The organism is Brucella sp. LJL56 (assembly GCF_054871705.1).
Genome location: NZ_JBTXLQ010000002.1, coordinates 1 through 57,671 on the forward strand (window position 1 = coordinate 1; position 57,671 = coordinate 57,671).

Sequence of the window (57,671 nt, forward strand, 5' to 3'; positions counted from 1 at the left end):
TTTCGGCAAGCGCGATGGATTCCGGGATCGCGCCACCGATGACGACACCTGCGCCGTTGAGGATGACCGGGAACTTTGCTTCCGTCAGAAGCTTTGCAGCCTCGGCAATGGCGTCGCGTCCGCCGCTGGGGCGTTCCAGCCGCACGATCTGCGGCAGGTCGACATCGATCACCTGGGTCCAGAAATCACGCGGAACGTTGATCTGTGCCGGTGCGCAACCGCGCCATGCCTTCTCGATCACCCGGTTCAGCACTTCGGGAATGCGGGTCGCATCGCGCACTTCTTCCTGATAGCAGACCATCTCCTCGAACAGCGCCATCTGTTCCACTTCCTGGAAACCACCCTGCCCAATGGTCTTGTTGGCAGCCTGCGGCGTGACCAGCAGCATCGGCGTGTGGTTCCAGTAGGCCGTCTTGATGGCGGTCACGAAGCCGGTCACGCCCGGACCGTTCTGGGCAATCGCCATGCCCATCTTGCCGGTCACACGCGTATAGCCGTCGCAGATCAGCGCCGCATTCGTCTCATGCGCGCAATCCCAAAACGTAATGCCTGCCTTCGGAAACAGATCCGAAACCGGCATCATCGCCGAACCGATGATCCCGAATGCATGCTCTATCCCATGCATCTGCAGAACCTTAACAAACGCTTCTTCCGTCGTCATTTTCATGGCGAGTACCTTTCCTTGCAATTCAGAGAACTTCGTCTTTCAGCGCATACCAGCGATACATCGCGCGCTGGCCTATGCGCCTAAACGGCGTCAGCATGCCGTAGCTCGGCAGTTCGGAGGTGAAGATCGGCAGGTCCAGCCCCTGTCCTTGGCCTGTCATCAATTGGGCGACCCGGCGTCCGGCCTGAGCGGAATACATCACGCCGTTGCCGCCATAGCCCATGGCATAATAGATTTCCTGCGTCGGATCGGGACGATAGATGCGGGGCATCATGTCATGGCTGACATCGACCCATCCCCACCAGGAATAATCGATCTTTATGCCGGTCAGCGCCGGGAACTTCCGGTAAAGCCCCGAAAGCAACAGATCGTAATATTTCCGGTTTGGCGCATCGGCTCCCGTAATGGCGCTGCGGCTGCCAATCTGCATTCGTCCGTCCGGCAGAAAACGATAATAGTGGCGAAGCGTGCGCGTGTCAGTGAGCGGAATGCCGGTCTTGGGGCCGCAAGCTTCTATCTCATCCGGCGTCAGCGGTCGCGTCACGATGGAGTTCGACAGCACCGGCATCAGCCGATATCGCGTTAAGGGGTGAAGGCCGGGCGAGGTGTATCCCGCTGTCGCAAAACATACCTGTCGCGCCTTAACCGTACCGTTCGGCGTGTTGAGATGAAAGACATTGCCGTTCTTCCGGCAGCTAAGGACCGGACTTGCGGTATGCACCTTTGCGCCCAGCTTACGCGCAAGCCGAAGATAGCCAAAGGCGAGTTTCGCGGCGTGAATCCCAATGCCGTCCGGCTCGTACATAGCCCCGTGCGCCTCTTGATCGCGGATGAAGTCGCGGTGAATCTCGTCGCGACCAACCATGCGCGTCCGATAGCCGAACACGTCATTCAGCAGACGAGACTCCTTCTCCAGCGATGGAAGGACCTTGTCGCGATGGGCAATGTAAAGATGACCGCCATCCTGCGGATCACAATCTATTTCCGGTTCGGCGATGAGTGCGCGAAAGAGGTCGAAACCTTCGGCAATTTCCTTATGCAACTTCCGGGCGACATCGACGCCCCAACGCTCGATCCATTGCGAACGTTTGAGCCGCCCTGCTGAAATCTGCGCTTGGCCGCCATTGCGGGTGCTGCATCCCCATGCAACGCCATTCGCTTCCAGTACCATGGCCTTGACGCCGTGATCCCGAGCGAGGTGGATTGCTGCCGAGAGGCCCGTATAACCTGAACCGACGATGACGACATCGGCATCAACATCTCCACGAATAGGGCCATCATCCTCCGGCGCCGCTCCGGCAGTACCGATCCAGTATGTCGGTGCATAGTCGTGGCCTTGTCCGGGCGTCTTCGAAACCACCGGATCATAGGCGGGATCGAATGGCTGGGTGGCGGAGAAACTGTTGAGTGTGTGGGTATCCATATGTCGGTCCTCCAAATCACCGACGGACATTGTTGGGGCTTACGCCTTCAGCAAAGGCCGGTTCTTGCGGAATGCCTGTTTGCGGACGATCTTGCCGTCACGCTGTGTGAAAAGATCGCAGCCTTCGGCCTCGACGCGTGCGCCGTTGGTATCGGTTCCGCGAAAGGTCCACTCGGACACGGCACGGTCGCCACTCACGAAGTGTCTGTGTCCGTCCCATTTTACATCGGGCATGGCGGTCCAGACGCCGGAGAAAGCCTTGGCAATGGCATCCTTGCCTTCGAGGCGGGTGCCGTAAACTTCCTCGCCGCCAATGGTGTAGAACACGCAGTCATCGGCGAAGAAGGCCATGATTGCGTCGATGTCGTGCCGGTTGAAGGCGTCGAAAAGGTCGGAAAAATGTTTCTCTGTGAGTTGTCCGACGGACATTCGAATGCTCCTTGATACGTCTGATATCTGCCCTGATTTCGGGCAAAGCTTCCCTGTGGCGCGGCTGGATTGCCGCGCGATTGATATTGCGAACTGAATTGGGTCGGGGTGTTAGAGCGGTTGTTGTGCCATCAGACTTTGCCCTTCCACGGGATGAGGACCTTTTCCATATAACGGATCAGAAGGTCGAAGGCGAAAGCGAACACGCCGATGACGATGATGCCCATGATAACGGTGTCGCTGGCCAGAAACTGTGCCGCGTTGAGCACCATGAAGCCAAGGCCACGATGTGCCGCCACCATTTCTGCCGCCACAAGTGTTGTCCAACCCACACCAATTCCGATGCGCATGCCGGTGAAGATTTCCGGCATAGCTGCTTTCATGATGACTTGGGTTATCACCTGCGTCCGCGATGCTCCCATGGCATAGGCCGCGTGGATCTGTTCTGTGGACACGGAGCGAACGCCGGCTCTGGCCGCGATCGCCATTGGAGCGAAGATTGCCAGGAAAATAAGGAACACCTTCGGGAATTCACCGATACCAAGCCAGATGATGATCAATGGGAGATAGGCAAGGGGCGGCAGCGGTCGGTAAAACTCGATAATCGGGTCCAGTACGCCACGAACGACATTGCTCATGCCCATCATGATGCCGATAGGGATCGCCGTAATACAGGCAATTGCGAAGGCGCCTAATACACGTCCAAGGCTGGCGAGCGTATGTTCGGCCAGAGTGGAGTTTGCCACGCCATCTGTCATGGCGACCACGAACTTGCCATAGACTGCAAAGGGAGAGGGGAGAAACAGCGGCTTAACCCAACCCATTCCCGTCACGAGAAACCAGAGCCCCAACAAAATCAGTGCGGTAACAAGGCTGATGAGGCCACTATTACCGTCGCCGGGAGCGCCGTAGATCTTCCCCGGCTTGACTGGCCGCGCCCGAGTAAAAAACTCAAGCATGGACCAGTTCCGGGTTTCCTGATGCACGTTCATCGCCATAGATAATCCCCAGAATTGTCTCACGCATCTTGATGAAGTCGGGACTGGACTTGACGGCGCGCGCGTCACCGCATTCCAGAAAGCGTCGGTTGAAATCCAGATCATACGTATGGGTGATCCGCCCGGGACGTGGCGACATGACGATCAACCGCGAACCGAGAAACAAGGCCTCTTCGACGCTGTGAGTGATGAAGAAGAACATTTTGTTAGTCACTTGCCAGACCCGCAGAAGCAATTCCTGGATCGTTTCGCGAGTAAGGGCATCGAGCGCTGCCATGGGCTCATCCATGAGCAGCATAGCAGGGTCGCAGGTCAATGCGCGGGCAATGCCGACACGCTGCTGCATACCGCCGGAAAGCTGATAGATCTTGTGATTGTGAAAGTCCTGCAAACCTACCAGCGCAAGGTTCTTGGCAGCGCGTTGGCGCCGCTCAGCTTTCGGTACACCCTGAAGCTTGAGGCCGAATTCGGTGTTGTCGACGACATTCAGCCAGGGAAGAAGAGCGTGCTTCTGGAAGACGACACCTCTATCGGCGCCGGGGCCACGCACTTGCCTTCCGCCGAGCGTTATTTCCCCTGCTGACGGGATCATGAACCCCGCCATGAGGTTGAGAAGCGTGGTTTTTCCGCAGCCTGACGCACCGAGCGCCACCACGAAGTCCCCGCTGTCGATCCGCAGATTGACACCCTTTAGTGCAATCACGGCTTCTTCCACATAAAGACCAGGATAGGTCAGGCTGACATTCGATACGTTCAAGGTTTCCATGACGTCACCTTTCGGGAACGAAGGAGCGGTTCTGGTACAACCAGAATTCACAATAATACAGGAACCGTCTCGGTTCAGCGGCTTGCCCGAAAGCCAGCCGCTGGCGGAGGCGCTTGAATTACTTCACGTAATTACTTCGCTGCGGCTTCGGCGAAACTGCCGTTTACATTGCCGCTATAATCATCCAGAGCCTGATCCAACTGTTTCTGACTGACAAGGAATTTCGCGCTCTGGGTAACGGATTTAAGTGCTCCGCTGTCCTTGCCACCACCAAGCCATGTCGGCGAGGCCTGTTCTTCCGCTGTCGGGAAGGACAGCAGCGCGAGTGCGCCCGGTATGTCAGCGGCATTGCCGCCGATCAGCTTGACCATGCCTTTGACCTGTTCGGAATCTGCCGTCCATTGGCTGCCATTGGCTTTGTAATCGGCATAGGCGTCCTTCAGCACCGTCGTGAAGGCGGCCATGAATTCCGGATTTTCGCTGGCGAAGCTCTTGTCCACTACAAGTCCGTCGAAGGTCGGAACGCTTTTCGCACCGATTTCTTCGGAATTGGCAATTTCCTTGCCTGTCTTGAGGATCTCGGAAAGTGCTGGTGGCCAGACATAGGCCGCGTCGATATCGCCGCGCTGCCAGGCGGCAACGATTTGTGGCGGCGTCATGTTGAGGATTTCCGCGTCACGCGGATTGATCTTCCAGATGTCGTCCATGCCGACGAGAAGATGGAAGTGGGAGGTGGAAACGAACGGCACGCCGATCTTCTTGCCCTTGAGGTCTTCCGGCTTCTCAATGCCGGAACCCTCGCGCGCCACCAAGGCTTCTGATTTGCCGATATTATCGAGTATCCAGAAGAGTTGAAGGTCGACACCGCGTGTGGCGGCCGCTGCGATACCTGTCGAGCCGATCACACCAATGGGGACATTGCCCGAGGCGAGTGCGGTCGAGATATCGCCACCCGAAGCGAATTGGCGCCAGTCGATCTTGTAACCGGCTTTCTGGGCTGCCGCATCGAACTTTCCATCCGTGATCGCGGTCAGAAAGGGACCGACGATCTGCTGATAGCCGACCACAACCGTGGTTTCGGCATAGGCTGCAGTCGTTGAGAACGCTGCTACAGCCGAAAATAACACCACCCGTTTTATGCTATTGAAATAGTTCATGGAGTTCCCCTTCCATTTAAGAACCATGCCTGACTTGGTCACGACTGCTGGCGTTTTTCGCCAATCTTCAGTTCCAGTTACAAACGATAGCCATCTCATCCGTTTTGCCTTATATCCAGTTGGAATAGTCAATAAGTCCAGTTTGGCGATCGAGATGGCACTGCCCGCGAGCCGGGCATGCACACATCTTGCCACCAGAATTATTCCATGGAGAGACGCAGAAAGAAGAAATACTATTGCTAAGTGGAGCCCGAAGCGGAAAAACTGACGCTAACCTGGGTGTATTTGCAGATTTACTAATGGAGTTTAACATTGGACGCGGTTTCGCCGACGATTTTCTTTATAGATGGCGGGCGAAACACGGGCTTGCAGTCGCAAATCCGTGAAACAACCGTATCGGCCATTCTTTCTGGTGCTGTTTTACCGGGCGCACGCATGCCCTCGACACGGAAGCTGGCGGAATACCTGAAACTATCCCGGCTCACTGTGACGCTGGCCTATCAGGAGCTCGTATCTCAGGGTTATCTGGAGGTGCACTCGCGCAGTGCCTATCACGTGGCTGCAACACCTCCCATCAGCCGACCCGACAAAGACTTCTTGCAAACACCTGATACCGCGGTCGACTGGTCGTCGAAACTACGGCTTGGTTTCAACATTGCGAAAACCATTCGCAAGCCTTTGGACTGGCGACGGTATCGCTATCCCTTCCTCTATGGCCAGATGGACCAGACTTTGTTCGATCTCGCCGCATGGCGCGATTGCGCCCGGCGCGCGTTGGCTCGGGAAGACTTTATCCTCATGGCGGGCGATTTCGCTGCTGCTGACGATGTGGAACTCGTCAACTATATTCGTTCACGTACGTTGCCGAGCCGAGGGATACGCGCCGAGCCGGATGAAATATTGGTTACGGTTGGCGCACAGAATGCGCTTTGGATCGTCAGTCATCTGCTTCTGACAGGGCGTTCGCATGTCGTGTGCGAGAATCCGGGACATCCCGATATCAGCGCCACGCTCCATCTGACAGGAGCCCGCGTAACGGCGCTCGACGTTGATGAAGGCGGTTTACCGCCAGAACTGTTGCCAGATGGCATCGATGCGGTCTTCGTTACGCCAAGCCATCAGTCTCCGACAGCCGCCACCATGCCGCGCGCGCGACGTATCGCGCTCCTGGAAGCTGCCGCTGAACGTGATTTCGTGATCGTCGAGGATGATTACGAATTCGAGATGAGCTTTCTCCAGCCACCGACACCAGCGCTGAAATCGCTCGACCAGTATGGCCGCGTTCTCTATGTGGGCAGTTTTTCGAAGTCACTGTTTCCGGGGCTTCGGCTCGGTTATCTCGTTGCACCAGCGCCTGTCATCCGCGAGGCGAGGGCGCTGCGCGCACTCATGCTGCGCCACCCACCTGGCCATCTGCAGCGAACGGCAGCTTATTTTCTGGCGCTTGGCCATTACGACGCGGTCATTCACCGTATGCGGATTGAATATCACAAGCGTCACATCGTCATGGTTGAGGCTCTCGATCGAGAGGGATTGAAAATCGCTGGCAAGTCGGGTTTTGGCGGCACGGCATTCTGGATCGAAGGGCCGGAAGGTATGGACGCAGACAAACTTGCGCGCGATCTGCGCGAGGATGGGGTGTTGATCGAATCGGGATCGCCATTCTTCTGGGGCGACGACCGGCCATGCCGATATTTTCGCATCGCTTATTCATCCATTCCACTCAATCGCATCGCGGAAGGTATTGAACTTTTGGCCAGGCGAATGCGGCAAATCTCCTAATTTGGAACGGTCGGGTTCAGACTGCGTTCATGTGGATTACGATAACGGATTTGTGAAGTCGCCGGAATTTGTCCCAATTCGATGGATATTGATGACGGCTCTACGGCGTCATTGCCCCCAATTCTGCGGGTGAGATGCATATCAATTCTGCCTTCCAAAAGGAGAAGGATTTATGTCTATTCGTTCGAAGCTTCTTGCCACGGTTGCCGTGCCGGTTCTGTCGGCCTCCATTCTCGCGCAACCTGTAATGGCGGATACGTTGACGGCTCCAATTCTGCTGGCGCAGGAAAGTGGAGACCAGCCTTCCGACGAGCAGTTGCAGCAGCAACAGCGCGAGGCCGAAGAACAGCAAAAGGCAGCAGAAGAAGAAGCGCATCGAGCTGAAGAACAACAGCGTGCTGCCGAGGAAGAAAACCGCCGACAGGCTGAAGAGCAGCAGAAGGCTGCCGAGCGCGAAGCGCAGAAGCAGGCCGAAGAACAGGCAAAGCAGGCTGCCGAACAGAAAAAGGCTGAGGAAGAGGCGCAGCGCCAGAGCGAACAGCAGCAAAAGGCGGCTGAAGAAGAAGCCCAGCGTCGCGCCGAAGAACAGAAGAAGGTCGATGAAGAGACGGCTCGCAAGGCCAATGGACATCAGGAGCAGACCGCGCCAGCTAAGAATCCGGTGAAGGAGGCTCCCGAACAGGAACCAGAAACAAAGCCTGAGCAGCCCGCGACGGAAGAGCCGACCAAACAGGCCGAGCAGCCTGCCAAGGAGACTCCGGCGCAGGATGCGGAAAAGCCAGCCGGGCAACCGGCAGAGGTATCCCCGGTAACACCTCCGCAGAAAGGACCTGCGGAAGAATCCATTGTTGAGCATCCCGAAGAATCTCCACCGCGAGACCCTAAAGCTAAGGAAGAGCTGCAGAATGAGGCTCAGCCAATGCAGCCGGTTGAACAACCGCAATCAACCGAAGGCCAGCAAATGCCGGCGGTTGAGCCGGTACCGGAAGCAGCCCGGGAACCGGCGCCGGAAATTGTCGATCAGCGCTCGAACGACGAAAAGCAGGAGATTGCGAAAGACCCTGCCAAGACAGACGATACGGTCGTCTTGCCGGTCGATAATGGCGCTGCCATTCTAGATAGCGACAAGGATGCCGACAATTCCGGTGGCAGCCAGTCGCGGGAGGAACGCCGCAAGCAGCGCGAACAGCAGCGTTCATCTGAGGAAAACACACCTCCACCCGCGAACGATGCAGCGGCACAGATTGCGATTCCGGAGGAAGTGAAGGCTGCATTACCGCAGAAGATCGAGGCCAACCTCAAGGAAGAAGGCACCCGTATCAAGGATGCACCGGTTTTTGCCGTGCCGGAAACCACCAATATCATCAACAACACCGTGGTGAACAATACGGTCATCAACAATACGACGGTCAATAACGTGAGCAACAATGTCACGAACGTCAAAGTGATTGAGGAAGTGGATAATCGCGTCATTCTCGATGTGGGGGACCGTATTTTCGTGCGTGGCGATGATCGTCCGAGATTGCGCCGTGATGCGGAGGAAACCTATTACGATGAACTGCCACGGGGACGCACGCGTGAAACCATCGTTCGCCCGGGCGGAAATCAGATCGTCACGGTTTATGATCGTTATGGTGACATTCTTCAGCGTTCCCGTATCGACCGGGACGGCAATGAGTATCTGATGATCTATGCGCCGGAATATGACGACAATCCGCGCACTTCGATTATCGATGTGGGTTATGAACTGCCCCCGATGCGTCTGACCATTCCGGTGAGGGACTATATCATCGACGTCGCAGATGATCCGGATCGGGATTTCTATGACTTCCTTGCCATGCCGCCGGTGGAGCGTGTGGAGCGCGTCTATACGATTGACGAAGTCCGTCATTCTGCCCGTCTGCGTGACAAGGTGCGTCGTATCGATCTGGATACGATCCACTTCGCAACGGGAAGTGCCGAGGTTTCGATGTCGCAGGCCAAAACGTTGCGTAAGGTTGCAACAGCCATGCAGAAAGTTCTGGCGAAGGACCCAGGCGAAACATTCTTTATTGAAGGGCATACGGATGCTGTCGGTTCGGATCGCTCGAACCTGGTCCTGTCTGATAAACGTGCTGAATCCGTTGCAAGCCTTTTGACGGAAGTCTATGATATTCCGCCCGAAAACCTCGTCACACAGGGCTATGGCGAGCGTTTCCTCAAAATCCGCACGCAGGCAGCGGAGCAGGAAAACCGTCGCGTCACCATCCGTCGCGTGACCCCGCTTGTCCGTCCAGTTGCGCAGCGCTGATCAGAAAACACCCGGATGCGCTTCGCGCGTCCGGGTTCTTCACTTCGAACTGGTCTAGGATCAGGCGATCTTGGGCTCGATTGTCTTTACACTGTCGAACAACTGTTCGCTCATTGGGCGGGGTTTGACCGCTTCGATCTGCACCATGAGCTCCGCGATTTTTTCCGCATCGAAAACACCACATTCATAAATCTGGATGATCTCGCGGGCCATTTCATCTTTGTGAGGAGAGGTTGTCGGGCAGCGATTCATAGCTTCGCACGACTTCACATAAGCCGCTTGCAGCTCATCCAACTCAGTGGGTTTGAAACGCCCGAAGTAGTAATCTCTCGAAAATGGCATTCTATGCATTCCGCAGATGGCTGACGGTCAGATCATCCCATCCGAAAGCCTATAAATCCGTGCGATCCGCTACACTAAAAGATAGCCAATTGCAAAGCAATATAACTGAGAATTGTTTACTTTATGTAAAATAGTCAGTCAGCAGCAAATCCAGAAGAATTGCTTAGCTGTTTTTTACTAAAGTGTCTGCCGCAACACAGGCGGATGCTAGGCGCGGGCAAGTTCCAGCTTGGCTACGATTTCGGCGATCTCATCCGGGTCTTGTTCGCCGGATTCATATGTCCTTATGATTGCGCGGGCGAGCGCCTCTTTGCTTTCGTGTGTTGTCGGACACCGATCCAGCAATACACAGCAACGATTATAGGCAGCCTGAAGAAGCTGAAGGTCGTTTGGCGCGTATGTTCCCTGATATTTGTTGCCGCGAAATGGCATGGTTGCCTCCCCCGTTTGATTGATTGAACCCCTAATTCAGAGGGAAAGCAACAGATCGTTTTATGACAGCGATATCAAACGTATCACGACAGTGTTTTTGGTAATCCGGTTCTTTCAAGTGCAGATAGGGATAATCTCCGGTCCTCAGTTCGCCGGGTTTGAGAACCCGCTACAAGTTTGTTGAAAGCTGGTTGAAAGCTTGCCTGCGGTAACTATTCCGAACCGATTGAGGAATCGGCTGCATATCAGGAGGGGTCTGGCTTTGCCGGGCCAACAGGAGCTCTCGGAGGAGCATAGATGAAAATTTCTATCGATTCATGCCGTCATCTGTTTGGCGCGGCCGTCATTGGCGGCGCGATGATAGTTGGCGCAGGCGCGGCCCATGCCGAAAAGCTGACGGTAATCGTTGGCGGCATGGAAAAGCAGATTTATCTTCCCGCAGTGCTGACGGAAAAACTCGGCTACTTCAAGGATGAAGGCCTTGATGTCGAGTTGATCAACAGCCGTGCGGGTGTGGATGCGGAAAACGAACTGCTGGCCGGTGCCGCCCAGGCCGTTGTCGGGTTCTACGATCACACGATCGACCTGCAATCGAAGGGCAAGTTCATCCAGTCCATCGTCCAGTTCAGCCAGGCACCGGGTGAAGTAGAGCTGGTGTCCAGCAAATATGCCGACCAGATCAAGTCGCCTGCCGACTTCAAGGACCATACGCTTGGCGTCACAGGGCTCGGCTCTTCCACGGACTTTCTGACCCAGTATCTTGCCATGCGTAATGGCTTGAAGCAGGGCGACTATACACTGCTGCCGGTCGGCGCGGGCAATACATTCATTGCGGCCTTCAAGCAGGATGCCATTCAGGCGGGCATGACCACGGAACCGACGGTCGCCAATATGCTGAAGAGCGGCGATGCCAAGGTGCTGGTCGATATGCGCACGCCGGACAAGACCATCGAAGCGCTTGGCGGACCATACCCCGCTGCGTCGTTCTACGTTCAGAGCGCGTGGTTGGAGACGCACAAGGAAGACGCGCAGAAACTTGCCAACGCTCTGGTTAAAACCATGCGATACATCGCTTCGCACAGCGCCGAAGAAATCGCCGACCAGATGCCCAAGGACTATTACGTCGGCGACAAGGACCTTTATGTGAAAGGACTTGCCGAAGGCAAGGCGCAATACACGCCGGATGGCCGGATGCCGAAGGACGGCCCTGAAACTGTTCTCAAGGTTCTTGCAACCTTCAAGAAGCCGCTACAGGAAAAGCAGGTCGATCTTTCGAAAACCTTCACGACCGAGTTCGTGGACAAGGTCAACGCAACGCTCGACGCTGCGAAGTAAATAGCGCCCGACCGACGTTCGACCACGAACGTCGGTCCCGCTGCCTTCATACTCAACCGCATTGCAAGGCACGCGATATGGTTCGCGCGCGAGCGGTGCCGCATACCCGCGAGGAACCCATGCTGATGGAAGCCCCCAGAACCATTGCGCGTGAGAAAGCTGGCAATAGCGTGCCTGCAATCGCGCTCAACAATGTGACCCGCCGTTTCGTCACCCCTGACGGCAAGATGATGACCGCATTGCGCGACTTCACCATGAATGTTGCGCAGGGTGAATTTGCCTGTGTTGTCGGCCCAACCGGCTGCGGCAAGTCGACGACGCTTAATCTCGTAACCGGTCTCGCCAAGCCAAGTGCCGGTGAAGTTCGCCTGATGGGCAAACCCATTGAAGGTATCAGCCCCGATATCGGTTTCGCGTTTCAGGCAGACGCACTTTTTCCCTGGCTCAATGTCATCGATAATGTGAGTGCCGGTCCACGCTATCGCGGTATGGGCAAGGACGAGGCTTATGACAAGGCACGTAGCTGGATCGCACGCGTCGGCCTTGCCCGTTTTGAAAAGCATTATCCGCACCAGCTCTCGGGCGGTATGCGCAAGCGCGTGGCACTGGCGCAGACCTTCATCAATGAGCCGAAAATCCTGCTCATGGATGAACCTTTCAGCGCGCTTGATGTGCAAACGCGCACGCTGATGCAGGGTGAATTGCTCGATCTCTGGCAGCAGTCCGGCGCCTCTGTCATCTTCGTCACACACGACCTCGAAGAAGCCATTGCGCTTGCCGACAAGGTCTATGTGCTGACCGCCGGACCAGCCACTGTCAAGAGCGTCTATGACATCGACATCCCGCGTCCGCGCGTTATGGAAGACATCCGCTATGACAGCCAGTTTGTCGATATCGCCAAGGTGATCTGGGACGATTTGCGCGAGGAAGTGCAGATCGGCCAGAAGCGCGCGCTGGCTAACGGAAACTAATCGGAGAAAATGATATGACAACACAAGCTCTCTCCGCATCCGCAAACCTGCAATCGAATGCAAGTGCCGACGAACTTGCCCGCACCGAAGCGAAATTTCGCGCCGATATGCGCCGCCGCGGCGCGGTGGTTATCCTTGTACGTCTTGCCATTCTTGTTGCCGTTCTGGGCGGCTGGGAACTTGGTGCGCGCACCGGCCTGATCGATCCATTCTTCTTCGCAAGTCCATCCGGTATTGCCGACCAGATATGGATATGGATCACGGAAGGCACTTCGCAGGGGCCGCTTTCAGAACAGATCATCGTGACGCTGGAGGAAACCGCACTCGGCTTCCTGATCGGCGCAGTTGGCGGCGTCATTTGCGGCATCCTGCTGGGCCGCAACAAGTTCCTCGCTGATGTGTTCTCGATCTACATCAAGATTGCCAATTCCATCCCGCGTGTCGTGCTGGGCTCGATTTTCATCATCGCGCTTGGCCTCGGTATGGCATCCAAGGTGGCGCTGGCCGTCGTCATGGTGTTCTTCGTGGTGTTTGCCAATGCATTTCAGGGCGTGCGCGAAGCCGATCGTGCGTTGATCGCCAATGCGCAGATCCTGGGTGCATCACGTTCGCAGATCACGCGCACTGTCATCGTACCATCGGCGATGAGCTGGATTCTAGCGAGCCTTCACGTCAGCTTCGGCTTTGCGCTCGTTGGCGCGGTCGTCGGCGAGTTTCTCGGCGCAAAAAAGGGTGTCGGCCTGATGATTTCAACCGCTCAGGGCACGTTCAATGCCAACGGCGTCTTTGCTGCCATGGTCATTCTGGCGGTTCTGGCGCTCGTCGTGGAATACATCATCACACTGGTCGAAAACCATCTGGTGAAATGGCGTCCGCAGGCGCTTTCCGAACAGGGAAGCTGATAGTCGGAAAGGTCGAATGCGTCAGGCGGCGGGCAGGGTGACAGTCACCGTAAGCCCGCCGCCTTTCGTTTGGGAAAGCTCTACATGACCTCCCGCTGTGTCGGCAACTTCGCGCACGATGGCAAGGCCCAGTCCACTTCCTTCCGCAAGCGTGCCCGGAACACGATAGAAGCGTTCGAAAACGTGCTCATACTCGCTAGCCGGGATACCGGGGCCGTTGTCCTCGACCCGGATATTGATTTTTCGTCCATCTTGATCGACAGCAAGCGTTACCATGCCGCCTTCAGGCGTATAAGTGAGTGCATTATCAACCAGATTGACAATCATTTCTCGCAGCATGGTGCCGTCGCCAGAAATCATCGGCTTGGTCGCCTTAAGTTCGAACCCGAGATCAATCTTGCGGTCGAACGCCTTGCCCGCGAGGCTTTCCAGAATTTGTTGTCCCGCTTCCGCCAGATCAACCCGGTCGGCGCGGGGACGCCTGCTGCCCGGTTCGGCACGCGAAAGCGTGAGCAATTGCCCGGCAAGCCGTGAGAGCTGCATCGCTGTATTCTTGATTCCTGCCAGAACATCCTTGCGGTCGCTTTCACCGGTTGCCCGTTCAGCGAAACTGGCCTGCGTCGAAAGCGTCGCAAGCGGAGTACGCAACTGATGTGCTGCGTTCTGGATGAAACGGTGCTGCGCCGACATCTGCTTGCGCACGCGCTCCATATACTGGTTAAGCGCTGTGACGAGCGGTCTAAGTTCGGTCTGGACTGTCTGCGGATCAAATGGTTCCAGCTCGGATGTGCGATTGCGGACCTCGTTGCGGAGCCGGATCAGCGGGCGCAGCACAAAGCGCAAGCCCAATAGCGAAAGGGCACCGGCGGCAATGATAAGCAGCGATTGTTCCAGCACAGAGTTCAGCCATAGCTCCCGCTGCATGGCGGTATATCCTGCAAGCGTGACACCCACGACCACATCGACGGCTTGTGGCAGGTTGGGTGGTGCGGCAACAGGATGACGCACGACAACCAGTCGCAAAGGATGGTCGCGATAGGTGCCCTCATAATGGAGTGGGTCGTAATCCGCGATTTTGGCCGGTTTTGGCAGGTCGGGAAAGCCTGCCAGCAGGCGGCCATCCGACGTCTCGACACGATAATAGACCCGGTCGCCATTTCCGGTCGAAAACATCTCCAATGCGACCGGAGGGATGACGGCATCTATAGCATTATGCGAGGCGGCGGTTGCTTCGCCGATGGCGCGTGCTGATGCCGTCAACATGCGATCAGACACAATGCCGGCCATATTTTCCGACGCGCGCCACGCGGTCCACAGATTGATCCCGGCAACGACAATCAGCGGGATCACGATCCACGAAACGAGCTGCGCACGCAGGCTCTGGGAAAGGCGGTGGAACAGCCGTTTCATCTCAATTCGTTTCGCGCAGCAGATAGCCGAGGCCGCGCAAGGTTACGATTTCAGCCTTGGTGCCTTCCAGTTTTTTGCGCAGGCGATGAATGTAGATCTCGATGGCATTTTCGTCGGTCTCGCTATCGAAATTGTAGATGCCTTGAACAAGCGTGGCCTTGCTGACGGTCGTTCCGATACGTCGCAGAAGTTGTTCCAGAACCGCATGTTCCTTAGGCGTAAGCGACAGCGGGTCATTTCCGAGAGAGAATAATCGAGTGTTGGTGTCGAAACGCAGCAAGCCGCAGGTTACGACTGGGGCGGTCCGCTGGCTTGACCTGCGAAGGTGGGCGCGAATGCGTGCCTCAAGTTCGCTGAGTTCGAAAGGTTTTGCCAGATAATCGTCAGCACCGGCGTCGAGACCGCGAATACGTCCGTCAAGGCTTGCATTGGCTGTCAGAATGATGACGGGAACCTCATTGCCTCTGCCACGGATATGTTTCAGCACGTCAAGCCCGGTCTTGTCGGGCAGACCGAGATCAAGGATTACGAGATCGTATTCCGTGAAGGCGAGCGCCTGTTCGGCATCGGCCGCGTCGTGCACCGTATCGACGCCATAGCTCGACTGTTGCAGGCTTTTTGCCAGCCAGTTTGCGAGGGTGAGATTGTCTTCGACGAGCAGGATACGCATGACTGACGATGATAACGGTTTCAGTCCCGCGTCAAGAACCTTGGCCATTGAATCGATGGATGAAATGAACATATGGCAAGAAAATAGGGCGGTGATTACGTCGCCTCAGCAAACTTGTTGGCAATTTGTCAGGAGGGGCCTCTCATATTGTAAAAGCATGCGATAAATTTGACCAATATCACGGCTACTCCCTGCCATTTGTCTCGGGTACTGCTGGGTACAGGTGCGAGGAATATCGAGGCGTGTGGGAGGCCAGCAGCCAACTTCAATCGGAAGACAGGACTGAAATGCGGATTGAGGGCAAAAAAATGCCTGAAAACAAGCAATTCTGCGTCAACTCTCCGATCTGCCCTTGCGAGAGCAGGGCCCGAGTTCTATCAGCATCATCAAAAAATGCAGTCTGAGGAAGATTTCGGCAGTTTCTTTGCCGTGACGTCCTGATGCCCGCCGCCATCATGTATGGCGACGGTGAAATGAGCGATGGAGCCGAGTTGAAAAACCATCACGATATCTGGGATATCGTCGACGCCAAGAGCGCCGCATATTTCGAACTGAGCGATACGGTTTGGGATAATCCTGAAACAAACTACGAAGAATATAAATCCAGCGATGCCCATGCAGCGATGCTGGAAGCCGAAGGGTTTCGCGTCGCGCGTGGTATTGCGGGCCTGCCGACGGCCGTGATGGGCGAAGCTGGCGACGAAGGACCGGTCATCGCCATTCTTGGTGAGTTCGATGCGTTGCCGGGTCTCAGCCAGATATCGGGACTGGTTGAGGAACAACCGATCGAGGCAGGTGGTCACGGACATGGTTGCGGCCACAACCTGTTGGGGGCAGGTTCTCTGCTCGCTGCTGCGGCGGTGAAGGAATATCTTGCCGAAAAGGGCATCAAGGGCCGCGTGCGCTATTATGGTTGCCCGGCGGAAGAGGGCGGTTCGGCCAAGGGTTTCATGGTCCGCGAAGGGCTGTTCGATGATGTGGACATTGCCTTCTGCTGGCATCCGGCACCGTTTGCTGGGGTCAACGATCCGGTTTCGCTCGCCTGCAACGAAATCAATTTCCACTTCAGCGGTCGCGCGGCTCACGCTTCATCTGCACCGCATTTAGGGCGCAGTGCCCTGGACGCGGTCGAACTCATGAATGTCGGTGTGAACTATATGCGCGAGCATATGCCATCCACGGCGCGCATTCATTACGCCGTGACCGATACGGGTGGTTTTGCGCCGAATGTGGTACAGGCCAAGGCAACAGTTCGTTATCTCGTGCGGGCTCGTAGCCTGCCGGACATGCAGACGCTTCTGGAGCGCGTCAAGAAGATCGCCGAAGGCGCTGCGCTGATGACTGAAACGACGGTCCGCAGCGAAATCGTCAGCGGGGATGCCGATCTGATAGGCAACACGCCATTGGAACAGATGATGCATCTGCAGCTCGAACGTCTCGGGCCTCCGGACTTTGACGAGCAGGATCGCGAAACCGCAAGCCGCTTCCAGAGGACGCTTTCCAGAGAAGACATTTCCGATGCCTTCCGCCGTTTCGGTGTGGAGCCCAAAGAAGGTCTGGCACTTTGCGAAGATATCTATACGCCCTATAAAGGCGATAACACCCTTGTCGGTTCCACCGACGTCGGAAGCGTGAGCTGGGTTGTTCCTACCGTGCAGATGCGCGGCGCGACCTGCGCAATCGGCACGCCGCTTCATTCGTGGCAAATGGTGGCACAGGGCAAGCTGCCGGCAGCGCATAAGGGCATGGCCCATGCTGCCAAGATCATGGGCAGCACAGCCATCGAATTGTTCCGTAATCCGGGGCAGATCGAGAAAGCAAAGCAGGATCATGAAAAACGGCTCAACGGAACCGTTTTCGTCAATCCGATTCCGGACAGCGTTCAACCCGCTCTGCCCAAAACTGCAAAATGATGTGGTCGGGCAAGCAGATTTCGAAAATTGAAATGACATTCAATCCCCCAATTCCAACAGGGCCTGACGCATCATGAAGCAGATGGGCTTTCTCGATATTTTGAGCTTCGGGCCGGACGGCTGGGGCTATGTGCTGATGATGGGTGCACTGGTGAGCGTGGCGCTCGCCGTTCTGGGCTTCCTTCTCGGCGCTGCCATTGGCGTTTTCGCCGCCTGGGCGAAGATTTCCGGCGGTCGCACGCTTCGCGCTGTCGCCGACGGCTACACCACGATCATTCGCGGTATTCCAGACCTTCTCGTTATCTATCTGTTCTATTTCGGCGGCAGTGCGGCAGTGACTGCCCTCGGTAAATATTTCGGTGCCGAAGGCTTCATCGGCTTTCCGGGCTTTCTGGCCGGTGTGCTGGCCATTGCGATTTCCTGTGGTGCGCACCACACCGAAGTGTTCCGAGGCGCATTCCGGGCGGTCTCCAAAGGAGAGATTGAAGCTGCAACCGCTTGCGGCATGAGCCAGATGTTGAAATTTCGCCGCATCATCGCGCCACTTGCTCTGCGGCATGCTCTGCCGGGCCTCGGCAATGTCTGGCAGGTTTCGCTCAAGGAATCCGCTCTGGTATCTGTTGCCGGTGTGGTCGAGCTTCTGCGTCAGGCACAGATTGGTGCGGGTTCGACGGGTCTGCCCTTCAACTTCTTCCTCATTGCCGGTGCGCTCTATCTGTTGATTTCGTCGGTTTCCGGCGGGCTTTTGCAGATGGCCGAGCGCCACTTCTCACGCGGCGTCAGGAGGGCAAAATGAACCTTGAATTCTATTCCGATGCATTCTTCCAGATGCTGGGCGGGGTTCCGCTGACTCTAAAGCTTGCGGTAAGCTCCATCGTGTTTGGCGCCATACTGGCCTTGCTTTTTGCCATGATGCGACTATCGGGCGTCAAGGTGCTGGACTGGATTGCGCGCCTTTACGTCTTTGTGTTCCGCGGAACGCCGCTTCTGGTGCAGATATTCATCATCTATTACGGTCTCAGCCAGTTTCCGGCCATCCGCTACTCGTTCCTGTGGCCGGTTTTGCGTGAACCTTACTGGTGTGCAATCATCGCGCTGACACTGAACAATGCGGCCTATGCGAGCGAAATCATCCGTGGTGGCCTGTTGTCGGTGCCGCACGGCCAGATCGAAGCTGCTAAAGCCTGTGGCATGTCGTCCTTTACTTGCTTCCGGCGCATTGTCATGCCGCTGGCGATCCGTCAGGCGCTGCCGGGCTACGGCAATGAGATGATATCGATGATCAAGGCAACCTCTCTTGCATCGATCATCACGCTTATGGAAGTGACCGGCATCGCAGCAAAGCTGATCGCCGAGAGCTATCGAGCCATAGAAATCTTCGTGATCGCCGGTGCGATCTACCTCGCCATCAACTTCGTTCTGACGCGTGCGCTGATGTTTGCAGAATATAAGCTGACCCCTTATCTGCGCCAGCCGGTCGTCAAGCTTTCTTCCGAAGGACAAACATCGTGAGCAAAATCGTTTCCCCCAATGCACCGGTGGCGCTGAAAGTAGAAAACCTGCGCAAGAGCTTCGGTGCCAATGAAGTGCTGAAAGGCATTTCACTCGAAGCACGTGAAGGCGAGGTCATTTCGATCCTCGGTTCGTCCGGTTCGGGCAAGTCGACCTTCCTGCGCTGCATCAATCTTCTGGAAATTCCCACGTCGGGCACTGTGACGGTTTCTGGTGAAACCATCCGCATGGCGAAAAATTCGAAGGGTGAAGCCTACCCGACGGACAAGAAGCAGGTTTCGCGCATTCGTTCGGAACTGGGCATGGTGTTCCAGAGCTTCAATCTGTGGTCCCACAAGACCATTCTGGAAAACATCATCGAAGCACCGATCTACGTGCAGGGACGTCCGCGTGCAGAATGCATCGCCGAGGCGGAAGCCTTGCTGGCGAAGGTCGGTATTGCCGACAAGCGTGATTTCTATCCGGCTCATCTTTCGGGCGGACAGCAACAGCGCGCAGCGATTGCCCGCGGGCTGGCGATGAAGCCGAAAGTCATGCTGTTTGACGAGCCGACCTCGGCGCTCGATCCGGAGTTGGTCGGCGAAGTGCTGCGCGTCATGCGCAGCCTGGCGGAAGAAGGCCGCACCATGCTGGTCGTGACCCACGAAATGGGCTTCGCGCGCGACGTTTCCAACCGCGTGGTATTTTTCCATCAGGGACTGGTGGAAGAAGACGGCGCGCCGGAAGATGTGTTCGGCAACTCGAAATCCGAACGTTTCCGCAAGTTCATCAGCCACGAGAACGCTGCTTAATCATCGAAATTCTATGTTCCGGCGACAGCCGGACAGAAACAACCGCAACAGGATAACTGCAATGAAGACCATCGGACTTTTCAAAGCCGTGTTCATTTCCGCTCTCGCACTGACGAGCGTCTCGGCCCATGCCGAGGAAAAGAAGTGGACGAAGATCACCATCGCCACGGAAGGCGCATTCCGCCCGTACAACTTCACCAAGCCCGATGGCTCGCTGGATGGCTATGAAGTTGATCTCTACAAGGACCTCTGCGCTCGCATGAAGGTCGAGTGCACGATGGTCGCCCAGCCTTTCGACAGCATCATTCCGGCGCTCAACGCTGGCAAGTTCGATGCGATCATGGCTGGTCTTACCGCAACGCCGAAGCGTGAAGAAACCATCAGCTTCTCGATTTCCTACGGCCTGACGCCGCAGACTTTTGCAACGCTGAAGGACAGCCCTTACGCCAAGCTGCCGCACACCGGCGAAACCCTTTATCTCGCCAAGGATGAAGCGGCTGCGCAGAAAGCGATCGATGAAGTGTCGGCTGAAATCAAGGGTCGCGCCGTCGGAGTCCAGACCGCTTCGCTCGGCCTGACGCTGCTCGACAAGTATTTCAAGGACAATATCGACATCCGTGAATACAAGACCACGGAACAGCACGATCTCGACCTGAAGGCCGGACGCGTCGATTTGATTGTGGCTTCGCTCGCTTACCTGACGGACGCCGCCAAGAAGCCGGGCAATGAAGACATCGTCATGACAGGTCCATTCTTCAAGGGTGGTATTCTGGGCCGTGGCGTTGCCGTCGGCTTGCGCAAGGACGATACCGAACTGAAGAAGATGTTCGACGAAGCCATTGAAGCCGCAAAGGCTGACGGCACGATCAAGCGTCTGTCGGAAAAGTGGTTCGGCTTCGACGTTACGCCGTAATTTCCGATAGTCATCATATGCAAAGCGCCGCCTACGGGCGGCGTTTTCAATCGGGAACTGCAAACCTTCACATCAAACTGGCGAGCGCCTATAAGATCACCAAAAGTTTGCGGAGAGCCAAAACTTACTGTGAGGATGTGATGGTAAAGATCGGTTTTGTGACTGTTTCCGACCGCGCAAGTCGCGGCGAATACGCAGATTTGAGCGGCCCGGCCATGGAAGCATGGCTGAAATGCGCCGTCGTTACGCCTTATGAAACGATCCGGCGGGTCATTCCCGATGGCATGGAATCGGTGCGTGATACGCTTATCGATCTTTGCGACAAGGCAGCTTGCGACCTGATCCTGACAACAGGCGGCACAGGGCCGAGCCCGCGCGATGAAACACCGGAAGCCATGCAGGCGGTTCTGCATAAGGAACTGCCCGGTTTCGGTGAACTGATGCGCCGCGTCAGTCTTGAGCAGACTCCGACCGCCATTCTTTCCCGCCAGACGGCAGGCAGCCGCGGCAAGAGCTTCATCCTCAATCTCCCCGGCAAACCAGCTTCCATTGCCATGACTTTGCAGGCGATTTTTCCAGCGGTGCCTTATTGTCTTGACCTGATCGGAGCTGGACGTATCGATACCGATCCGACGGTCGTAAAGGCCCACCGGCCAGGCTGAACTATCATTGAAATTGCATAGGCGGGCGAATTAGAGCGCGTCAGAGATCGACTGTCGCGACGAAATTGCGCAACCCAGCTTTGCGCTTTTGCATGATTTCCATGCTTGCTTTTCCCTAATTCCGGACTGAATAATAAGGAAAAGAAGGGGAATTCAGTGAAGCCATTCGACGAGATGCTCAACCATGGCGGGAATGTCCGCCAGCCTTACGAATTTCTCAAGCAGTGGCTCGACCAACAGGATCCGCACAAACTTCTACAGAAAAGCGATGACGCCGAAAGCGTCTTCCGCAAGACGGGTATCACTTTTGCTGTCTATGGCGATCAGGAGGCGGGCGAGCGCCTCATTCCCTTCGACATCATCCCGCGCATCATTTCAGGTCAAGAATGGCGGCGTCTGTCACAGGGCATAGAACAGCGCGTAATGGCGCTCAACGCCTTTCTCGACGATATTTATCATCGTCAGGAAATCGTCCGGGCAGGGCGCATTCCGAAAGAGCTGATTTTCAGGAATGAAGCCTTCTTGCCTGAAATGATCGGTTTCCGTCCACCAGGCAACGTCTACACCCATATTATCGGCGTTGATATTGTACGCACCGCCGAAAACCAGTTCTATGTGCTGGAGGATAATGCCCGCACGCCGTCCGGCGTTTCCTATATGCTGGAAAACCGCGAAACGATGATGCAGCTCTTTCCCGAGCTGTTCCAGAACGTCAAGGTCCGACCGGTCGAGAACTATCCGCAATTGCTGCGCCAGTCGCTCGCAAGCGTTGCGCCTCCCGGCACGCAGGATGTGCCGACTGTCGCGGTGCTGACGCCCGGCATTTACAATTCCGCCTATTTCGAACACGCATTCCTTGCCGACCAGATGGGCGTCGAACTGGTCGAGGGAAGCGATCTGCGCGTCGTTGACGGACGTGTGGCTATGCGAACCACACAAGGATACCGCGCCATCGACGTGCTTTATCGGCGTGTTGATGATGCGTTTCTTGACCCGCTCACTTTCAGGCCAGATTCCACACTTGGTGTTCCCGGTATCATGGATGTCTATAGGGCCGGGAATATTACCATTGCCAATGCACCCGGAACCGGCATCGCCGATGACAAGGCGATCTATTCCTACATGCCGGAAATCATAGAGTTTTACACGGGCCGCAAAGCCATTCTCGAAAACGTGCCGACCTGGCGTTGTTCCGAGCCTGACAGCCTCGCTTATGTGCTCGACAATCTGGCCGAGCTTGTCGTCAAGGAAGTACATGGTTCTGGCGGCTATGGAATGCTGGTTGGACCGGCTTCGACCAAGGCTGAACGGGATGCTTTCGCGGAAAAACTGAAAGCAAGGCCGCGCAATTATATCGCTCAGCCAACGCTCGCGCTGTCAACGACACCTATCTTCACGGAAAGTGGGCTGGCACCACGCCACGTCGATCTCCGCCCCTTTGTTCTGGTTTCCGACCGTATCCGCATAACGCCCGGCGGGCTCACACGGGTGGCATTGAAAGAGGGATCGCTCGTCGTGAATTCCAGCCAGGGCGGAGGAACCAAGGACACGTGGGTGCTCGATGACTGAAACAATTGGATTGAAGTGCTGCAACTGACGACAAGATCAGTGCACGAAAGGGGAATGGTTTATGCTTCTTGGCCGTACGGCAAACGGACTTTACTGGATGTTCCGCTATATTGAGCGCGCGGAGAACATGGCACGCCTCGTTGATGCGGGGCTTCGCATGGCATTGACGAAAACCTCTGACGCACCGGAGGAGTGGTCTTCGGTCGCGGTTTCTGCGGGCGCAAGTCAGGGTTTCTCCGCAAAATACGATGTCTATAACGCTGCCAATGTTGCTGATTTCCTGCTGCGCGACGCCGATAATCCGTCGAGCGTGATGACATGCTTCGAAACCGCCCGATCCAATGCCCGCATGGTGCGTACGGCGCTGACGCGAGAAGCATGGGAAAGCCTTAATGAAGCATGGATGGTTCTAAAAAAATCGCTGTGCAAGCCATTGAAAGAAAGCGATCTTCCTCAGCTTCTCGATCAGATCAAGCGCGAGACCGCGCTCATTCGCGGCTCATTTCATGGCACTATGCTGCGCAATGAAATCTTCGATTTTGCAAGCCTCGGTACATTCATCGAACGTGCCGACAACACGGCCCGTATTCTCGATGTGAAATACTATGTCCTGTTGCCCGCGATATCCTATGTCGGAACGACGCTGGACAATTATCAATGGGAATCGATCCTGCGCTCCGTATCGGCACATCGCTCCTATCGTTGGGTTTATGATGGTGATTACCGTCCGGCGCAGGTTGCGGACTATCTGATCCTGAATGGCCGTATGCCGCGCTCGCTTCATTACTGCTATCGCAGCATCGCCGAACATCTGGATTATCTGTCAAAAGATTACGACCATCGCACCGCCTGCCACGAGACAGCGGACAAAATTTATGCAAGCCTGCAAAATCAGGACATATCCGCGATTTTCGATGTGGGCTTGCATGAATTCCTGACTGAATTCATCAACCGCAATAACCGGCTCGGCAACGAGATCGCTGAAACCTATAATTTCTATTGAGGTCTTCGCTTGCTGCTCAACATCCGGCACGTTTCACATTATCGCTATGAGCATCCGGTTCCTTATGCGGTGCAAAGGTTGCGGCTGCGTCCGCCAACCGTTCCGGGGCAGGTAGTCAGGCACTGGGAACTGAAAATCGAAGGTGGCGAGCCCGAGGTCTCCTATATCGACGGCTTCGGCAACAAGACAGATCTGGTCCAACATGCCCGCAATATTCATGAAATCATCATAACTGCCAGTGGCAGCATCGATGTGGAAGACAGGGTTGGCGTATTGGGGCCTGTCTATGGTTATGCGCCGCTCTGGCTCTTCGAACGCGAAACGCCGCTGACGACACCAGGTGAGCGCATCAGGGCTCTGGCGAGTGATCTCCCGTCCGGACTGGAGCAGCTTGCCCAGATGCACGAGCTGATGAACGCCATACATAAGGCGGTCGCCTATATGCCGGGAACGACGAGCGTTTCAACGGATGCCGAAAGCGCATTGGAAACCGGGAAAGGTGTTTGTCAGGATCACACGCATATTTTCCTTTCGACGGCCAGGCTCATCGGCATTCCATCCCGTTACGTATCGGGATATCTGATGATGGAAGGCGTGGAAGAGCAGACCGCAAGTCACGCATGGGCCGAAGCTCATATTGACGGTCTGGGCTGGGTCGGTTTCGATGCCGCCAACAATATTTGCCCGAACGACCGCTATGTGCGGATCGCAACCGGGCTCGATTATCGCGATGCAGCGCCTATTTCCGGAGTTCGCCTGGGCGGCACGGTGGAAAGTCTTGCGGTTCACATCAATGTAGGGCAGTGATCCTTCTGGATAGTGAGTTGCCTGCCGGATATTGCTTATGACTTATTGCGTTGGAATGAAAATCGATCGTGGCCTTGTGTTCATGTCCGATACGCGGACAAATGCCGGGCTCGACAATATTTCTATCTTTACGAAGATGCGGAGCTGGTCTGAGCCCGGTGAGCGCGTGATTGTTCTGCTTTCGGCTGGAAATCTTGCAACGACACAAGCCGTCGCAAGCCTTCTGGAAGAACGCATGAAGGCTCCGGCAGACAGGCATCCGTCCGTTTTCGATGCGCCTTCCATGTTTCAGGTTGCACGTCTTGTCGGCGATACCGTCAAGGAAGTGATCCAGAGTTCCGCCACCGGCGGACAGAATGCCGATGCGTTCGGTGCCTCATTCATTCTCGGCGGGCAGATCAGGGGCGGGCAGCCGCGTCTTTTTTATATTTATCCCGAAGGCAACTTCATTGAGAGTTCGGCCGATACGCCCTTCTTCCAGATTGGCGAGAACAAATACGGCAAACCCATCCTTGTGCGCGCCTATCAGGAGCAGATGAGTTTCGAGGAGGCGGTGAAGCTGCTGCTTGTCTCCTTCGACTCCACGCTGAAAGCCAATCTTTCCGTGGGATTACCGCTCGATATGCAGATCTATGAGGCAGACAGCTTCAAAACAGGTGCCCGCAAACGGTTTGAGGCTACCGATCCTTATTATCAGACTGTATCGGAGAGCTGGTCGGAAGCACTGAAGTCTGCACTCGAACAATTGCCGCCGTTCAGTTTCGACGGAGAATGATCTCGTACCAAACCTGCTTATGAACAAAGCCGGAGGAAAATTCCTCCGGCTTTGTTCATGCTAAGCAATCAGGCGATCAAGCGAACACTTTGAAGCGGTCGCGGTCGTCGATGAAAGTTTTTTCAGCAAAAGGCTGTTCATTCGAGCCGAATGGCATTTGGGCACGAAGTTTCCAGGACGACGGAATATCCCAGACCTTGGCGACTTCCTGATCGATCAGCGGGTTGTAGTGCTGAAGGCTTGCACCGATTCCTGCATCGGCAAGGGCACTCCAGACCGAATGCTGCGCCATGCCACCCGACTGTTCGGACCAGATCGGAAAATTGTCGGCGTAAAGCGGAAAATTCTCCTGAAGACCTTTAACAACGTTCTGATCTTCAAAGAACAGAACCGTACCGGCACCGGCGGCGAAGCTGTCGAGCTTGGCTTCCGTCTGCGCAAAAGCGTCGGCAGGAACGATCTGGCGAAGTGCTTCCTTCGCTATGTTCCACAGCTTGTCGCTCTCGGCGCCAAACAGGATTACAGCGCGGGAGCTCTGCGAGTTGAAGGAGGAAGGTGTGTGCTTAACCGCTTCGCGGATCAGCTCGGCCGTGTCTTCGTTCGAAAGCGGAAGGGACTTGCCCAGAGCATACTGTGTACGGCGCTTCTTGATGGAATTCAGCAGGGAATTGTTCATTACTGTGTCCTGTGTTTCAGCGGTCGGGCGGGGCTGTCTGGCTTGGGATTTTCAAGGCAGCCTCATGAATGATGTTGAGAGAAATATTGTTATTCGGACTTCAGAAGCCAGCCCATGTTTCTGAAACACACTGTCAACGATCTGTGGTTCGCTGCGTTTCACTGTTTACTTTCCGATTACACACTCCAATGAACAGACGTCGAAAACGACCCCCGATACTCGGTCCATCCCGGTTTTATGGGGGTTTACAAGAGAGTTTGTTTGTTGGAACCTAACTAAAATAGTGGGATTCAAAACAATAATCTGATGACGCGCTTCTCGTGTCGTTGTCGTGAAACGGGACGAGGTCACGATAGTTTGAAGTCATTTATCATCATTGGCGCCGGTGCAAGCGGCATCATTCTGGCCGCACAATTGCTTCGTCGTTCACCAGAATCAATTGTGCGAATTTTCGAGCGTTCGGGCCAAATAGGGGCTGGAATCGCCTACGCAACGGAAAATCCGAGCCATCTTCTCAATGTCCGCGCCAGCAATATGAGCGCATTTCCCGATCAGCCGGATCATTTCGTAAATTGGCTGCGGTCGAGCGACATTGCCGCTCCCGGCCATTCATGGGAACCGCACAGTTTTGCGCCACGTAAGCTCTACCGCTCCTATCTGGAGCATCTGATCGCCCCTTATCTTTCCGAAGACGTTAAAGGTTTGACGGTTGAAAAGACTGGCATCGTCGATGTGGCGCTGAAGGATGGCAGGCCGACCGTTACTACCGAAAACGGAGAAGCCTTCGTTGCCGATGCCGTTATTCTTGCTACGGGTAACGAGGCTGCCATCGCAAAATCCGGCAGACACGTTGCGGAATATTGGTCAAGCAATGGCTATTTCGATGTGCCTACAGATGCTCCTGTCGCGATATTTGGCACCGGCTTGTCGATGATCGATAGTGTATTGTCTCTGCTCGACAACGGGCACCGTGCCGAAATATACGCGATTTCGCGCCGTGGGCTTCTGCCCGCGCGCCATTCTCCGACACAAGCCTACTCGATAGAGGCAGACGATCTGCCCGTATCGATCGGCCTGTCGCAGCTCATGCAGCGCGTGCGCACCATGATGATGGAAGCGGAAAAAGCTGGTTCCGGCTGGCGTGGTGTGATGGACGGTCTGCGTCCGCATACGCAGCATATCTGGGCGGGGCTGCCGATGTCGCAGCGCCACAGTTTCCTCCGCCATCTGCGACCATGGTGGGATGTGCATCGGCATCGCATGGCACCGGCTGTCGCGGATCGCATCCAAGCTGCCGTGAACAGTGGACAGCTTAAAGTCTCGGCTGGTCAACTGGTTTCGGTGCGCGACGAAGGCGCAGGGATGGAAATCCTCTATCGCCCGCGACGTAGCGAGCATGTCGAAAAACTGCATGTGGCAACCGTTATCGATTGTCGCGGCGGCAATCCCCGATTTTCGACGACCCGCAATACAGCGTTGACCGGCCTTATGGAGCATGGCCTGGCGCGACCGGACGCACTGGATCTCGGTTTCGATGTCACGCGTGACCTCCAGGTGCTCAATGCGCGAGGAGAGCCTTCAGGCCCCTTTTTCGCTATCGGACCGGTTACGAAAGGCGCATTCTGGGAAGTGACTGCGGTGCCGGATATTCGCGTTCAAGCCGAGCGACTGTCGGCAATTTTGCTTGAAGGTTAGAATCGCGTTTGTGAACGCTTCAAAATGAAGTGTGTGTCATCTGGCCGAAAGATTTTCGGATTAATATGGCCGAGAGTCAGGTATCGCGGTTCGAGGCAGCCGATAAATTATAGATTTTCCGGTGCGAGGAACGATAAAATGATTCAAATCTACGCGATAAGCCATTGAAAGCTATTGCCATAATGTTCCGTGGCCGGTCATAATAAGGCCATCGGAATATATGATTCCTCTCTACAACTTGCCGGAGCGATTCTGTTGCTGTTTTCTTGAGCGGTGCCTGCTTCGGATCAACCTTGATTTCGGCTAGGAGGCCTGTGGCGCATGACGATGGACGGCAGAATGCTTTTCCTGCTTGTCCTTCTACCTTTTCTAGGCAGCGCCATAACCGGATTATTCAGGGGGGCGGATCGTAGCGGTTCGGCCTGGTTTACGGCAGCAATTGCGCTCGTCGCCTTTATCGTCACCGCCAGCCTTTATCCCATCGTGTCAGACGGCAAGGTGCTTCGCGGCACCATAGAATGGCTTCCAGCCTATGGCCTCAATGTTACCTTCCGCATGGATGGCTTTGCCTGGCTTTTCGCGATGCTCATCACGGGCATCGGCCTGCTGGTCGTCATTTATGCGCGTTATTACATGTCGCCCGAGGATCCCGTCCCGAGATTCTTCTCGTTCCTTCTGTCCTTCATGGGATCGATGCTCGGTGTGGTTCTGTCAGGCAATCTGATATTGCTCGCCGTGTTCTGGGAACTGACCAGCATCTTCTCGTTCCTGTTGATCGGTTATTGGTATCACAATGCAAGTGCCCGCGACGGCGCGCGCATGGCGCTTACGGTGACTGGTATAGGGGGATTCTGTCTGCTGGCAGGCGTTCTGATCCTCGGCCATATCGTCGGCAGCTACGATCTTGACAAGGTTCTGGCGGCAGGAAACATCGTTCGGACACATCCGCTCTACAGTGTGGCGCTAATTTTGATCCTGCTCGGCGCGTTCACGAAAAGCGCGCAGTTTCCGTTCCACTTCTGGCTTCCGAATGCCATGGCGGCCCCCACGCCTGTATCGGCCTATCTGCACTCGGCAACCATGGTGAAGGCAGGCGTCTTCCTGCTGGCGCGTCTCTGGCCTGTTCTCAGCGGAACCGAAGAGTGGTTCTGGATCGTCGGTTCGGCCGGTCTGATCACGCTCCTGATCGCCAGTTTCTTCGCGGTTTTCCAGCAGGACCTCAAAGGACTGCTCGCCTATTCGACGATCAGCAATCTTGGCCTGATTACCGTTCTGCTTAGTCTTGGCAGTCCGCTTGCGGCCGTCGCGGCGATCTTCCACATGGTCAACCATGCGATTTTCAAGGCATCGCTGTTTATGGCTGCCGGTATCATCGATCATGAGACCGGCACACGCGATATGCGCAAGTTGAGCGGGCTATTGCGTCCCATGCCCTATACTGCAACGCTCGCCATGGTCGCGAGTGCGGCTATGGCCGGTGTACCGCTGCTCAACGGTTTCATTTCCAAGGAAATGTTCTTTGCCGAAGCGGTGGAAACGCACATGGCGTCGTGGCTCGATACCATCACGCCCTATGTGGCCACGATTGCCGGTATATTCACGGTCGCCTATTCCGTCCGCTTCATCTATTCGACGTTCTTCGGACCTCCACCACACGATTTGCCGCATGAACCGCACGAGCCGCCGCACTGGATGCGCCGTCCTATCGAGCTGTTAGTTCTGCTTTGCCTGTTGATCGGTATTATTCCGGGCCTCTCCATCGGGCCGTTCCTGCATTCGGCTGTTCTGTCGGTGCTGGGCACAGCCACGCCTGAATATAGTCTCTCGGTCTGGCACGGCTTCAACCTGCCGCTGATGATGAGTATCGTTGCCATGATCGGCGGCATTCTTCTGCACTGGATGCTGAAGAATTATCTTGCGACCAGTGAAGATGGTCCGCCATTCTTCCGGCATTTGCAGGGACAGCGCATTTTCGAACGTGTTCTGGTGACCTTGTCGTGGAACTGGGCACGTAAGGCAGAGGCTTTCCTCAGCACACGCCGCCTGCAACCGCAGCTCCGTATCGTGGTTGCGGTGGCTGTCCTTGCAGCCGCCTGGCCGATTTTCGCTTCCGGCCTGCAGTCCGGCTCGCTCAGTGCCCAGCCGGTGGACCCCATCTTTGCCGGTCTTTGGGTTCTCGGTGGCGCCTGCGCTATCGGCGCGGCGTATCAGGCCAAGTATCATCGACTGGCGGCACTGATCCTTCTGGGTGGTGCCGGGCTTATCACCTGCATTACCTTCGTCTGGCTTTCCGCGCCCGATCTTGCTGTGACGCAGTTGCTGGTCGAGATCGTGACGACCGTTCTGCTGCTTCTCGGGCTTCGCTGGCTGCCGAAGCGTTGGGAAGATCCCGACCCGATTCCGGTGCAAATCGGCCCACGTATCCGCCGCTATCGGGACTTACTGCTCGCAATCGGCAGTGGGGCAGGGGTGGCCGTCATCGCCTATGCCGTAATGACACGCATATCGCCCAGCAGCATTGGCGATTATTTCCTCGAAAACGCCTATTCTGGCGGCGGCGGCAAGAATGTCGTGAATGTCATTCTGGTCGACTTCCGCGCTTTCGATACTTTTGGCGAAATCGCCGTTCTCGGCATTGTGGGCCTGACGGTCTTTGCGCTCCTGCGCCGTTTCCGTCCGGCATCCGATACCACGGGTTCGACAGCACAGCAGAAGATTCAGGATGCCTATGACGAGGCGGCGCCCGACCGCAAGGCGGGTGAAACGCTGGCCGATTATCTGGCTGTGCCTTCGGTCATCATGCAGTGGCTTTTCCCGGTCATCATCGTGCTGGCGGTGCATCTGTTCCTGCGCGGACATGATCTGCCGGGCGGCGGGTTTGCGGCCGGTATCACGCTCGCAATTGCATTCCTGCTGCAATATCTGGCGTCAGGCGCGCGCATCGTCGAAGACCGCTTGCGCATCCTGCCGGTGCGCTGGATCGGGTTGGGCCTGCTGTTCGCTGCCGCAACGGGCGCGGGGTCGTGGTTCTTCGGCTATCCGTTCCTCACCACCTTTTTCCAGTACACGGAAATACCGTATATCGGGAAAATGCCGACAGCCAGCGCGCTGCTATTCGACCTCGGCGTCTTCACCCTCGTGGTCGGTGCGACCGTCCTGGTGTTGATCGCTCTCGCGCACCAATCGCTCCGTAAACATCGTGTCGAGAAGCTTGCCGCGACGAAGGAGGAGAACTGATGGAACTCGTTCTTGCTCTGGCAATCGGCGTATTGATGGCATCCGGTGTATGGCTCATTCTTCGCCCGCGTACATTCCAGGTAGCAATCGGCCTTTCGCTGATTTCCTATGCTGTCAATCTCTTCATCTTTTCGATGGGGCGCCTGCGCACGAATGCGGCTCCGGTACTTGATAGCGGTGTTGACGTTCAGGCCGCACAATACACCGATCCGGTGCCACAGGCGCTCGTTTTGACTGCCATCGTCATCGGTTTTGCAATGACCGCACTTTTCCTTGTCGTGCTGCTCGCCTCGCGCGGGTTGACGCGTACGGACCACGTGGACGGCAAGGAGAACTGATGTTGGACTGGAAAACGCACCTCATTGTCGCTCCGATTGTCCTGCCGCTCGTGACGGCAGCAATCCTGCTGCTGTTCGATGAGCGCAATCGCAAACTGAAGATGGCCATCAACTCCATCTCGACCCTGGGGTTAATCGGGATTGCAATCACGCTTGCTGGTATGGCGAGCGACAAGGCGCCCAACGCGCTGGTGTATCTGATTGGCAACTGGCCTGCACCGTTCGGCATCGTGCTGGTTCTCGATCGTCTTGCGGCTCTTATGCTTATGCTGACCAGCTTGCTGGGCATGGCATCGCTCAGCTTTGCATTTGCCCACTGGCACAAGGCCAGTCCGCATTTCCACACGATTTTCCAGCTCTTGCTGATGGGGCTGAACGGCGCATTTCTGACAGGTGACCTGTTCAATCTTTTCGTCTTCTTCGAAGTCATGCTGGCGGCATCCTACGGCCTGGCGCTTCATGGTTCGGGTCCTGCACGCGTGAAGGCTGGCATGCACTATATCGCCGTCAATCTCGTCGCTTCGTCGCTGTTCCTGATCGGTGTCAGCCTGATCTATGGCGTAACCGGCACGCTCAATATGGCTGATCTTGCGCAGAAGATTTCACAGGTAGCCCCCGAGGACCGTATGCTGCTGGAAGCAGGCGCGGCGGTTCTGGGCGTCGCATTTCTTGTCAAGGCAGGTATGTGGCCGCTCAATTTCTGGCTCGCGCCGACCTATACGGCGGCGGCGGCACCGGTGGCGGCGATATTCGCCATCATGAGCAAGGTCGGCATTTACGTCCTTCTGCGCCTGTCACCGCTGATGTTCGGTATTGGTGCTGGTTCCTCCTACGGTTTCGGCAATGATTGGCTCTATTTCGGTGGTATGGTCACGCTTGCCTTCGGTTTGATCGGGGTCGTCGCGTCGCAGGCAATGGGAAGGCTCGCCAGCTATAGCATCCTCGTATCCTCCGGTACCTTGCTGGCAGCCATCGGCAGCGGGAATACGGCCATGACCGGCGCGGCGCTGTTCTATATGGTCAGTTCAACACTCACCATCGCGGCGTTTTTCCTGCTGATCGAATTGATCGAACGTGGTCAGGACGCGGCTGCCAACGTTCTGGCTGTTACCATGGAAGCCTATGGTGACGATGAGGAGGAAGAGGAAGAAGACGAGATCGGCGCGGTGCTACCCGCGACCCTTGCCGTCCTGGGCACATGTTTCGCCATTTGTGCGATATTGCTGATAGGTTTGCCGCCATTCTCAGGTTTCATTGCCAAGTTCCTGATCCTTGCAGCCGTTTTCAACGGCGACGGCCCGACGCCGCAGCTTGCAATGCCTGTCAGCCCGGCAAGCTGGGCATTGGTCGTGCTTCTCCTCCTGTCCGGTCTTTCCGCGCTGATCGCGATGACGCGTACCGGTATTCGCACATTCTGGGCTTCGCTCGAGGGCAATGTGCCGCGTGTTCTGGTGCGGGAAGTTGTGCCGATTGCAGGTCTTCTGGCGATTTGTCTGGCCCTGACGATCGCGGCTGGTCCGGCGATGCGTTATATGGATGAAACGGCGCGGTCGCTGCACAATCCGGCGTCCTATGTCAGCAGCGTACTCAATGCGCCACGCGCAGGCACCGAAACGGAGGAGGCGCAGTGAAGAGAATCCTGCCTTATCCGCTTCTTTTCGTCTCGCTGCTCATGTTCTGGCTGCTTCTGAATGGCTTCACGCGGGCGCAACTCCTGCTTGGCGCAATTATCGCTCTCATTGCATGCCTGATCATGACTGCCTTGCAGCCGCAGAAGAACCATATTCGCTCTATCCCGACGATGCTCTGGCTGTTTGGAGCCATGAGCTACGACATCCTGCAATCGAATATCACGGTTGCGAGCATCATTCTGTCGCGCAAACGCAAGCGGCGTCCGGGCTTTGTCGTTATTCAGCTCGATCTTGAGAACCGGACTGCGCTTGCTGTTCTGGCCTGTATAATCACCGCGACGCCAGGTACGGCCTGGGTGGATTACAATGCTGCCAGGCATGAACTGACTATCCATGTGCTCGATCTGGATGACGCGCAGGCTTGGCGCGATACGATCAAGGGAAGATATGAGCAGCCGTTGATCAAGATATTCGGAGCCGCAGATATCGTGGAAGAGGAGAAATCCGCATGAGCGCAGTCATCATCTTCTGGTCCCTGCTTGCCGCTCAACTGATGCTTCTCGGCGCAATGGGGTGCGCAGTCTACAGGCTTCTAATCGGTCCGCGCGCGCAGGATCGTATTCTCGCAACCGATGCGCTTTATCTCAACGCGCTCCTGCTTCTGATCACGTTCGGCATACGCACGGGCAGCATCATTTATTTTGAAGCGGCGCTGATTATCGCTCTTCTGGGTTTCGTCGCCACCGTGGCGCTGTCCAAATTCCTCATGCGTGGGGAGGTGATCGAATGAACAACGCTGGCGAACTTCCCGTATGGGCCGCTATTGTTATTGCTTTTTTTCTGGTCGCCGGCGCTTTCCTCACGCTCGTCGGATGCATCGGGCTTGTCCGCTTCAAAAGCTTTTATGAACGCGTTCATGCTCCCACACTTGGCTCGTCATTCGGAGCTGGCGGAATCTTGATCGCATCGATCATATTTTTCTCCATCTTGCAATCGAAGCCGATTCTGCATGAAGTGCTTATTACCGTCTTTGTGGTTGTCACAACGCCGGTAACGCTCATGCTGCTCAGCCGCGCCGTGATCCATCGCGACAGAACGCAGGACAGCAAGGAGCTGCCTTCATCTTCCGACCCGCTATAGGTCTGTAGGTATCATGCTTGAGGGTGCGGAGAGGGCGGAAAACTTGCGTTTTCCGTCGCACCAAATGGGGAAATTCGCCGCTCCGTAATGGAAGTGGCGGCTGTCGCGTCCGGTCTGCCCGGAGTCCTGTTTTGGAGTTCGCTTCAAGACCGGCTATCCTGCCGATCGGAAACACTATCTGCCATTTGCCGAATCCCTGGCCTGACTGCCCACCGACTGCGGAGTGGAAGCGGCGGCCTGTCTTGTTTTCGGGCATTTGGAGGAGTGTCCAAGGGCTGCGGCCAATTGTCCATTCAGGCTTTTGCCGGGACATGCGGATTGAAGGATCAGGCCATTTGAATTATCTGAATTTCAGTAATTTCTGAAAATTCAGAATTTACGGGAGAGAGAATTTTGGAATTGTCGCCAATCGTTCAATCGTTCGTGCTCCACTTCGGCGAAATGGGTAGCCGTTGGGGCATCAACCGCACCGTGGGACAGATATATGCGCTGCTTTATATATCGCCCGAGCCTCTTTGCGCCGACCAGATCGTCGATGCGCTCGGTGTTTCGCGTTCGAACGTATCCATGGGTATTCGCGAATTGCAGGGCTGGAATCTGGTGCTGCTGAAACACATTCCCGGCGATCGCCGTGATTTTTTCACGACGCCCGACGACGTGTGGCAGATTCTGCGTACGCTCGCTGAAGAGCGCAAGAAGCGCGAGATCGATCCTACGCTTACCGTTCTGCGCGAAATTCTGATGGAGCAGCCGGAAGGCGATAGCGACCTTTATGCGCAAGATCGCATGAAGGACATGTACGGCCTGATCGAAAGGCTGACCAACTGGTACGACGACGTCAAGCGGCTCGATACCGACCGTTTGACCAGTCTTCTGGCGCTTGGCGCCAAAGTGACCCGCTTCCTTGAAACCACGGACAGGATCGTGGCGCTTGGGCGCGGGCGAGCATCGGCCAAAAAGGAGCCTAAGCGAGAGTGACATCCGTTGTCCCCCGAACGGAAACAGTGACGGCAGAAGACGGCGAAGCGGTAGGCGATCAACAAAAGTCGCGCCGTTCGCAACGTCGTCCTGTTCCATCCTTGCTGAAGCGGGGGGCATATTTTCAGGCGTTAGCCGCACTCCTCTGGCTACCGCAGGCGGGCATTCTCGCTTACGCCATCGGACGGCTGGCGGATACCGGCTTTGATGGCTCTATCTACTACAGCGCGGCTGGCATATTCGCTCTCGGCTGTCTGCGCAGCCTCCTTGACAGTGCAGGCGCGGCAAAAGCTTTCGACGCTGCCCGACAGGAACTTTCCCGACTTCGAACCAATGCTGTTTCAGCGCTTGCGCAACGTTCACCGCTCGACGTGACGCGTCCGTCATCCGGCGAGGCCGCAAGCATTCTTGCCGAACAGGCGGAGATGGTCGTTCCCTATCTTTCGCGCTTCGTGCCGGTGCGCATCCGCCTGATGCTGGCGCCAATGGCAATACTTGCGGTTGTCCTCTGGTATTCCTGGGCTGCAGCGCTCGTCCTGATGGTTGCTGCCCCCTTGATACCGATCTTCATGGCGTTGATCGGCTGGCGTGCAAAGGCTGCCAGCGAAAAGCAACTGACCGCTCTTGGCGGCATGAACGGTTTTCTGCTCGACCGTCTACGTGGCCTTGCGACCATCCGCACATTCCATGCCGTTGACGCGACTGCGAACCGGTTGCGCGACAATGCGGAAACCTTGCGTTCAAAGACGATGTCTGTACTGCGCATCGCATTTCTATCTTCAGCAGTGCTTGAGCTTTTTGCGGCTATCGGCGTTGCCATGGTCGCTGTTTATATCGGCTTCCATCTGCTGGGGCAGCTCAACTTCGGAGCATGGGGCCACAAGCTGACATTGGCGGAAGGTCTTTTCGTCCTGCTTCTGTCTCCCGCATTCTTCGAACCATTGCGCGATCTTTCAGCCGTCTGGCACGACCGCGCAGCAGGTGAAGCTTCCATTGATGCACTCGAAAAACTGGCTGAACATTCGATGCCGCTTATCGGGAAGGAGGGAAGTCAAACAACAATTGGCGGGGCTCCTACGGTTGCTCTGCACAATATCGACTTCGGTTATGAGGGCGGAGCCAAGGTCCTCGATGATTTCAGCCTCAATATCGCGGCGGGAGAACACGTGGCGCTGCTGGCTCCAAGCGGCTACGGCAAATCGACTGTTCTGGCGCTTACTGCCGGGCTGATAGCTCCACAAACTGGCAAGATCGAAATCGGAGATGTCGGGCTGACCAATGATACGGCTGTTGCGCTTCGCGCAAGGATGAGCTGGATCGGCCAGAAGCCGCATATTTTTGCCGGCTCGGCTCGGCAGAACGTCACGCTTGGTCGACAGTCCGGGGTGGAAACCACAACAGCTATCATCAATGACATGGCGCTCGGCCATGTTCTGGGCGTCACCGGCAACAGCTTGATTGGCGAGAACGGTGCCGGAATTTCGGGAGGTGAAGCCTTGCGGCTGGCGCTTTCCCGTGCGGCCATCGATCCGGATGCAGATATCATTCTGGCCGATGAACCCACCGCGCATCTCGATCAGGAAACGGCAACGATCATTGCCGACAGCCTTCTCAAGCTTGCCAAAGGCAAGACTCTGATCGTCGCAACCCATGACGAAACCCTTGCCCGCAGGATGGATCGCATCGTCCGTCTGGATGGCAGCGTGGATAGAGATCCGGTCTGGCAGAGGAGGGCAGCCGAATGAACGGTTTCCAGCCATTGCAGCCAATCCTGCGGCTTTTCTTCCGGACCAAGGGGATGGCACTACTTGCCGGTATCGCGACATCAACCGTAACCGTTCTTGCCGGTATCGCGCTTCTTGGCTTGTCAGGCTGGTTCATAACGGCAACAGCGATTGCGGGCTTGAGTATCGCGACGGCAGTTGTATTCGATGTATTTGCACCCGCTGCCGGTATTCGCCTGCTCGCTATCCTGCGCACCGGCTCGCGTTATCTCGAACGGCTCGTTACCCATGATGCAACGCTCGCGATACTTGCGGCACTCCGTGAAAAGCTGTTCCGTAGCTGGGCGCGCCCAACCGCTGCAAGCACACTTCTGAAACGCCCGGCGCGTCTCCTGTTTCGCCTGACCGCAGATATAGATGCGCTCGACTCTCTTTATCTGCGCGTGGTGGTGCCTGTCGGTGCCGCGCTTGCCACTGCGCTTGTGGCCGGTATCGCTCTCGGTATGATGAGCCCGCTTTTCGGGCTGCTCGTAGCGTTTGTCCTACTTGTTGCGGGGATTGGTATTCCACTGGCTGCGGCTAGACGTTCTGAAAAATCCATGCGCCAGCGCGCAAAAGGTACGGAAGCACTGCGCGCCCGCACCGTCGATCTGGTTGCCGGGCAAACCGAACTTCTTATGGCGGGGCGACTCGAAAACCAGCAACTGGCAATCGCCCGCGCGGATGGCTACGTCGCCACATCGGATCGCAAACTGAACCGCATCGAGATCGTTACAGGCGCCGGATTCGGTATTGTTCACGCGGCACTTCTTGCAGGCGGCCTTGTCGCCGTTGGATTGCTGATGCAGGCAGGCACGATCGGTGCGCCCGTTGCAGCACTCGGGATGCTCGTCATTCTTGGTGCGATGGAGCCTTTTTCGGCATTACGGCGTGGTGCAATGGAGCTCGGGCGCACGATACTCGCCGCCAGGCGCGTTGCACCTCAACTGCAAGACAATGCCGAACTGACGATACCCCAAACGCCTCTGAGTGGAACGGCAATTCATCTGGAAAACGTGTGCGTTCGTCACGATGGCGCTGATCACGATGCGCTGAAAAACATCGACCTCGATATTGCAGTTGGCGAGCGGGTTGCCATCGTTGGAACAAGCGGCGCTGGCAAATCGACCCTGTTCAATCTGCTCGCCGGAGAAATTCCAGCAGGCCACGGCAATGTGGCTGTTCTATCGGCACGTCTTCTCACACAACGGACAGAGCTTTTTCAGGACAGTCTTCGCGACAATCTCCGGCTGGCGCGCACCGATGCGAGCGATCAGGAACTGATGGATGCATTGCAAGCCGCAGGCCTTGGTGCGTTCATCACTGAGCTGTCTGCCGGACTGGACGCGATGCTGGGCGAGGGTGGCCTGGGGCTGTCGGGCGGGCAGGCACGTCGTCTGGCCCTCGCGCGCCTTTTCCTGACCGATGTTCCGCTCTGGCTGCTGGATGAACCGACAGAAGGTCTGGACGCCGCAACAGCTCAGGACGTGCTTGACCGCCTCAAGGTCAAGGCAGATTCACGCACGTTGCTGATTGCCACGCATATCCGTCGCGAAGCGCAAATTTGCGAACGGATCATTGTTTTAAATCAAGGCGCTCTAGTTGAGTCCGTAGGTAAGAGTTCGCCGCGCTTTGGCGAAATCCTCGATACCATGAGGTGAGCTGCGCGGACATGGAGAATGATTTGAAGTCCGTGTCCATATCTGGACCGATATTTGAAATTGAAGCGGAGTACGGTTTTCAAGAAGCCGCCGCGTTCAAAAGGGGGCTGCGTTGAAGCGCGGCTCATAACACCAGGAGGGCCGGGTTACCGGCTTAAAGAGATGGAACTCGATATTGTCTCCCTGTCGCGATTGCAATTTGCAATCACGGCACTTTATCACTTCCTCTTCGTACCTCTGACCTTGGGTCTTTCCGTGCTGCTTGCCATCATGGAAACCGTTTACGTTATGACGGGGCGACTCATCTGGCGGCAGATGACGAAATTTTGGGGTACGCTATTTGGCATCAACTTTGTCATGGGCGTTGCAACGGGGATCGTGATGGAATTCCAGTTCGGCATGAACTGGAGCTATTACAGCCATTATGTCGGCGACATCTTCGGCGCACCGCTCGCCATTGAAGGCCTCATGGCGTTTTTCCTTGAAGCGACCTTCGTAGGTCTGTTCTTTTTCGGCTGGGATCGCCTGTCGAAAGTTGGGCACCTCATGGCGACCTACGCGGTCGCGGCGGGTTCCAATTTCTCGGCATTGTGGATTCTGATCGCCAATGGCTGGATGCAGAATCCGGTTGGCTCAGCGTTCAATCCTGAAACCATGCGCATGGAAATCACCGACTTCTTCGCAGTGTTGATGAACCCGGTCGCACAGGCCAAGTTTGTTCATACGGTTTCCGCCGGTTATGTTACGGCATCCATTTTCGTCCTCGGCGTTTCCGCCTGGTATCTGCTCAAGGGCCGTTCGGTAGAGCTTGCCAAACGTTCTCTGACTATTGCGGCATCCTTCGGTCTGGCCGCTTCGCTATCCGTCGTCGTCCTTGGTGACGAAAGCGGCTATCTGGCCAATGAACACCAGAAGATGAAGATTGCTGCTATCGAAGCCATGTGGGAAACAGAACCAGCTCCAGCTTCGTTCACCGTATTCGGCTTCCCGGACCAGGCAGCGCGTGAAACCCATTTCGCAGTGCATATTCCATGGGTCATGGGCCTCATCGGTACGCGTTCTCTGACGACCCCTATCCAGGGCATCAACGATCTTGTTGAAAGTGCGGAAAACCATATCCGCAATGGCATTGTCGCCTATGACGCCTTGCAGAAAATTCGCGCGGCTGGCGATACGAATGCCGTTCCGCAGGAGGTCAAGGACGTTTTTGCCGATAACAGCCAGTGGATGGGCTATGCGCTTCTGCTGAAACGTTATGTCGATGATCCGCGTCAGGCAACCGATGCACAGATCACGCAGGCAGCGAACGATACCGTTCCCGGCGTCCTGCCTCTGTTCTGGGCCTTCCGCATCATGGTCGGCATCGGCTTCTTCCTTATCCTGCTGACGGGCACATTCTTCGTGCTGTCTGCGCGTCGTAAACTCGACCGTTACCCGTTCCTGTTGCGGATCGCCGTGTTTGCGATACCGCTGCCATGGATCGCAGCCGAAATGGGCTGGATCGTTGCAGAGTTCGGTCGCCAGCCTTGGGTCATCGAAGGCATATTGCCGACAGCAGTCGGGGTCTCCAATCTTGGCGCATCCACCGTATTGCTGACCATACTTGGTTTCGTGGCGATCTACACGGTTCTCTTCATCATCGAGATGGCCCTGATGATCCGCGCCATCAAGGCTGGACCTGAACCTGACAGCAAGCCGGAAGCAATACTCGCCCCGGCAAGCATTGCACCTGCGGAGTAAGGATCATGATACTCAGCGATTTGTTGGACTATGAAACCCTGCGCATCATCTGGTGGGTACTGCTCGGTGTATTGCTGATCGCCTTTGCCGCGATGGACGGCTTCGATCTCGGTGTCGACATACTCATGCCCGCCGTTGGCAAAACCGATGTCGAGCGACGCATTATCATCAATACGATCGGCCCGGTCTGGGAAGGCAACCAAGTCTGGCTGATTCTCGGCGGCGGCGCCATTTTCGCCGCCTGGCCGCCGCTCTATGCAGTGTCCTTCTCGGGCTTCTATCTGGCGATGTTTCTCATCCTGTTCGCACTCATCCTGCGTCCGGTCGGTTTCAAATATCGCTCCAAGCGTGACAGTGTGGCCTGGAGGAGAGGCTGGGACTGGGCGCTGTTCATCGGTGGTTTCGTGCCTGCTCTGATCTTCGGCGTTGCCGTCGGTAATGTCTTGCAGGGTATTCCCTTCCGTCTCGCCGACGATCTGCAAATTTTCTACGAAGGTTCGTTCTTCGGTCTGCTCAATCCGTTTGCACTGCTTTGCGGGGTGCTTTCGGTAACGATGCTCTGCATGCATGGCGCTTCGTGGCTGGTACTGAAGACGACCGGTGATATCCAGGCACGCGCCCGGTCCTATGGCAGTATCGCCTCTCTTCTGACGGTGGCGCTCTATGTTCTGGCCGGCGTGGTTAGCTGGTTTTGGATTTCTGGCTACCGGATTACAAGCACCATCGTTACCGACGGGCCATCCAATCCGCTGCGCAAGACCGTCGAACTGGATCACGGTGCATGGTTCGCCAATTATGTGAACTATCCTGTCTTGCTGATCGCCCCGGCGCTGGGCATTCTGGGAGCACTTGCAGTCTTCATCGCACTGCGTAGCCGTCGTGAACTAGCGCCGCTGCTGTTCGGAAAGCTGTCGATCTTCGGCATCATTTCGTCGGTTGGCGTGTCGATGTTCCCGTTCATTCTGCCATCGTCGATCGATCCTCGTGCAAGCCTGACGGTATGGGATTCGTCATCCAGCCATATGACGCTGTTCATCATGCTGGTTGTGACACTCATCTTCCTGCCGCTGATCGTTATCTACACGTCCTGGGTCTACAAGGTCCTTTGGGGCAAGGTAGACAAGGACATGATCGAAGACGACAGCAATCACGCTTACTAACCAACCGAAGAAAGGAAAGTGATATGTGGTATTTTTCCTGGTTGTTGGGGCTTCCGCTTGCTGCGGCTTTCGCCGTGCTCAACGCCATGTGGTACGAGCTGATGGACGACCGGGCACGCAAGCGTCTTGCAGCCGATCCAACGGCTGATCTGGCGCGTGAAGGTACGAAACACCATTGACACGAATTTAGAAACGGCCCGGAAACGGGCCGTTTTCCTTGATGAACCTGTCGTTCAAGATTGCGGTATTGTCAGTTCAGCCACGAAATCATAGGCATCGCCGCGATAAAGCGATTTTGTAAACTCCACCACACGACCTGACGGTAAATAGGACAGTCGCTCGATGGACAGACCCGCATCGCCTTCCTTGACGCCCAGAATACGTGCGTCGGGATCCTTGATGTTGCAGGCAGCTATACGCTGGACAGCGCGAACGGGACGAAACCCTGTACGGCTCAGTTCAGCATAAAGCGAGCCCTTTACAGCATCCGGATCGGGCAGGATTTCGCTTGAAAGACTTGCTCGTTCGATGGCCAGCGGCATATCACTTGCAATACGCAGACGCCCGAGGCGGGCAACGCGGGTTTCCGAGGAGACACCCAGCTTCATCATCTCTTCAGGCGAAGGATAATAAAGGCCGCGTTCCAGCCATCTGGATTGCGTGGTGATGCCGCGACGCGCCATGTCTTCTGTAAACGAGGTCAGCATGGAGAGCGATTGCTGCACGCGTTCACTCGGACGCACGACGAACGTACCTGAACCGTGGCGACGCACGAGAAGCCCGGCCTTGACGAGATCGTCCACTGCCTTGCGTACTGTCACGCGGCTGATATTGGCATATTCCGCAATGTCGCGTTCCGGCGGCAGGGCTTCGCCGTCGACCAGTTGTCCGGCGCGGATTGCAGCCTCCAGCGACTGACGTAGCTGCATATAGAGCGGTCCGCCGGAGGACGGCGCAGAGCCCTGCAGGTTCTTGGGCAGAAAAGCGCTGAAGTTTCCGCTCATTCGCGCGCCTTTCCATTTTGCGGCCCATATCGCTTGAGGGCAAGCTGAAGGGCACCTGTCAAGGCATCAGCCGCAGGTTTGACCAGAAGCTTCTGCTGGTGTGGCGGCAGCCATTCCACGTAGAGGGGTGCCATGCCGCCAAGCAGGCTGATGCGTTCCGCGCCCTGTCTGATCAGCACATCGAGCGTTTCGCTGATATAGGCAGCGGAGCGCTCCAGCAACATCCGTGCGGTTTCGTCGCCTTCGCTCGCATATTGGAAAACACGTGGAGCATATTTGCCGAAATCGCCGGGTTTTGCAGTCCATGCAAACTCGACAAGATTGTCCGGATTATTGTCGAACTCGTTCAGAAGGTCAGTCGTCAGGCGTGTGCGCGGATGAATGCCATCATGCACGAGCAGGCTTTCCTGCAGCAGGCTTTGGCCGAGCCGTGCACCGCTGCCAAGGTCGCTCAAGGGGAATCCCCATCCGCCGACCGAATGGATGTGACCGTTCCGGCGCTTGATATAGGCCGTGCCCGTACCAAGAATGGCGACGATCCCGTCCTGATCGCCAAGCGCGCCTTGCAGGGCGATCACACCGTCGAATTCCACATTGGAGTGCGCGAACGGCAGACCACGTTCTATCGGGGTGCCTGCACCCTCGACATTACCGCCAGCCAGGCCAAGAACCGCATGACTGGTCACATAATGCGCCTTGTCCAGTCCGGCATTGTCAAAAGCGTTGTCGATCGCCGCGACCACATTAGTGAGCGACGTCTGCGGATCGGTGACGATATTGGCCGAGCCACTGTGCCCCGAACCCAGAATCGCACCATCGCTACCCGCGACCACGGCGCGGCATCCTGTGCCGCCACCATCAACGCCAATGAAGAATTCAGTCATGAAGATACCTCCGGCCTGAAGATACCAAAAAAATACCATTAACCAAGCAGATTTGTCGGCTTGTGATAAAATTGATTAATTCGTTGATAAAATTTGGAAAAAATGGCCGGTTTCAATTTTTCTGCGCGAAAGTCGTAAACTTCTCTGGACAATTGGTACGTTTTTGGCATTAATTTCAGCAGAAGGGGAGCGCAATGCCGCTGAAGGCGAGGATCACGCGGATTTGGGATGGAGATCACCGGCGGGGGCCGGTACTTTTCCCGTAACGCGAGGAGTGATCCTACCGAGGCGGTCTGGCGTAGTTTCGCCTCTTTTGCGCATACGCGCCAAAAACGGGCGCGCTAGAAAAACGGGAGAAGGTCAAATGGTTCGTAATACGTTGAAACTCATGCTGCTGGGTTCCACGCTTCTGGCGTCGGGATCGGCTGCGCTTGCCGAAGACGTCACGCTGACGGTCGAAAGCTGGCGTAACGACGATCTGCAGATCTGGCAGGAAAAGATCATTCCGGCATTTGAAGCCAAGAATCCTGGCATCAAGATCAACTTCGCGCCAAGCGCGCCGACTGAATATAATGCGGCTCTCAACGCCAAGCTCGATGCTGGTTCGGGCGGCGATCTGATTTCGTGCCGTCCGTTCGACACCTCACTCGAACTGTTCAACAAGGGCAAACTCTCCGATCTTACCGATCTCGAAGGCATGAAAAACTTCTCGGACGTCGCCAAGTCCGCATGGACCACCGACGATGGTTCGAAGACTTTCTGCGTGCCGATGGCTTCGGTTATTCACGGCTTCATCTACAACAAGGACGCCTTCGACCAGCTTGGCATTACGCCACCGGCCACCGAGGCTGAATTCTTTGCGATGCTCGACAAGATCAAGGCTGACGGTAACTACATCCCGATGGCCATGGGCACGAAGGATATGTGGGAAGCCGCAACCATGGGCTACCAGAATATCGGCCCGACCTACTGGAAGGGCGAAGAAGGCCGCAAGGCACTGATCGCCGGCACGGAAAAACTGACCGATCCGCAGTGGGTCGAACCGTTTGCAGTGCTTGCCAAGTGGAAGGACTATCTGGGCGACGGCTTCGAAGCACAGACCTATCCGGACAGCCAGAACCTGTTCACGCTCGGTCGTGCCGCCATCTTTCCGGCAGGTTCGTGGGAAATCGGCCTGTTCAACACGCAAGCACAGTTCAAGATGGGCGCCTTCCCGCCGCCGGTTAAGAATGCAGGCGATACCTGCTACATCTCCGACCACAACGATATCGGTCTCGGCCTCAATGCTTCGAGCAAGCACGCAGAACAGGCAAAGGTTTTCCTGAACTGGGTGTCTTCGCCTGAATTCGCTGAAATCTACGCCAATGCGCTGCCGGGCTTCTTCAGTCTGAATTCGACGGCTGTGAAGATGAGCGATCCACTGGCGCAGGAATTCGTTTCCTGGCGCGAAAAGTGCAAGCCGACCATTCGTTCGACCTACCAGATCCTGTCGCGTGGCACGCCGAACCTCGAAAATGAAACCTGGGTTCAGTCGGCCAACGTCATCAACGGTACTGTGACGCCGGAAGATGCTGCGAAGAAGCTGCAGGAAGGCCTCGATAGCTGGTACAAGCCTGCGAAGTAAAAACGCGGGACAATATGGGCGGCGATCGCGGGGGCGCGCCGCCCATATCTTTTCATCTGACGCATCGACATGCTGTTTTGCAATCGGTGCATTCCGTGTCAGTTTAAAATGACGCGAGCGGGCAGGGATGGGAAATATGGTTTCCCGGTTTGCACGCATTCTCGTGAACGAGAACGCTAACCATCGGTTTACGCATTTCCATACGCCAAGTTCACATGCTTGTTGGAAATGCTCTTGAAGAGCGAATGCCCATATGAGCCAATCTGCCGACATGACAGGTATCGTGCACAAGCGCCCGAGGCGTTGGCATATACTTGTATTTCTTCTGCCTTGCGTCCTGATCTACACTGCAGTGATGGTGTTGCCACTGGTCGAGACATTGCGGCAGGCATTCTTCAATGTCGTCGACGGACAGCGCACGTTTGTGGGGTTCGCAAATTTTCAGGTGCTTTTCGGTGACCCTAACTGGTCGCGTGATTTCTGGAATGCGTTGAAAAACAACGTTATATTCTTTTGTATTCACATGCTTGTTCAAAACCCGATCGGCATTCTTCTGGCAGCCATGCTGTCCCTGCCGAAGCTGCGGTTTGCTGCGCTTTATCGCACCGCGATCTTTCTGCCGACGCTGTTGTCCTTCGTAATCGTCGGCTTCATCTGGAAGCTGATCCTGTCGCCAATCTGGGGCGTCGCGCCGTGGATGATGGATCTGGTGGGGATGAAATGGGCTTTCGGACCATGGCTGGGCAAAGCCGAGTCAGCACTGGTAACGGTATCGCTTGTCTCAGTCTGGCAGTTCGTCGGTATTCCGATGATGCTGATTTATGCAGCGCTGCTAAACATTCCCGATGAAATCGTCGAAGCTGCCGAATGCGACGGCATTACCGGCTGGAGCCAGTTCTTCAAGATCAAGCTTCCGCTGATCCTGCCATCCATCGGCCTGATCTCTGTGATGACCTTCGTTGCCAACTTTAACGCCTTCGACCTCGTTTATTCGATGCAGGGTGCGCTGGCCGGGCCGGACAAGTCGACCGATATCCTGGGCACGTTCCTTTATCGCACCTTCTTCGGCTTCCAGTTGCAGCTCGGCAATCCGTCCATGGGCGCAACCATCGCCGCCGTGATGTTCCTCATCATTCTGGCAGGCGTGTCGCTCTATCTGTTCGGCATCCAGCGCCGTATGCGCCGCTATCAGTTCTGAAGGACGAGACCATGTCGAAAGCACGCACATCGCCCATTCGCACCACTCTCGTTCATGCGGCCCTGATATTCTACATGTTGATCGCCGTGTTCCCCGTGGCGCTGACGCTAATCAACTCGTTCAAGGATCGCAACGCGATCTTCCGCACGCCGCTCCAGTTTCCGACACCGGAAAATTTCAGCCTCATCGGTTATGAAACCGTTCTGAAACAAGGCTCATTCCTGACCTATTTCCAGAACAGCACCATCGTTACCGTGGCGAGCATTTTCCTCGTGATCCTGTTCGGTGCGATGGCAGCCTTTGCGCTTGCCGAATATCGCTTCAAGGGCAACACGCTGATGGGGCTTTATCTCGCCATCGGCATCATGATCCCGATCCGGCTCGGCACGGTTGCTCTGCTGCAAGGCATGGTGGCTGCTGGCCTGGTGAATACGCTGACGGCGCTGATCCTTGTCTACACTGCACAGGGACTGCCGCTTGCGATCTTCATCCTGTCCGAGTTCATGCGAACCGTGTCCGATGATTTGAAGAATGCCGGGCGAATAGATGGCATGTCGGAATATGCCATCTTCTTCAAGCTTGTGCTGCCGCTGATCCGGCCTGCCATGGCCACGGTTGCTGTCTTCACCATGATCCCGATCTGGAACGATCTCTGGTTCCCGTTGATCCTTGCACCAAGTGAAGCCACCAAGACGGTTACACTCGGTTCGCAGCTCTTCATCGGTCAGTTCGTCACCAACTGGAATGCCGTTCTGTCGGCCCTTTCGCTGGCGATGTTCCCGATCCTCATCCTTTATGTCATCTTCTCGCGGCAGCTAATCCGCGGCATCACCGCAGGGGCTGTAAAATGAGTTCTGTAATGCAAAATCCTGTCCGTGTTCTTTCCGCCGGTCTCGGCAATATGGGCCGCAGCCATGCACTGGCCTATCACCGTAATCCGGGTTTTGAGATCATCGGCCTCGTCAATCGCACCAAGGTTGCCGTGCCCGATGAACTGGCAGGCTATGAAATCCATCCTTCCTTCCATGAAGCATTGAAGGAATTGAAGCCCGATCTGGCCTGTGTCGCCACCTATTCGGAAAGCCATGCGGATTATGCCGTCGCGGCGCTTGAGCAGGGCGCGCATGTGTTCGTGGAAAAGCCACTGGCAACGACGGTTGAGGATGCGCGCCGGGTGATCGACTGCGCACGGGCCAACGGACGCAAGCTCGTGATCGGTTATATCCTGCGCCATCATCCGTCGTGGATGCGGCTTATTTCCGAGGCGCGTCAGCTTGGCGGACCTTATGTGTTCCGCATGAACCTCAACCAGCAGTCCAGCGGCGCGACCTGGGAAACGCACAAGAACCTGATGAACACCACGTCACCCATTGTTGATTGCGGCGTACATTATGTGGACGTTATGTGCCAGATCACGGATGCAAAGCCGGTGGAAGTGCGCGGAATGGGGCTGCGGCTCTCCGACGAGATCAAGCCGGATATGTATAATTACGGTCACCTTCAGGTGCTGTTCGATGACGGCACGATCGGCTGGTACGAAGCAGGCTGGGGTCCGATGATGTCGGAGACAGCCTTCTTCGTGAAAGACGTGATTTCGCCGAATGGCTGCGTATCGATCGTCATGAACGAAGCCGTCACCAAATCCGACGATGTGGATGCGCATACCAAGACCTCTACGATCCGTGTTCACCGCGCCGAGCGTGGAGCCGACGGCAAGTTCCTGAATCCGGATATGGACCTCTCCATGGCGGACGAGCCCGGCCATCAGGAATTGTGCGAACGCGAGCAGGCCTACATGCTGAAGGCAATTCGCGAGGATATCGATCTCAACCGACATATGGATGACGCGCTGCAATCGCTGCGCATCTGCCTTGCCGCAGATGAAAGCGTGCGCTCGGGCCAGCCTGTCAAACTGTAAGCCGGTAGAATTTAAGGGAATTTGTTACGTGGGATCGCTGCTACTCAAATCGATACACAAGCGCTACGGCGCGCAGGAAGTTCTGAAGGATATCAATCTGGAAGTGCAGGACGGTGAATTCATCATCTTCGTCGGACCTTCCGGTTGCGGTAAGTCAACGCTGCTGCGCTCCATCGCCGGACTGGAGGATGTCTCTTCCGGTCAGGTGCTCATCAATGGCGAGGACGTAACCGTCACACCGCCGTCGAAGCGCGGAATCGCGATGGTGTTCCAGTCCTACGCGCTTTACCCGCATTTGACGGTGAAGGACAATATGGGGCTTGGCCTCAAGCAGGCAGGCACGCCCAAGGCGGAAATCGAAACGCGTGTCTCCAAGGCTTCGGCAATGCTGGGGCTGGATCCTTATCTGGGCCGCCGTCCCGCTGAAATGTCGGGCGGCCAGCGCCAGCGCGTCGCCATCGGTCGTGCACTGGTGCGTGAACCGGAACTGTTCCTGTTCGATGAACCGCTGTCGAACCTCGATGCTGCGCTTCGCGTACAGACCCGGCTTGAGATCGCCAAGCTGCATCGCGAGCTGAAGGCAACGATGATCTATGTCACGCACGATCAGGTCGAGGCCATGACGCTTGCAGACCGTATCGTCGTCCTGAATGCCGGACACATTGAGCAGATCGGTTCGCCGATGGAACTCTACAATAAGCCGGACAATCTGTTTGTTGCGGGCTTCATCGGCTCACCGCAGATGAATTTCGTTGATGGCACCCGCATCGGCGATGCCGGAGCGAAGACGGTTGGTATTCGTCCCGAGCATATTTCCGTCAGCCGCGACAGCGGCAAATGGAAAGGCAAGGTCATTCATGCCGAACATCTCGGTGCTGATACGATCCTTTATGTGGAAACCGAAGCCGCTGGCCTGATTACCGTGCGGCTCTTCGGCGAACACCACTACAATGAAGGCGATGTGGTCTGCATTACCCCTGAAGACAGCAAGGTGCATAGGTTCGATGCCGATGGCAAAGCCATCCGCTAAACCGGACATTCCGCAGCCTCTATCAAAGCCGCACCCAAGGGTGCGGCTTTTCTTTTTGGAGAATCGGCATTGGCCAACGTCCGAAATTCTAACCCTAGACGATGGACAAAACGTCTCAGGGTCCCTTCGGTTGAAACAATAAGCGTGGCGGATCTAGTTCAAATCGTACCAATGAGTACTGACGTATTAGTCAATCGAGAGCAATAATATTGCGCAATTCACATTGTAAACATTCCACATGAAATCCCATCTAAATCATTGAAATAAGCTTGTTTCGTCAAGTGTGGCTTAGTCTCTTCTAATGCATGATCGAACTGGTTTGAGACATGGCTGTCGAAGTGATTGAAAAATAATCTTGCTTTATTTTTGAACCCGTTCCACCCTGAAAGTGGATGGTGCCGAAGGAGGAAATCGGCGCCATGTCGCATGGGAGGAACAGGGTCGGCAGGTTTCAAAATAAAGCCGCCGATAAAGATCCGGGGCGCCCGGAACCAAACCGATATTCCCCCGTTCGACATTCTGTAAGTTCCCGAGGCCAGTTGCGAGGCCAGTTGCGAGGCCAGTTTCGAGGGTTACCCGCATGAGCGATGATGTCGTACTATCCCTGCATGTTCCCGAGCCTGAATGGCGGCCTGGCGATGCACCGGATTTCTCCCATGTCAAAATCCCGCGTGCGGGAAGTGTTCGCAGGCCGGAAGTCGATGAAAAACCGGAAGCGATGCGTGATCTGGCTTTCAGCATCATTCGTGTTTTGAACCGCGAGGGCGAAGCAGTCGGTCCCTGGGCAGGCACTTTGACCGACGATGAGCTGAAAGACGGGCTTCGCCACATGATGATCCTGCGCGCCTATGATGCGCGCATGATGATGGCTCAACGTCAGGGCAAAACCTCGTTCTACATGCAGCATCTGGGCGAAGAGGCGGTGAGCTGCGCTTTCCGCAAGGCGCTGCGCAAGGGCGACATGAATTTCCCGACCTATCGTCAGGCCGGGCTGCTCATTGCCGACGACTATCCGCTCGTCACGATGATGAACCAGATTTTCTCCAACGAGCACGACCCGCTGAAAGGCCGCCAACTTCCGGTGATGTACTCGTCACAGGAGCACGGCTTCTTCACAATCTCCGGCAACCTCGCGACGCAGTATACGCAGGCCGTCGGCTGGGCCATGGCTTCTGCCATCAGCCACGACACGAAGATCGCCGCGGCGTGGATTGGCGATGGCTCAACTGCCGAAAGCGATTTCCACGCAGCTTTGGTCTTTGCTTCGACCTATAAAGCCCCGGTGGTGATGAACATCGTCAACAACCAGTGGGCCATCTCCACCTTCCAGGGCATTGCGCGTGGCGGTTCGGGCACTTTTGCTGCACGCGGACACGGCTTCGGCATTCCTGCTCTGCGTGTCGACGGCAACGATTATCTGGCCGTCCACGCCGTCGCCAAATGGGCGGTGGAACGCGCCCGGCGTAATCTTGGACCAACCATCGTCGAATATGTGACCTATCGCGCTGGCGGACACTCCACCTCGGATGATCCTTCTGCCTATCGCCCCAAGGCCGAAAACGATGCGTGGCCCCTTGGCGATCCGATCCTTCGCCTCAAGAACCATCTTATCAATCGTGGGGTCTGGTCGGATGAGCGACACAAGCAAGCCGAGGCCGAGGTGATGGACCTGGTGGTTGCTGCTCAGCGCGAAGCGGAAGCCATTGGCACGCTGCATGACGGGCGCAAGCCGTCTATGCGCGATATGTTCGAAGATGTTTATGCGGAGACGCCGCCGCATCTTGTCCGCCAGCGTCAGGAAGCGGGGTTCTAATTCATGACCAAGATGACCATGATCGAGGCGATTCAGAACGCCCACGATATCGCCATGGAACGCGACAAGAAGGTGGTCGTGTTCGGTGAGGATGTCGGTTACTTCGGCGGTGTTTTCCGCTGTACGGCTGGCCTCCAGAAGAAATACGGCAAGGAGCGCTGCTTCGACGCGCCGATCAGCGAGTTGGGCATTGTCGGCACCGCTATCGGTATGGCCGCTTACGGCCTGCGCCCTTGCATCGAAGTGCAGTTCGCCGACTATGTCTACCCGGCTTACGACCAGATCGTTTCCGAGGCCGCGCGCCTGCGTTATCGCTCTGCGGGCGAGTTCACGTGTCCCATCGTCATCCGTATGCCTTCGGGCGGCGGTATCTATGGCGGTCAGACACACAGCCAGAGCCCGGAGGCGCTTTTCACCCATGTGTCGGGTCTCAAGACCATCATGCCGTCCACGCCTGCCGATGCGAAAGGGCTGCTGCTGGCGGCCATCGAAGACCCGGACCCAGTCATCATGTTCGAGCCGAAGCGGCTCTATAACGGGCCTTTCGACGGTCATCACGACCGTCCGGTGACATCCTGGAAGAAACACGATCTCGGCGATGTGCCGGAAGGCCATTACACCGTGCCGCTCGGCAAGGCTGCCATCCGCCGCGAAGGCAGCGGTGTGACGGTGCTTGCCTATGGCACCATGGTTCATGTGGCGCTTGCAGCCGCCGAGGAGACGGGGGTGGATGCCGAGGTAATCGATCTTCGCACGCTGCTCCCGCTCGATACGGACACCATCATGGCGTCGGTGAAGAAGACCGGGCGCTGCGTCATCGTGCACGAGGCGACGCTGACCTGCGGTTATGGCGCGGAACTTGCTGCGCTCGTGCAGCGCGACTGCTTCTATCATCTCGAAGCGCCGATCATCCGCGTTACCGGCTGGGATACGCCTTACCCGCATGCGCAGGAATGGGCCTATTTCCCCGGTCCCGACCGGGTTGGCCGCGCTCTCATATCGATCATGGAAGCCTGAGGGGGAGGGAAGAATGGCACATTTTACAATCAAGCTCCCCGATGTCGGTGAAGGCGTTGCCGAGGCCGAACTTGTCGAATGGCATGTAAAGGTTGGCGATGTTGTGCGCGAGGATGATCTTCTTGCCGCAGTCATGACCGACAAGGCAACGGTGGAAATTCCATCATCACGCGGTGGCAAGGTTATCGCTATCAACGGCGAAGTCGGCGAAAAGATTGCCGTCGGTTCTGAACTCGTCCGTCTGGAGATCGAGGGCGGCGCGACAGAAGAGAAATCCGAAGGGAACGCAGAAGAACCGGCTCCGACTGCTGTTGAAACGGCCAAGTCGCAACCGGCATCAACTCCCGAAACACCAGTTCTGTTGCAAACACCGGTTCCTCCGAAGCCCGCTGCGCCGAAACGTGAGAGCGCAGGCCGCGCATTCTCTGGTGCGGGTCCGGTACGCAGCGAGGGTGAAAAGCCACTGGCCACACCGTCTGTCCGGCTGCGCGCCCGTGATGCTGGCGTCGACCTGCGTCGCGTTCGTGGTACGGGACCGGCGGGGCGCATTACGCATGAAGATCTCGACTTCTTTTTCCAGCAGGAAACAGGCGCGGCACCGGCTCTATCCGGTTATGCAACCGATACTTCGGTTAATGAGATCAAGGTTATCGGCCTTCGTCGCAAGATTGCTGAACGCATGGCCGAGGCGAAGCGCCATATTCCGCATATTACCATCGTCGAGGAAGTCGACGTCAGCCAGATCGAGGAGCTTCGCGCCAAGCTCAATCACGAGCAGAAGGAAGGCCGTCCGCGCCTCACGCTGTTGCCGTTCGTCATTCGCGCGATAGTGAAAGCCGTGAAGGAGCAGCCGGGGCTTAATGCGCATTTCGATGACGAGGCCGACATCATCCGTCAGTTCGGTGGGGTACATATCGGCATCGCCACGCAGACCCCGAACGGCCTCATCGTGCCGGTGGTGCGCCATGCGGAAAGCATGAGTGTATTCGCTGCGGCTTCCGAATTGTCGCGCGTTACTGATGCGGCGCGCAATGGCACGGCGAAGCGAGAGGAATTGACCGGTTCGACAATCACTATCACATCGCTTGGACCGCTCGGTGCAATCGCCACGACACCAATCATCAATCGTCCGGAAGTCGCGATTGTCGGCATCAACAAGATGGCTGTGCGGCCGATGTGGGACGGTGTGCAGTTCGTGCCGCGCAAGATGATGAACCTGTCGTGTAGTTTCGACCACCGCGTGATCGACGGCTGGGATGCCGCAGTTTTCGTGCAGAAGCTGAAAAGTCTTCTGGAGACGCCTGCCATGATTTTTGTAGAAGGCTGATCGAATGAGTGAGATTTCCTGCAAACTCCTGATCATCGGCGGCGGCCCCGGCGGCTATGTATGCGGCATCCGGGCAGGCCAGCTTGGCATCGACACGGTGCTGGTCGAAAAGACACGACTGGGCGGCACCTGCCTCAATGTGGGCTGTATTCCATCCAAGGCGCTGATCCATGCAGCCGACGAGTTCCATCACCTTTCCGTCTTCGCATCGAAGGGCGCGCTCGGCATTACGGCTCAAAATCCGGCGATTGATTTTGCCAAAACGCTTGAATGGAAGGACGGTATTGTAAACCGTCTGAATGGCGGTGTGGCCGGCCTCCTGAAACGGTCGCGCGTGCGGATGTTCCATGGGCAAGCTCGTTTTCTCGACGGGAAGACCGTTCTCGTCGAAACCGATACGGGCCGTCAGACGATCCACGCCGAAAACATCGTGATCGCAACCGGTTCCGTTCCGGTTGAAATTCAGGCGCTGCCATTTGGCGGAAAGGTCATTTCGTCCACCGAAGCGCTGTCGCTGGAAAATATCCCGGAAAAGCTTGCCATTGTCGGCGGCGGCTATATCGGGCTGGAAATCGGCACGGCCTTTGCCAAGCTTGGTGCAAAGGTCACCGTGGTCGAAGCAACCGATCGCATCCTGCCGCAATATGATGCGGAACTAACGCGTCCCGTCATGGCACGCCTGAAGGCGCTCGGCGTCGAAGTCCTGACCAGCACTTCAGCCAAGGGACGATCGACGGATGAGGCAGGGCTGGAAGTCCTGACCGCCGATGGAACCACGAAAACCATCAAGGCCGACAAGATACTCGTCACTGTGGGCCGCAAGCCGCAGACCGATGGCTGGGGTCTCAGCGAAATCAGTTTGGATATGGAGGGACGTTTCATCCGTATTGACGAGCGCTGCCGCACCTCCATGCGTGGTGTCTATGCCATCGGCGACGTAACCGGCGAACCGATGCTTGCGCATCGCGCCATGGCGCAGGGCGAAATGGTGGCGGAAATCATCGCAGGTGGAAATCAGGTTTGGGAGAAGCGTTGCATTCCTGCCGTCTGCTTCACCGATCCGGAAATCGTCACTGTAGGGCAGTCGCCGGACGAGGCCCGCAAGGCTGGTCATGAAATTCAGGTCGGTATCTTCCCGTTTCAGGCCAATGGCCGGGCAATGACCATCGAGCGTGAAGACGGCATGATCCGTGTCGTTGCGCGTGCGGATAATCACCTCATTCTCGGCATTCAGGCTGTCGGCGTCGGCATATCCGAGCTTTCATCATCCTTCGCGCAAGCGGTAGAGATGGGGGCAAGATTGGAAGACATCGCCGCTACGATCCACGCGCATCCGACATTGAGTGAGGGCTTTGCCGAAGCCAGCATGAAAGCGCTTGGCCACGCCTTACATATCTAACCTTTTGACTTACGCTCGTGCCGCCAGAGAAAAATGGCGGCACCGGCAATCATGGCAGCAAGTGCAAACCATGTAATTGCATAGGAAAGATGGCTGTTACGGAATTTCACGACCGTCAGCCCGCCAATGGGAAGCGTCCCGGAACCGGACTTTGCATCCGCATCAATGAAATAGGGCGCAACGGGTCCTAGATTTTCCTTTTGCGCAAAGGCCGCGACATCGCGCGAATTCCAGTCATTGCGTGCTGAATCGTTCGGGCGGAGGAAGAATCCATCCGGTTCCGGCATGCGCATCAGGCCTGTTACGGTTGTTTCTCCGGCGATCTGCGTTTCCTGCCGCGATGACGGATTGCGCATTTCGTTCGGAACAAAACCGCGATTGATGAAGGTCAGCGCCCCGTCAGGCGAGCGCATCGGTGTCAGAACCCAATAGCCCGCACCGCGCTCGGTCAGTGCATGGACCAGCACTTCCTTGTCGTTCAGATAGGTGCCGGTCAACGTAACATGACGGTACTCGTCATCCTTCTGGTTTACGTTGACCCAGTCATCTTTTCCCGGCGCCGCGACCGGCTCGGCGTGGACCCGCGCATCGACTCTTTCAATAAGATCAAGCTTCCATTGCAGCCGCTCGACCTGCCAAATGCCCAGCGCCATGAAAAGAATGAAAAAAGCCGCCCCCAGCACCGAAATCAGACCAAGGAAGAAACGAGAGGAAGTCTTCTGGATCGCTTGTTCATTCTGGGGGGAGGGCATCATCTTGTCCTTCAATCATGGCAGCCAATAGAGCCTGATTCAGAAAATGGCCTTCTATAACAAAAATGCAATGGCAATAAAGGGCAGGGTCTCAAAAGAACGTGAACGCAATCAACCGCTTGCGCCAGCTTACGCATTCTGACTGATGGCTTGAATGGAAAAGCAAAAAAAGACGAGGAGTATCACGCGCTCGGTTTTCCGGGGTGAACCTTGTGGATTGAATTTGACGTTTGAATCCCGGTTGATGCAGATGCTGTTTCAAACGTCAAGTTCGAATAATCCAATATATTCATAGACTTGATAGTAGTCTTTTTGATTCCGGCATTTGTCCGATGCCAGTAACCGAGGGATGCAAATGTCGGAATCAGACCACTAGTATCAGATAAAATTACAGCGCCTGCCGCATTCGCAGGGAATGCGTGGCGCTGAGCAAAATTATGTTACATAGCTTCGTTATCAAGCAAGTTTATGAATTCTGCGTCTGCGATGCGAATAGCCGCCCTTCGACAGGCGCAATACGTTGCAAACCTGAGTCTTGTCTTCCGAGGGCTTCGGCATCTGCTCATGAATGCGCAGCAAAATCTGCTGTGTAACTGTGCGATCCTTGTCGGTAGTGACAGGACCGATGATTATGCTTTTCATCGATCATTCTCCCTATCTTTTGGCCGAAAAGCAGCTTTCGAGGCTATCTCGACCTATTATCAAGAATGTACGAATGAACTAAGTATTAACCAAATTTTACATCTTGACAAGCGCATTGGCGCAACAGTTTCTAACCCATTGGCAAGTCGCAGCAAAAAGCCGGATCGCGGGTGCAATCCGGCTTTTTCTGTGTTCTTCCTGGTCGATAATCAGTCGCGGTTGCCCGTCAGGATCTCACGCTTTCCAACATGATTAGCCGGACCGACCAGACCGTCCTTTTCCATACGCTCCACAAGCGAGGCAGCCCGGTTATAACCGATGCCGAGGCGGCGCTGGATATAGGAAGTGGAGCACTTCTTGTCGCGCATCACCACCTTGATGGCCTGTTCGTACACATCGTCGCCGTCTTCCGAACCCATCGAGGTTGCGTCGAAAACAGCCACTTCCTGCGCAGTATCCTCGTCTTCCTCGTCTTCCGTGACGGTCGCCAGATAATCCGGACGTCCCTGTTCCTTCAGGTGATTGACCACCTTTTCCACTTCCTCGTCGGAAACGAACGGACCATGGACACGGACGATGCGTCCGCCGCCTGCCATGTGCAGCATGTCGCCCTGACCGAGAAGCTGCTCTGCACCCATTTCACCGAGGATCGTGCGGCTGTCGATCTTCGAGGTGACCTGGAACGAGATGCGGGTCGGGAAGTTGGCCTTGATCGTGCCGGTAATGACGTCGACCGATGGGCGCTGCGTTGCCATGATCAGGTGGATACCGGCGGCGCGAGCCATCTGGGCAAGACGCTGGACGGCTCCTTCAATATCCTTGCCCGCAACCATCATAAGGTCGGCCATCTCGTCGATGATGACCACGATGTAAGGCATTGGCGTCAGGTCTAGCTCTTCCTGAATATAGGTTGGCTCACCTGTTTCCTTGTCGAAACCGGACTGCACCGTGCACATGACGGTTTCACCCTTGCCCTTGGCCGAAGCGGCGCGGGCATTGAAACCTTCGATATTGCGCACGCCGAGACGGGCCATCTTGCGATAGCGTTCTTCCATCTCGCGCACCGCCCATTTCAGGGCTACGACAGCCTTCTTCGGATCGGTAACAACCGGGGTCAAAAGGTGCGGAATGCCGTCATAGATGGATAGTTCCAGCATCTTTGGATCAACCATGATCAGGCGGCATTCTTCCGGCTTGAAACGGTAGAGCAGCGACAGGATCATCGTGTTGATGGCAACCGACTTGCCCGAGCCGGTCGTGCCTGCCACCAGAAGGTGGGGCATCTTGGCCAGTTCCGCTATGACCGGCTCGCCACCAATGCCTTTGCCAAGGCAAAGCGGCAGGCGGTAATTCGAAGCTTCGAACGTGCGGCTATCGATCATTTCGCGCAGATACACGGTTTCGCGATTGGCATTCGGCAGCTCGATGCCGATGACATTGCGACCCGGAACGACTGCAACGCGGGCAGAAAGTGCCGACATAGAGCGCGCAATATCGTCGGCAAGGCCGATGACACGCGAAGATT

52 protein-coding genes and 1 pseudogene (1 of these 53 running past the window's edge) are annotated in these 57,671 nt (G+C 56.1%); 37 read left to right on the forward strand and 16 right to left on the reverse strand.

Translation table 11 applies throughout. The annotated features are described in order from the left end of the window. The 6 genes from ACYSN1_RS08640 to tauA form a co-directional block, all read right to left on the reverse strand. Positions 1–667: thiamine pyrophosphate-binding protein (locus ACYSN1_RS08640; protein WP_461725309.1), on the reverse strand; the 667-nt coding region annotated here is incomplete at its 3' end. Positions 668–689: 22 nt separating this feature from the next. Next, complete coding sequence (locus ACYSN1_RS08645) at positions 690–2,090, reverse strand: NAD(P)/FAD-dependent oxidoreductase (protein ID WP_461725310.1); 1,401 nt, start codon at positions 2,088–2,090, stop codon at positions 690–692. 39 nt (positions 2,091–2,129) lie between these two features. Continuing rightward, positions 2,130–2,519, reverse strand: a complete 390-nt coding sequence (locus ACYSN1_RS08650) for a nuclear transport factor 2 family protein (RefSeq protein WP_461725311.1) — start codon at positions 2,517–2,519, stop codon at positions 2,130–2,132. A gap of 131 nt (positions 2,520–2,650) precedes the next feature. Beyond that, on the reverse strand, positions 2,651–3,478 hold the full coding sequence (locus tag ACYSN1_RS08655; RefSeq protein WP_461725312.1) for an ABC transporter permease subunit: 828 nt from the start codon (positions 3,476–3,478) through the stop codon (positions 2,651–2,653). Further along, entirely contained in the window at positions 3,471–4,283 is an 813-nt protein-coding gene (locus tag ACYSN1_RS08660) for a taurine ABC transporter ATP-binding protein (protein ID WP_140019368.1), read from the reverse strand. The genes ACYSN1_RS08655 and ACYSN1_RS08660 overlap by 8 nt, the downstream gene beginning before the upstream one ends. Before the next feature lie 131 nt (positions 4,284–4,414). Then, positions 4,415–5,440 (reverse strand): taurine ABC transporter substrate-binding protein, encoded by a 1,026-nt coding sequence (gene tauA, locus ACYSN1_RS08665; RefSeq protein WP_461725313.1) that lies wholly within the window; start codon positions 5,438–5,440, stop codon positions 4,415–4,417. 312 nt (positions 5,441–5,752) lie between these two features. Between tauA and pdxR the strand changes: the two genes are divergently transcribed. Together pdxR and ACYSN1_RS08675 are read left to right on the forward strand one after the other, a co-directional pair. After that, positions 5,753–7,222, forward strand: coding sequence for a MocR-like pyridoxine biosynthesis transcription factor PdxR (gene pdxR / locus ACYSN1_RS08670; protein WP_461725314.1), 1,470 nt, complete (start codon positions 5,753–5,755; stop codon positions 7,220–7,222). Positions 7,223–7,394: 172 nt separating this feature from the next. Next, positions 7,395–9,512, forward strand: coding sequence for an OmpA family protein (locus tag ACYSN1_RS08675; RefSeq protein WP_461725315.1), 2,118 nt, complete (start codon positions 7,395–7,397; stop codon positions 9,510–9,512). A 60-nt stretch (positions 9,513–9,572) separates the two neighbouring features. On the opposite strand, the gene ACYSN1_RS08680 is transcribed toward ACYSN1_RS08675, so the two are convergent. Together ACYSN1_RS08680 and ACYSN1_RS08685 are read right to left on the reverse strand one after the other, a co-directional pair. Then, complete coding sequence (locus ACYSN1_RS08680; RefSeq protein WP_461725316.1) at positions 9,573–9,854, reverse strand: hypothetical protein; 282 nt, start codon at positions 9,852–9,854, stop codon at positions 9,573–9,575. A 207-nt stretch (positions 9,855–10,061) separates the two neighbouring features. Beyond that, positions 10,062–10,286 carry a hypothetical protein gene (locus tag ACYSN1_RS08685; protein ID WP_461725317.1) on the reverse strand — a complete coding sequence of 75 codons (225 nt, stop codon included), beginning with the start codon at positions 10,284–10,286 and terminating at the stop codon, positions 10,062–10,064. A 309-nt stretch (positions 10,287–10,595) separates the two neighbouring features. Here ACYSN1_RS08685 and ACYSN1_RS08690 point away from each other — a divergent pair, with 309 nt between their 5' ends. From ACYSN1_RS08690 to ACYSN1_RS08700, 3 genes are all read left to right on the forward strand, one after another. Beyond that, positions 10,596–11,621, forward strand: a complete 1,026-nt coding sequence (locus ACYSN1_RS08690) for an ABC transporter substrate-binding protein (RefSeq protein WP_461725855.1) — start codon at positions 10,596–10,598, stop codon at positions 11,619–11,621. Between the two features lie 119 nt (positions 11,622–11,740). After that, positions 11,741–12,592, forward strand: a complete 852-nt coding sequence (locus tag ACYSN1_RS08695) for an ABC transporter ATP-binding protein (RefSeq protein WP_461725856.1) — start codon at positions 11,741–11,743, stop codon at positions 12,590–12,592. Between the two features lie 14 nt (positions 12,593–12,606). After that, complete coding sequence (locus tag ACYSN1_RS08700; RefSeq protein ID WP_461725318.1) at positions 12,607–13,494, forward strand: ABC transporter permease; 888 nt, start codon at positions 12,607–12,609, stop codon at positions 13,492–13,494. A gap of 21 nt (positions 13,495–13,515) precedes the next feature. On the opposite strand, the gene ACYSN1_RS08705 is transcribed toward ACYSN1_RS08700, so the two are convergent. Together ACYSN1_RS08705 and ACYSN1_RS08710 are read right to left on the reverse strand one after the other, a co-directional pair. Next, complete coding sequence (locus ACYSN1_RS08705) at positions 13,516–14,904, reverse strand: sensor histidine kinase (protein WP_461725319.1); 1,389 nt, start codon at positions 14,902–14,904, stop codon at positions 13,516–13,518. A 1-nt stretch (position 14,905) separates the two neighbouring features. After that, positions 14,906–15,574 (reverse strand): response regulator, encoded by a 669-nt coding sequence (locus ACYSN1_RS08710; protein ID WP_461725857.1) that lies wholly within the window; start codon positions 15,572–15,574, stop codon positions 14,906–14,908. Between the two features lie 440 nt (positions 15,575–16,014). Here ACYSN1_RS08710 and ACYSN1_RS08715 point away from each other — a divergent pair, with 440 nt between their 5' ends. The 10 genes from ACYSN1_RS08715 to ACYSN1_RS08760 all read left to right on the forward strand — a co-directional run bounded on the left by ACYSN1_RS08715 (position 16,015) and on the right by ACYSN1_RS08760 (position 25,519). Next, the gene (locus ACYSN1_RS08715; protein ID WP_461725320.1) at positions 16,015–17,487 is read left to right on the forward strand and encodes a M20 family metallopeptidase; all 1,473 of its coding nucleotides are present in this window, start codon (positions 16,015–16,017) and stop codon (positions 17,485–17,487) included. A gap of 73 nt (positions 17,488–17,560) precedes the next feature. Next, a complete protein-coding gene (locus ACYSN1_RS08720; protein WP_461725321.1) occupies positions 17,561–18,283 on the forward strand; it encodes an ABC transporter permease in 723 nt (240 codons plus the stop codon). After that, a complete protein-coding gene (locus tag ACYSN1_RS08725) occupies positions 18,280–18,999 on the forward strand; it encodes an ABC transporter permease (RefSeq protein ID WP_140019355.1) in 720 nt (239 codons plus the stop codon). The genes ACYSN1_RS08720 and ACYSN1_RS08725 overlap by 4 nt, the downstream gene beginning before the upstream one ends. Then, positions 18,996–19,790, forward strand: a complete 795-nt coding sequence (locus tag ACYSN1_RS08730; protein WP_109988779.1) for an ABC transporter ATP-binding protein — start codon at positions 18,996–18,998, stop codon at positions 19,788–19,790. The genes ACYSN1_RS08725 and ACYSN1_RS08730 overlap by 4 nt, the downstream gene beginning before the upstream one ends. A 61-nt stretch (positions 19,791–19,851) precedes the next feature. Beyond that, entirely contained in the window at positions 19,852–20,703 is an 852-nt protein-coding gene (locus ACYSN1_RS08735; RefSeq protein ID WP_461725322.1) for a transporter substrate-binding domain-containing protein, read from the forward strand. A 140-nt stretch (positions 20,704–20,843) separates the two neighbouring features. Further along, positions 20,844–21,365: a molybdopterin adenylyltransferase gene (gene mog, locus ACYSN1_RS08740; protein WP_461725323.1), complete on the forward strand. Its 522-nt coding sequence runs from the start codon at positions 20,844–20,846 to the stop codon at positions 21,363–21,365. A 156-nt stretch (positions 21,366–21,521) separates the two neighbouring features. Continuing rightward, the gene (locus ACYSN1_RS08745; protein WP_461725324.1) at positions 21,522–22,934 is read left to right on the forward strand and encodes a circularly permuted type 2 ATP-grasp protein; all 1,413 of its coding nucleotides are present in this window, start codon (positions 21,522–21,524) and stop codon (positions 22,932–22,934) included. A 61-nt stretch (positions 22,935–22,995) separates the two neighbouring features. After that, positions 22,996–23,937, forward strand: coding sequence for an alpha-E domain-containing protein (locus tag ACYSN1_RS08750; protein WP_461725325.1), 942 nt, complete (start codon positions 22,996–22,998; stop codon positions 23,935–23,937). A gap of 9 nt (positions 23,938–23,946) precedes the next feature. After that, positions 23,947–24,744: a transglutaminase family protein gene (locus ACYSN1_RS08755; RefSeq protein WP_461725326.1), complete on the forward strand. Its 798-nt coding sequence runs from the start codon at positions 23,947–23,949 to the stop codon at positions 24,742–24,744. A gap of 37 nt (positions 24,745–24,781) precedes the next feature. Continuing rightward, entirely contained in the window at positions 24,782–25,519 is a 738-nt protein-coding gene (locus ACYSN1_RS08760; RefSeq protein ID WP_461725327.1) for a peptidase, read from the forward strand. A 76-nt stretch (positions 25,520–25,595) separates the two neighbouring features. Here ACYSN1_RS08760 and ACYSN1_RS08765 read toward each other — a convergent pair whose 3' ends face one another. Continuing rightward, positions 25,596–26,195 (reverse strand): nitroreductase family protein, encoded by a 600-nt coding sequence (locus tag ACYSN1_RS08765; protein WP_461725328.1) that lies wholly within the window; start codon positions 26,193–26,195, stop codon positions 25,596–25,598. Between the two features lie 357 nt (positions 26,196–26,552). On the opposite strand from ACYSN1_RS08765, the gene ACYSN1_RS08770 reads away from it, so the two are divergent. The 13 genes from ACYSN1_RS08770 (at position 26,553) to cydX (ending at position 41,717) form a co-directional block, all read left to right on the forward strand. After that, positions 26,553–27,890: an FAD/NAD(P)-binding protein gene (locus tag ACYSN1_RS08770; RefSeq protein ID WP_461725329.1), complete on the forward strand. Its 1,338-nt coding sequence runs from the start codon at positions 26,553–26,555 to the stop codon at positions 27,888–27,890. Between the two features lie 321 nt (positions 27,891–28,211). Beyond that, the gene (locus tag ACYSN1_RS08775; protein WP_461725330.1) at positions 28,212–31,127 is read left to right on the forward strand and encodes a monovalent cation/H+ antiporter subunit A; all 2,916 of its coding nucleotides are present in this window, start codon (positions 28,212–28,214) and stop codon (positions 31,125–31,127) included. Then, the gene (locus ACYSN1_RS08780; protein WP_010658730.1) at positions 31,127–31,465 is read left to right on the forward strand and encodes a Na+/H+ antiporter subunit C; all 339 of its coding nucleotides are present in this window, start codon (positions 31,127–31,129) and stop codon (positions 31,463–31,465) included. The genes ACYSN1_RS08775 and ACYSN1_RS08780 overlap by 1 nt, the downstream gene beginning before the upstream one ends. A gap of 2 nt (positions 31,466–31,467) precedes the next feature. Further along, positions 31,468–33,096 (forward strand): monovalent cation/H+ antiporter subunit D, encoded by a 1,629-nt coding sequence (locus ACYSN1_RS08785; RefSeq protein ID WP_461725858.1) that lies wholly within the window; start codon positions 31,468–31,470, stop codon positions 33,094–33,096. Continuing rightward, on the forward strand, positions 33,093–33,608 hold the full coding sequence (locus ACYSN1_RS08790; RefSeq protein ID WP_461725331.1) for a Na+/H+ antiporter subunit E: 516 nt from the start codon (positions 33,093–33,095) through the stop codon (positions 33,606–33,608). Before ACYSN1_RS08785 ends, ACYSN1_RS08790 begins: the two co-directional genes overlap by 4 nt. After that, positions 33,605–33,886, forward strand: a complete 282-nt coding sequence (locus tag ACYSN1_RS08795) for a K+/H+ antiporter subunit F (RefSeq protein ID WP_140019343.1) — start codon at positions 33,605–33,607, stop codon at positions 33,884–33,886. Before ACYSN1_RS08790 ends, ACYSN1_RS08795 begins: the two co-directional genes overlap by 4 nt. Continuing rightward, positions 33,883–34,236: a monovalent cation/H(+) antiporter subunit G gene (gene mnhG, locus ACYSN1_RS08800; protein WP_140019342.1), complete on the forward strand. Its 354-nt coding sequence runs from the start codon at positions 33,883–33,885 to the stop codon at positions 34,234–34,236. The genes ACYSN1_RS08795 and mnhG overlap by 4 nt, the downstream gene beginning before the upstream one ends. A gap of 393 nt (positions 34,237–34,629) precedes the next feature. Continuing rightward, positions 34,630–35,214: a GbsR/MarR family transcriptional regulator gene (locus ACYSN1_RS08805; protein WP_174977381.1), complete on the forward strand. Its 585-nt coding sequence runs from the start codon at positions 34,630–34,632 to the stop codon at positions 35,212–35,214. Then, complete coding sequence (cydD, locus tag ACYSN1_RS08810; RefSeq protein WP_461725332.1) at positions 35,211–36,959, forward strand: thiol reductant ABC exporter subunit CydD; 1,749 nt, start codon at positions 35,211–35,213, stop codon at positions 36,957–36,959. Before ACYSN1_RS08805 ends, cydD begins: the two co-directional genes overlap by 4 nt. After that, positions 36,956–38,638, forward strand: a complete 1,683-nt coding sequence (cydC, locus tag ACYSN1_RS08815; RefSeq protein ID WP_461725333.1) for a thiol reductant ABC exporter subunit CydC — start codon at positions 36,956–36,958, stop codon at positions 38,636–38,638. Before cydD ends, cydC begins: the two co-directional genes overlap by 4 nt. A 162-nt stretch (positions 38,639–38,800) precedes the next feature. Then, complete coding sequence (locus ACYSN1_RS08820; protein WP_461725334.1) at positions 38,801–40,378, forward strand: cytochrome ubiquinol oxidase subunit I; 1,578 nt, start codon at positions 38,801–38,803, stop codon at positions 40,376–40,378. A 5-nt stretch (positions 40,379–40,383) separates the two neighbouring features. After that, positions 40,384–41,538: a cytochrome d ubiquinol oxidase subunit II gene (cydB, locus tag ACYSN1_RS08825; protein ID WP_140019338.1), complete on the forward strand. Its 1,155-nt coding sequence runs from the start codon at positions 40,384–40,386 to the stop codon at positions 41,536–41,538. A gap of 23 nt (positions 41,539–41,561) precedes the next feature. Further along, a complete protein-coding gene (cydX, locus tag ACYSN1_RS08830) occupies positions 41,562–41,717 on the forward strand; it encodes a cytochrome bd-I oxidase subunit CydX (RefSeq protein WP_140019337.1) in 156 nt (51 codons plus the stop codon). Between the two features lie 54 nt (positions 41,718–41,771). Here cydX and ACYSN1_RS08835 read toward each other — a convergent pair whose 3' ends face one another. Beyond that, entirely contained in the window at positions 41,772–42,542 is a 771-nt protein-coding gene (locus ACYSN1_RS08835) for a GntR family transcriptional regulator (protein ID WP_176036152.1), read from the reverse strand. After that, positions 42,539–43,426, reverse strand: coding sequence for a glucosamine kinase nucleotide-binding domain-containing protein (locus tag ACYSN1_RS08840; RefSeq protein ID WP_461725335.1), 888 nt, complete (start codon positions 43,424–43,426; stop codon positions 42,539–42,541). Before ACYSN1_RS08840 ends, ACYSN1_RS08835 begins: the two co-directional genes overlap by 4 nt. A gap of 364 nt (positions 43,427–43,790) precedes the next feature. Between ACYSN1_RS08840 and ACYSN1_RS08845 the strand changes: the two genes are divergently transcribed. The 9 genes from ACYSN1_RS08845 to lpdA all read left to right on the forward strand — a co-directional run bounded on the left by ACYSN1_RS08845 (position 43,791) and on the right by lpdA (position 54,752). Next, positions 43,791–45,050: an ABC transporter substrate-binding protein gene (locus ACYSN1_RS08845; RefSeq protein ID WP_461725336.1), complete on the forward strand. Its 1,260-nt coding sequence runs from the start codon at positions 43,791–43,793 to the stop codon at positions 45,048–45,050. A gap of 253 nt (positions 45,051–45,303) precedes the next feature. Beyond that, positions 45,304–46,248, forward strand: a complete 945-nt coding sequence (locus ACYSN1_RS08850; RefSeq protein WP_461725337.1) for a carbohydrate ABC transporter permease — start codon at positions 45,304–45,306, stop codon at positions 46,246–46,248. Positions 46,249–46,259: 11 nt separating this feature from the next. After that, entirely contained in the window at positions 46,260–47,099 is an 840-nt protein-coding gene (locus tag ACYSN1_RS08855; RefSeq protein ID WP_461725338.1) for a carbohydrate ABC transporter permease, read from the forward strand. Further along, positions 47,096–48,166 carry a Gfo/Idh/MocA family protein gene (locus ACYSN1_RS08860; RefSeq protein WP_461725339.1) on the forward strand — a complete coding sequence of 357 codons (1,071 nt, stop codon included), beginning with the start codon at positions 47,096–47,098 and terminating at the stop codon, positions 48,164–48,166. Before ACYSN1_RS08855 ends, ACYSN1_RS08860 begins: the two co-directional genes overlap by 4 nt. A gap of 28 nt (positions 48,167–48,194) precedes the next feature. Further along, the gene (locus tag ACYSN1_RS08865) at positions 48,195–49,196 is read left to right on the forward strand and encodes an ABC transporter ATP-binding protein (protein WP_461725340.1); all 1,002 of its coding nucleotides are present in this window, start codon (positions 48,195–48,197) and stop codon (positions 49,194–49,196) included. 580 nt (positions 49,197–49,776) lie between these two features. Then, positions 49,777–51,009, forward strand: coding sequence for a thiamine pyrophosphate-dependent enzyme (locus tag ACYSN1_RS08870; RefSeq protein ID WP_461725341.1), 1,233 nt, complete (start codon positions 49,777–49,779; stop codon positions 51,007–51,009). Between the two features lie 3 nt (positions 51,010–51,012). Continuing rightward, a complete protein-coding gene (locus tag ACYSN1_RS08875) occupies positions 51,013–52,026 on the forward strand; it encodes an alpha-ketoacid dehydrogenase subunit beta (RefSeq protein ID WP_461725342.1) in 1,014 nt (337 codons plus the stop codon). Between the two features lie 13 nt (positions 52,027–52,039). Further along, entirely contained in the window at positions 52,040–53,353 is a 1,314-nt protein-coding gene (locus ACYSN1_RS08880) for a dihydrolipoamide acetyltransferase family protein (RefSeq protein ID WP_461725343.1), read from the forward strand. Positions 53,354–53,357: 4 nt separating this feature from the next. Continuing rightward, on the forward strand, positions 53,358–54,752 hold the full coding sequence (gene lpdA / locus ACYSN1_RS08885) for a dihydrolipoyl dehydrogenase (RefSeq protein WP_461725344.1): 1,395 nt from the start codon (positions 53,358–53,360) through the stop codon (positions 54,750–54,752). Here lpdA and ACYSN1_RS08890 read toward each other — a convergent pair. The 3 genes and pseudogenes from ACYSN1_RS08890 to ACYSN1_RS08900 form a co-directional block, all read right to left on the reverse strand. Beyond that, entirely contained in the window at positions 54,749–55,504 is a 756-nt protein-coding gene (locus ACYSN1_RS08890; protein WP_461725859.1) for an SURF1 family protein, read from the reverse strand. The two genes, lpdA and ACYSN1_RS08890, sit on opposite strands and share 4 nt — an antisense overlap. Before the next feature lie 456 nt (positions 55,505–55,960). Next, a complete protein-coding gene (locus ACYSN1_RS08895) occupies positions 55,961–56,146 on the reverse strand; it encodes a hypothetical protein (RefSeq protein ID WP_140019321.1) in 186 nt (61 codons plus the stop codon). A 209-nt stretch (positions 56,147–56,355) separates the two neighbouring features. Then, positions 56,356–57,671, reverse strand: a pseudogene (locus ACYSN1_RS08900) (DNA translocase FtsK) (its annotated part continues 724 nt past the right edge of the window); the annotation flags it as partial.

Coding starts and splice junctions, on each gene's coding strand:
- ACYSN1_RS08835 (WP_176036152.1), bottom strand. CDS start 42,542: ATGAGCGGAAACTTCAGCGCTTTTCTGCCCAAGAACCTGCAGGGCTCT.
- ACYSN1_RS08720 (WP_461725321.1), top strand. CDS start 17,561: ATGAAGCAGATGGGCTTTCTCGATATTTTGAGCTTCGGGCCGGACGGC.
- ACYSN1_RS08695 (WP_461725856.1), top strand. CDS start 11,741: ATGCTGATGGAAGCCCCCAGAACCATTGCGCGTGAGAAAGCTGGCAAT.
- ACYSN1_RS08660 (WP_140019368.1), bottom strand. CDS start 4,283: ATGGAAACCTTGAACGTATCGAATGTCAGCCTGACCTATCCTGGTCTT.
- ACYSN1_RS08855 (WP_461725338.1), top strand. CDS start 46,260: ATGTCGAAAGCACGCACATCGCCCATTCGCACCACTCTCGTTCATGCG.
- ACYSN1_RS08845 (WP_461725336.1), top strand. CDS start 43,791: ATGGTTCGTAATACGTTGAAACTCATGCTGCTGGGTTCCACGCTTCTG.
- ACYSN1_RS08735 (WP_461725322.1), top strand. CDS start 19,852: ATGAAGACCATCGGACTTTTCAAAGCCGTGTTCATTTCCGCTCTCGCA.
- ACYSN1_RS08710 (WP_461725857.1), bottom strand. CDS start 15,574: ATGCGTATCCTGCTCGTCGAAGACAATCTCACCCTCGCAAACTGGCTG.
- mnhG (WP_140019342.1), top strand. CDS start 33,883: ATGAACAACGCTGGCGAACTTCCCGTATGGGCCGCTATTGTTATTGCT.
- ACYSN1_RS08725 (WP_140019355.1), top strand. CDS start 18,280: ATGAACCTTGAATTCTATTCCGATGCATTCTTCCAGATGCTGGGCGGG.
- ACYSN1_RS08700 (WP_461725318.1), top strand. CDS start 12,607: ATGACAACACAAGCTCTCTCCGCATCCGCAAACCTGCAATCGAATGCA.
- ACYSN1_RS08875 (WP_461725342.1), top strand. CDS start 51,013: ATGACCAAGATGACCATGATCGAGGCGATTCAGAACGCCCACGATATC.
- ACYSN1_RS08895 (WP_140019321.1), bottom strand. CDS start 56,146: ATGAAAAGCATAATCATCGGTCCTGTCACTACCGACAAGGATCGCACA.
- ACYSN1_RS08880 (WP_461725343.1), top strand. CDS start 52,040: ATGGCACATTTTACAATCAAGCTCCCCGATGTCGGTGAAGGCGTTGCC.
- cydC (WP_461725333.1), top strand. CDS start 36,956: ATGAACGGTTTCCAGCCATTGCAGCCAATCCTGCGGCTTTTCTTCCGG.
- ACYSN1_RS08645 (WP_461725310.1), bottom strand. CDS start 2,090: ATGGATACCCACACACTCAACAGTTTCTCCGCCACCCAGCCATTCGAT.
- ACYSN1_RS08820 (WP_461725334.1), top strand. CDS start 38,801: ATGGAACTCGATATTGTCTCCCTGTCGCGATTGCAATTTGCAATCACG.
- ACYSN1_RS08760 (WP_461725327.1), top strand. CDS start 24,782: ATGACTTATTGCGTTGGAATGAAAATCGATCGTGGCCTTGTGTTCATG.
- lpdA (WP_461725344.1), top strand. CDS start 53,358: ATGAGTGAGATTTCCTGCAAACTCCTGATCATCGGCGGCGGCCCCGGC.
- cydX (WP_140019337.1), top strand. CDS start 41,562: ATGTGGTATTTTTCCTGGTTGTTGGGGCTTCCGCTTGCTGCGGCTTTC.
- tauA (WP_461725313.1), bottom strand. CDS start 5,440: ATGAACTATTTCAATAGCATAAAACGGGTGGTGTTATTTTCGGCTGTA.
- ACYSN1_RS08860 (WP_461725339.1), top strand. CDS start 47,096: ATGAGTTCTGTAATGCAAAATCCTGTCCGTGTTCTTTCCGCCGGTCTC.
- ACYSN1_RS08705 (WP_461725319.1), bottom strand. CDS start 14,904: ATGAAACGGCTGTTCCACCGCCTTTCCCAGAGCCTGCGTGCGCAGCTC.
- ACYSN1_RS08850 (WP_461725337.1), top strand. CDS start 45,304: ATGAGCCAATCTGCCGACATGACAGGTATCGTGCACAAGCGCCCGAGG.
- ACYSN1_RS08870 (WP_461725341.1), top strand. CDS start 49,777: ATGAGCGATGATGTCGTACTATCCCTGCATGTTCCCGAGCCTGAATGG.
- ACYSN1_RS08765 (WP_461725328.1), bottom strand. CDS start 26,195: ATGAACAATTCCCTGCTGAATTCCATCAAGAAGCGCCGTACACAGTAT.
- ACYSN1_RS08775 (WP_461725330.1), top strand. CDS start 28,212: ATGACGATGGACGGCAGAATGCTTTTCCTGCTTGTCCTTCTACCTTTT.
- ACYSN1_RS08795 (WP_140019343.1), top strand. CDS start 33,605: ATGAGCGCAGTCATCATCTTCTGGTCCCTGCTTGCCGCTCAACTGATG.
- ACYSN1_RS08685 (WP_461725317.1), bottom strand. CDS start 10,286: ATGCCATTTCGCGGCAACAAATATCAGGGAACATACGCGCCAAACGAC.
- ACYSN1_RS08840 (WP_461725335.1), bottom strand. CDS start 43,426: ATGACTGAATTCTTCATTGGCGTTGATGGTGGCGGCACAGGATGCCGC.
- ACYSN1_RS08780 (WP_010658730.1), top strand. CDS start 31,127: ATGGAACTCGTTCTTGCTCTGGCAATCGGCGTATTGATGGCATCCGGT.
- ACYSN1_RS08715 (WP_461725320.1), top strand. CDS start 16,015: ATGCCCGCCGCCATCATGTATGGCGACGGTGAAATGAGCGATGGAGCC.
- ACYSN1_RS08750 (WP_461725325.1), top strand. CDS start 22,996: ATGCTTCTTGGCCGTACGGCAAACGGACTTTACTGGATGTTCCGCTAT.
- mog (WP_461725323.1), top strand. CDS start 20,844: ATGGTAAAGATCGGTTTTGTGACTGTTTCCGACCGCGCAAGTCGCGGC.
- ACYSN1_RS08680 (WP_461725316.1), bottom strand. CDS start 9,854: ATGCCATTTTCGAGAGATTACTACTTCGGGCGTTTCAAACCCACTGAG.
- ACYSN1_RS08650 (WP_461725311.1), bottom strand. CDS start 2,519: ATGTCCGTCGGACAACTCACAGAGAAACATTTTTCCGACCTTTTCGAC.
- ACYSN1_RS08675 (WP_461725315.1), top strand. CDS start 7,395: ATGTCTATTCGTTCGAAGCTTCTTGCCACGGTTGCCGTGCCGGTTCTG.
- cydB (WP_140019338.1), top strand. CDS start 40,384: ATGATACTCAGCGATTTGTTGGACTATGAAACCCTGCGCATCATCTGG.
- ACYSN1_RS08890 (WP_461725859.1), bottom strand. CDS start 55,504: ATGCCCTCCCCCCAGAATGAACAAGCGATCCAGAAGACTTCCTCTCGT.
- ACYSN1_RS08655 (WP_461725312.1), bottom strand. CDS start 3,478: ATGCTTGAGTTTTTTACTCGGGCGCGGCCAGTCAAGCCGGGGAAGATC.